The organism is Pinibacter aurantiacus (assembly GCF_019130065.1).
GTDB classification, from domain to species: domain Bacteria; phylum Bacteroidota; class Bacteroidia; order Chitinophagales; family Chitinophagaceae; genus Pinibacter; species Pinibacter aurantiacus.
Genome location: NZ_JAHSPG010000001.1, coordinates 403,699 through 461,369, shown reverse-complemented (window position 1 = coordinate 461,369; position 57,671 = coordinate 403,699). Strand labels below are relative to the sequence as shown.

Annotated in this window: 43 protein-coding genes, 1 tRNA gene and 1 pseudogene (2 of these 45 only partly in view); 17 read left to right on the top strand and 28 right to left on the bottom strand. The window is 42.0% G+C overall.

Annotated elements, in window-relative coordinates:
- The 5 genes in view from KTO63_RS01700 to KTO63_RS01680 are tightly spaced (at most 8 nt apart) and all read right to left on the bottom strand, a layout consistent with a single transcriptional unit that may run on beyond the window.
- Positions 1-1,588, bottom strand: partial view of a sensor histidine kinase gene (locus KTO63_RS01700; protein ID WP_217789390.1) — the 5' portion only. Its footprint begins 26 nt before the window's first position; only the first 1,588 of its 1,614 coding nucleotides appear in the window; its start codon is at positions 1,586-1,588; the stop codon falls past the left edge of the window.
- A complete protein-coding gene (locus tag KTO63_RS01695; protein ID WP_217789389.1) occupies positions 1,585-2,613 on the bottom strand; it encodes an ATP-binding SpoIIE family protein phosphatase in 1,029 nt (342 codons plus the stop codon). The genes KTO63_RS01700 and KTO63_RS01695 overlap by 4 nt, the downstream gene beginning before the upstream one ends.
- Positions 2,606-3,061: an anti-sigma regulatory factor gene (locus KTO63_RS01690; protein ID WP_232372983.1), complete on the bottom strand. Its 456-nt coding sequence runs from the start codon at positions 3,059-3,061 to the stop codon at positions 2,606-2,608. Before KTO63_RS01690 ends, KTO63_RS01695 begins: the two co-directional genes overlap by 8 nt.
- Positions 3,000-3,419, bottom strand: coding sequence for an STAS domain-containing protein (locus KTO63_RS01685; RefSeq protein WP_232372982.1), 420 nt, complete (start codon positions 3,417-3,419; stop codon positions 3,000-3,002). Before KTO63_RS01685 ends, KTO63_RS01690 begins: the two co-directional genes overlap by 62 nt.
- A gap of 8 nt (positions 3,420-3,427) precedes the next feature.
- Positions 3,428-4,303: an STAS domain-containing protein gene (locus KTO63_RS01680; RefSeq protein WP_217789388.1), complete on the bottom strand. Its 876-nt coding sequence runs from the start codon at positions 4,301-4,303 to the stop codon at positions 3,428-3,430.
- A gap of 406 nt (positions 4,304-4,709) precedes the next feature.
- Between KTO63_RS01680 and KTO63_RS01675 the strand changes: the two genes are divergently transcribed.
- Positions 4,710-5,912, top strand: a complete 1,203-nt coding sequence (locus tag KTO63_RS01675) for an NAD(P)/FAD-dependent oxidoreductase (protein ID WP_217789386.1) — start codon at positions 4,710-4,712, stop codon at positions 5,910-5,912.
- Positions 5,913-5,983: 71 nt separating this feature from the next.
- On the opposite strand, the pseudogene KTO63_RS26190 reads toward KTO63_RS01675, so the two are convergent.
- The 3 genes and pseudogenes from KTO63_RS26190 to KTO63_RS01665 form a co-directional block, all read right to left on the bottom strand.
- Positions 5,984-6,082 (bottom strand): annotated as a pseudogene (locus tag KTO63_RS26190) (DUF6496 domain-containing protein); the annotation flags it as partial.
- A gap of 268 nt (positions 6,083-6,350) precedes the next feature.
- The gene (locus KTO63_RS26495) at positions 6,351-6,545 is read right to left on the bottom strand and encodes a T9SS type A sorting domain-containing protein (protein ID WP_394371612.1); all 195 of its coding nucleotides are present in this window, start codon (positions 6,543-6,545) and stop codon (positions 6,351-6,353) included.
- Positions 6,488-10,723 carry an Ig-like domain-containing protein gene (locus tag KTO63_RS01665; protein ID WP_217789383.1) on the bottom strand — a complete coding sequence of 1,412 codons (4,236 nt, stop codon included), beginning with the start codon at positions 10,721-10,723 and terminating at the stop codon, positions 6,488-6,490. The genes KTO63_RS26495 and KTO63_RS01665 overlap by 58 nt, the downstream gene beginning before the upstream one ends.
- A 665-nt stretch (positions 10,724-11,388) precedes the next feature.
- On the opposite strand from KTO63_RS01665, the gene KTO63_RS01660 reads away from it, so the two are divergent.
- Positions 11,389-12,444: a hypothetical protein gene (locus KTO63_RS01660; RefSeq protein WP_217789382.1), complete on the top strand. Its 1,056-nt coding sequence runs from the start codon at positions 11,389-11,391 to the stop codon at positions 12,442-12,444.
- A gap of 965 nt (positions 12,445-13,409) precedes the next feature.
- Here KTO63_RS01660 and KTO63_RS01655 read toward each other — a convergent pair.
- The gene (locus KTO63_RS01655) at positions 13,410-13,844 is read right to left on the bottom strand and encodes a hypothetical protein (protein ID WP_217789380.1); all 435 of its coding nucleotides are present in this window, start codon (positions 13,842-13,844) and stop codon (positions 13,410-13,412) included.
- 621 nt (positions 13,845-14,465) lie between these two features.
- On the opposite strand from KTO63_RS01655, the gene KTO63_RS01650 reads away from it, so the two are divergent.
- Positions 14,466-15,938 carry a glycoside hydrolase family 130 protein gene (locus KTO63_RS01650; RefSeq protein WP_217789378.1) on the top strand — a complete coding sequence of 491 codons (1,473 nt, stop codon included), beginning with the start codon at positions 14,466-14,468 and terminating at the stop codon, positions 15,936-15,938.
- A 2-nt stretch (positions 15,939-15,940) separates the two neighbouring features.
- Here the strand turns inward: KTO63_RS01650 and KTO63_RS01645 are convergent, their stop codons facing one another.
- From KTO63_RS01645 to KTO63_RS01615, 7 genes are all read right to left on the bottom strand, one after another.
- Positions 15,941-16,951 (bottom strand): glycosyltransferase family 4 protein, encoded by a 1,011-nt coding sequence (locus tag KTO63_RS01645; RefSeq protein WP_217789377.1) that lies wholly within the window; start codon positions 16,949-16,951, stop codon positions 15,941-15,943.
- Positions 16,948-18,033: a glycosyltransferase gene (locus KTO63_RS01640; RefSeq protein ID WP_217789376.1), complete on the bottom strand. Its 1,086-nt coding sequence runs from the start codon at positions 18,031-18,033 to the stop codon at positions 16,948-16,950. Before KTO63_RS01640 ends, KTO63_RS01645 begins: the two co-directional genes overlap by 4 nt.
- A 20-nt stretch (positions 18,034-18,053) precedes the next feature.
- The gene (locus KTO63_RS01635) at positions 18,054-19,256 is read right to left on the bottom strand and encodes a glycosyltransferase (RefSeq protein WP_217789375.1); all 1,203 of its coding nucleotides are present in this window, start codon (positions 19,254-19,256) and stop codon (positions 18,054-18,056) included.
- 815 nt (positions 19,257-20,071) lie between these two features.
- A tRNA-Leu gene (locus KTO63_RS01630) sits at positions 20,072-20,155 on the bottom strand.
- Between the two features lie 332 nt (positions 20,156-20,487).
- Positions 20,488-20,835 carry a hypothetical protein gene (locus KTO63_RS01625; protein WP_217789374.1) on the bottom strand — a complete coding sequence of 116 codons (348 nt, stop codon included), beginning with the start codon at positions 20,833-20,835 and terminating at the stop codon, positions 20,488-20,490.
- A gap of 95 nt (positions 20,836-20,930) precedes the next feature.
- Entirely contained in the window at positions 20,931-21,275 is a 345-nt protein-coding gene (locus tag KTO63_RS01620; RefSeq protein WP_217789373.1) for a hypothetical protein, read from the bottom strand.
- A 250-nt stretch (positions 21,276-21,525) separates the two neighbouring features.
- A complete protein-coding gene (locus KTO63_RS01615; protein ID WP_217789372.1) occupies positions 21,526-22,020 on the bottom strand; it encodes a GNAT family N-acetyltransferase in 495 nt (164 codons plus the stop codon).
- A 183-nt stretch (positions 22,021-22,203) separates the two neighbouring features.
- On the opposite strand from KTO63_RS01615, the gene KTO63_RS01610 reads away from it, so the two are divergent.
- Positions 22,204-23,376, top strand: coding sequence for an acyltransferase family protein (locus KTO63_RS01610; RefSeq protein ID WP_217789371.1), 1,173 nt, complete (start codon positions 22,204-22,206; stop codon positions 23,374-23,376).
- A 158-nt stretch (positions 23,377-23,534) separates the two neighbouring features.
- Here KTO63_RS01610 and KTO63_RS01605 read toward each other — a convergent pair whose 3' ends face one another.
- The 4 genes from KTO63_RS01605 to KTO63_RS01590 all read right to left on the bottom strand — a co-directional run bounded on the left by KTO63_RS01605 (position 23,535) and on the right by KTO63_RS01590 (position 28,798).
- Positions 23,535-25,013: a DUF1254 domain-containing protein gene (locus tag KTO63_RS01605; RefSeq protein WP_217789370.1), complete on the bottom strand. Its 1,479-nt coding sequence runs from the start codon at positions 25,011-25,013 to the stop codon at positions 23,535-23,537.
- Between the two features lie 503 nt (positions 25,014-25,516).
- Entirely contained in the window at positions 25,517-26,236 is a 720-nt protein-coding gene (locus KTO63_RS01600) for a tRNA1(Val) (adenine(37)-N6)-methyltransferase (protein WP_217789369.1), read from the bottom strand.
- A 184-nt stretch (positions 26,237-26,420) separates the two neighbouring features.
- Complete coding sequence (tsaD, locus tag KTO63_RS01595; protein ID WP_217789368.1) at positions 26,421-27,425, bottom strand: tRNA (adenosine(37)-N6)-threonylcarbamoyltransferase complex transferase subunit TsaD; 1,005 nt, start codon at positions 27,423-27,425, stop codon at positions 26,421-26,423.
- A gap of 131 nt (positions 27,426-27,556) precedes the next feature.
- Positions 27,557-28,798, bottom strand: coding sequence for an ABC transporter permease (locus KTO63_RS01590; protein ID WP_217789366.1), 1,242 nt, complete (start codon positions 28,796-28,798; stop codon positions 27,557-27,559).
- Between the two features lie 279 nt (positions 28,799-29,077).
- On the opposite strand from KTO63_RS01590, the gene KTO63_RS01585 reads away from it, so the two are divergent.
- From KTO63_RS01585 to KTO63_RS01570, 4 genes are all read left to right on the top strand, one after another.
- The gene (locus KTO63_RS01585) at positions 29,078-29,461 is read left to right on the top strand and encodes a hypothetical protein (RefSeq protein ID WP_217789365.1); all 384 of its coding nucleotides are present in this window, start codon (positions 29,078-29,080) and stop codon (positions 29,459-29,461) included.
- A 215-nt stretch (positions 29,462-29,676) separates the two neighbouring features.
- On the top strand, positions 29,677-31,809 hold the full coding sequence (locus KTO63_RS01580; protein ID WP_217789364.1) for an elongation factor G: 2,133 nt from the start codon (positions 29,677-29,679) through the stop codon (positions 31,807-31,809).
- 367 nt (positions 31,810-32,176) lie between these two features.
- Positions 32,177-32,935 carry a class I SAM-dependent methyltransferase gene (locus KTO63_RS01575; protein WP_217789363.1) on the top strand — a complete coding sequence of 253 codons (759 nt, stop codon included), beginning with the start codon at positions 32,177-32,179 and terminating at the stop codon, positions 32,933-32,935.
- Between the two features lie 300 nt (positions 32,936-33,235).
- Positions 33,236-33,670, top strand: a complete 435-nt coding sequence (locus KTO63_RS01570) for a hypothetical protein (RefSeq protein WP_217789362.1) — start codon at positions 33,236-33,238, stop codon at positions 33,668-33,670.
- A gap of 337 nt (positions 33,671-34,007) precedes the next feature.
- Here KTO63_RS01570 and KTO63_RS01565 read toward each other — a convergent pair whose 3' ends face one another.
- The 4 genes from KTO63_RS01565 to KTO63_RS01550 form a co-directional block, all read right to left on the bottom strand.
- Entirely contained in the window at positions 34,008-34,241 is a 234-nt protein-coding gene (locus tag KTO63_RS01565; RefSeq protein WP_217789361.1) for a SymE family type I addiction module toxin, read from the bottom strand.
- A gap of 286 nt (positions 34,242-34,527) precedes the next feature.
- On the bottom strand, positions 34,528-34,701 hold the full coding sequence (locus tag KTO63_RS01560) for a hypothetical protein (RefSeq protein WP_217789360.1): 174 nt from the start codon (positions 34,699-34,701) through the stop codon (positions 34,528-34,530).
- A 67-nt stretch (positions 34,702-34,768) separates the two neighbouring features.
- Positions 34,769-37,675, bottom strand: a complete 2,907-nt coding sequence (gene gcvP, locus KTO63_RS01555) for an aminomethyl-transferring glycine dehydrogenase (RefSeq protein WP_217789359.1) — start codon at positions 37,673-37,675, stop codon at positions 34,769-34,771.
- 403 nt (positions 37,676-38,078) lie between these two features.
- Positions 38,079-38,918 (bottom strand): glutaminyl-peptide cyclotransferase, encoded by an 840-nt coding sequence (locus KTO63_RS01550; protein ID WP_217789358.1) that lies wholly within the window; start codon positions 38,916-38,918, stop codon positions 38,079-38,081.
- A gap of 759 nt (positions 38,919-39,677) precedes the next feature.
- Between KTO63_RS01550 and KTO63_RS01545 the strand changes: the two genes are divergently transcribed.
- From KTO63_RS01545 to KTO63_RS01530, 4 genes are all read left to right on the top strand, one after another.
- Positions 39,678-41,423 (top strand): alpha-L-arabinofuranosidase, encoded by a 1,746-nt coding sequence (locus KTO63_RS01545; protein WP_232372981.1) that lies wholly within the window; start codon positions 39,678-39,680, stop codon positions 41,421-41,423.
- Positions 41,424-41,579: 156 nt separating this feature from the next.
- A complete protein-coding gene (gene mgrA / locus KTO63_RS01540; RefSeq protein WP_217789357.1) occupies positions 41,580-42,572 on the top strand; it encodes an L-glyceraldehyde 3-phosphate reductase in 993 nt (330 codons plus the stop codon).
- A gap of 222 nt (positions 42,573-42,794) precedes the next feature.
- A complete protein-coding gene (locus KTO63_RS01535; protein WP_217789356.1) occupies positions 42,795-44,552 on the top strand; it encodes a glycoside hydrolase family 9 protein in 1,758 nt (585 codons plus the stop codon).
- A gap of 605 nt (positions 44,553-45,157) precedes the next feature.
- Entirely contained in the window at positions 45,158-47,335 is a 2,178-nt protein-coding gene (locus KTO63_RS01530) for a beta-glucosidase family protein (RefSeq protein WP_217789355.1), read from the top strand.
- Between the two features lie 315 nt (positions 47,336-47,650).
- Here the strand turns inward: KTO63_RS01530 and KTO63_RS01525 are convergent, their stop codons facing one another.
- The 3 genes from KTO63_RS01525 to KTO63_RS01515 form a co-directional block, all read right to left on the bottom strand.
- The gene (locus KTO63_RS01525) at positions 47,651-48,553 is read right to left on the bottom strand and encodes a helix-turn-helix domain-containing protein (RefSeq protein ID WP_217789354.1); all 903 of its coding nucleotides are present in this window, start codon (positions 48,551-48,553) and stop codon (positions 47,651-47,653) included.
- Positions 48,554-48,718: 165 nt separating this feature from the next.
- Positions 48,719-49,075, bottom strand: coding sequence for a hypothetical protein (locus KTO63_RS01520; RefSeq protein ID WP_217789353.1), 357 nt, complete (start codon positions 49,073-49,075; stop codon positions 48,719-48,721).
- Between the two features lie 181 nt (positions 49,076-49,256).
- Positions 49,257-49,688: an SRPBCC family protein gene (locus KTO63_RS01515; protein WP_217789352.1), complete on the bottom strand. Its 432-nt coding sequence runs from the start codon at positions 49,686-49,688 to the stop codon at positions 49,257-49,259.
- A 238-nt stretch (positions 49,689-49,926) separates the two neighbouring features.
- Between KTO63_RS01515 and KTO63_RS01510 the strand changes: the two genes are divergently transcribed.
- The 3 genes from KTO63_RS01510 (at position 49,927) to KTO63_RS01500 (ending at position 53,025) form a co-directional block, all read left to right on the top strand.
- Positions 49,927-50,853 (top strand): NmrA/HSCARG family protein, encoded by a 927-nt coding sequence (locus KTO63_RS01510; RefSeq protein ID WP_217789351.1) that lies wholly within the window; start codon positions 49,927-49,929, stop codon positions 50,851-50,853.
- Positions 50,854-51,071: 218 nt separating this feature from the next.
- Positions 51,072-52,106 (top strand): sensor histidine kinase, encoded by a 1,035-nt coding sequence (locus KTO63_RS01505; protein WP_217789350.1) that lies wholly within the window; start codon positions 51,072-51,074, stop codon positions 52,104-52,106.
- 139 nt (positions 52,107-52,245) lie between these two features.
- Entirely contained in the window at positions 52,246-53,025 is a 780-nt protein-coding gene (locus KTO63_RS01500) for a LytR/AlgR family response regulator transcription factor (RefSeq protein WP_217789349.1), read from the top strand.
- Between the two features lie 259 nt (positions 53,026-53,284).
- Here the strand turns inward: KTO63_RS01500 and KTO63_RS01495 are convergent, their stop codons facing one another.
- Positions 53,285-56,332: a sensor histidine kinase gene (locus KTO63_RS01495; RefSeq protein ID WP_217789348.1), complete on the bottom strand. Its 3,048-nt coding sequence runs from the start codon at positions 56,330-56,332 to the stop codon at positions 53,285-53,287.
- A gap of 209 nt (positions 56,333-56,541) precedes the next feature.
- On the opposite strand from KTO63_RS01495, the gene KTO63_RS01490 reads away from it, so the two are divergent.
- Together KTO63_RS01490 and KTO63_RS01485 are read left to right on the top strand one after the other, a co-directional pair.
- A complete protein-coding gene (locus KTO63_RS01490; protein WP_217789347.1) occupies positions 56,542-57,138 on the top strand; it encodes a diheme cytochrome c-553 in 597 nt (198 codons plus the stop codon).
- A gap of 133 nt (positions 57,139-57,271) precedes the next feature.
- Positions 57,272-57,671, top strand: the start of a protein-coding gene (locus tag KTO63_RS01485) for an LBF_2804 family protein (protein ID WP_217789346.1). The gene runs 728 nt beyond the window's last position; the window shows 400 of its 1,128 coding nt (coding positions 1-400); its start codon is at positions 57,272-57,274; its stop codon lies off the right edge, out of view.

Below are 57,671 nucleotides of genomic sequence, written 5' to 3'. Positions count from 1 at the left end.
TTTCAAAAACCGCGCCTTCACCGAGCTTTCCTTCAGCTTTGATAGATCCTTTATGCAGGTCGACTATCCTTTTGCAAAGCGCAAGGCCTATTCCTGTCCCTTTGTATCTTCCTTTTGGATGAAGTTGTTGAAACAGGTCGAACATTTTCTCCACATACACTTCTTCGAAACCAATACCGTTATCCAAAACGATAATCGTCGCAACGTCGGCAGTTACAACAGCATTGATAGTGACTATGGGTGATTGATCTGCCCTGGTGAATTTTAAGGCATTGGATAAAAGGTTTTCAAAAAGTTGTTTGATTTGCCTGCTATTACCCTGTATCACAGGTAATTCACTTATGGTGATCAACGCGTTTTTTTCCGTGATGGCGATTTCGAGGTCTTGGATAATTTCTGCAGCAATCACATTAAGATCTAAATCATCAAATTCATTTTTTTGCATCGTAGAGTAGGAGAGCACATCCTTTACGAGAAGGCGCATACGATCGGAAGCGCCGATCAGGTTTTCAAAAAACACGAGGGCTTCCGGCGGAATAGCATGTCGAAACTTGTGGCCAAGCAGATCACTATAAAAACTTATTTTACGTAAAGGCTCCTGCAGATCATGGGAAGTGATGTAGGCAAACTGTTCCAATTGCTTATTGCTCTGGTTGAGCAATGCAATATATTCTTCAAGCTCCGCCTTTGTTTGCTTTAGTTCTAAATTATCTTTTAAAGTTTGTTCAATGAGTTTCTGTGCATGTATGTCAACCAGAAAATTATTGCGTGACATGACCGAGCCATTTTCATTAACAATAGCTATCGACACTCCTGTGTGCCACCTGTATTCCCCGGTTCGAATATCTTTTACACGTTGTTCCGGAACTACAATGGCATCGGGGCTTTCAGCATTTGTTTTCCAATTTTCCCAGGTTTTTGCCAGGTCCTCCGGATGTAATATTGATTGCCATTGATTGTTGTTGATATTCTCAATGGTGGAACCGGTATAGCTTTCCACCCATTTATTGGCAAAGGTGAGCGCACCTTTTCGATTCAGGCTGAAGATCATAATAGGCAAAGAATCAGTGAGGCTCCTGTATTGCTCTTCGCTTTCGCGGAGCCTGTCGGCCAGTTCAATCAACTGGCGATTCTTTCGCTTGATTTCTTCGTAGGGAGATATGCCAGGATCATTGTTGAACTGGATGGTCCATTTTTCAATGATAAAATCATCTATCCTGATGTTTTGAGCGAGACGAAACTTTAATTCAATCCTGGTGCCGGCATCAGATGTAGACACACTGATGTTGGACACCAGCTTTTTGGCGTATTTGTAGCCTTCATCTTTGAGCTCAGAAAAATTTTGCCGGTCATCTTCTAAAACCGCGTAGATAAATTTAGGCTGTTCCTTTTTTCCCGACACATATAAGGTCAGCGTGGTAGTTATGTTGTTTCCAATGGAGCTCCTGCTTACTTCCGAAACCGCAGTAGCAAAAGTTGTTTGAGAGGCAAGAGACAAGCCGGTTAGTTCCGCCAGCCTCATGGATTGTTTGTGAGCAAGTATTAAATCCATTTCATTTTCCAGGATCACCTTAGTTAACTCAATCATATTTTGCCGTTTACTCGTCCCACAATTACAGACATGTCGTCTGTTTTTCTAGCGTGATCTTTGTAAATCACAGTGGCCAGTATTGAAAGATCACATTTCAATATGCCCGGATATTTTTGCAGGTCCCATCTCGTTTTAATGCCGTCCGAGCACATAATGATCGTTTGGGAATGTTCTGCATCAGTTACTTGCTCTTTTAGGGTATTGGGAATATTATGCCCGATTATTCCATTGTAGGAAAGATAGTTTTTGCTGGTAAAGCCATTTGTACTTTTTGTAGCGATGTTTCCAATGCCGCAAATGTTCCATGTTTTTTGTTTTATCGAGTAGATGGCGACTGTTCCTACCAATCCCCTTGTTCTTTTTGTTTCGGTATGGATCTGCCGCAACATTTCGGAAGGCGATAGTATGAATGGGGTTTTGGCAACGGTGTCAACGGCGTGCATTACTGCCTTGTATGCCTCAATGCCATGTCCCAGTCCATCACCAATAAATAGAGTGACATGTTCTTTTGTGACTTTATGAAAGGTTGCATCTCCACTCACTGTTTCGCCTGGCTTTGCTACGACAATGGACCGTATTTCAGTTTTACTTTTACTTTTACTTTGTGCCGTACTGCTTTTTTTAAACACTCTTGATAATAGCACTGTGCCCCAATCTTTCAGCGAAAAAATTTCAAAATTGTCTGACAAACGCTTTATGGCGCCGAGTCCGTGCCCTAACGTATTTGCAGTAGACATCCCATCATTGATCATTTTAAGTGGGTCCGTCATTCCTGGTCCATTATCAAGGCTGATAATTTCCAATCCTTCTTCGTCAGGCGCCGTTATTGCGTGAACGAGTATTTCGCCACCGCCAGCATGCTTCGCAAGATTGGATGTTATTTCTGCGACGATGATATCAATTTCTCCAATTTTTTTTTGCGAAAAATGAAGGCCAACAGCAATCTGATGAATTTCCTTTTTTAGTATCGAAAAATAACTGCGATCGGAGGCGTTAAAACTGATGTGTATTTCGTTAGCCATTCTTCCATTTAATAATTGTGACAACTGTACCTTTTCCTACAACGCTGTTGATCGTAAACTCGCTTGACAATCGTTTAGCTCCCGGCAAACCAAGCCCCAGGCTTTTACCAGTTGAGAACCCATCTTTCATCGCTGTTTCTACATTTTCAATGCCTGGTCCCTTATCGGTGAATGTAAGCCTGATGCCGTTTTCCCTTATCTTACTAACCACTTCTATCAATATTTCCCCGCCATTTGCATACCGTAACATATTTCTTACCAATTCACTTGCTGCGGTGATTAGTTTGGTCTGATTAACGAGCCCCATTCCTATTTTTACGGCGTGTTCTTTGACGCGATTGCGAAAAGGAACAACGTCCTGTTCCCTTTCAATCTTGAAATTGTCTCTATTGAGTACTGTCAAGATCGTCATACTGTTCGTCGTCGTCGTAATCCGGGACTTCTCCATTAACTAGTATTTTATTTTTTAACAGTTCCATTCCCTTCTCTACATTGAGTGCCGTGTGAACACCGGAAAGCGGCAATCCGAGTTCTATTAACGTGATGGCAACGGCCGGCTGCATGCCTACAACAACAGTAACTGCATCCATTATTTTGGACATGCTGGCTATGTTCCCTATGATACGACCCATGAAAGAGTCAACAATTGAAACGGCGGATATATCGATCAACACACCCCTCGCTTCCGTCGTGCTGACCATTTGCACAAGGTCCGATTCCAGGTTAAGGGCCAGGCGGTCATAAAGATCAACCTGAATAGTAACCAGCAGGAACTGGCCCATTTTTAAAATAGGTATTTTCTCCATCTGATGATCTACATGTTTTTAAGCGAATAATTCTCTTTTTGCTTTTTGCGAACTTCCAGCTGTAATACACTAAATGCGTGCTTCAATGCACTTGAAAGCGAACTTTTGGTAATTACATTGGAAAGATCAATGCCAAGATGAACAACGGTTTGTGCTATTTCAGGGCGTATACCACTGATGATGCATTCTGCACCCATCAAGCGTGTAGCACTAACTGTTTTAATTAAATGTTGTGCCACGAGAGAATCCACTGCCGGGACACCTGATATATCAAGAATCGCGATGCTGCTGCTGGTGTTCACAATCTCCTGTAACAGGCTTTCCATTACTACCTGTGTTCTTGCGCTATCCAGCGTGCCAATAATTGGTAAAGCGAGGATGCCATCCCAAACGCGAATAACGGGAGTTGAAATCTCAGTGATCTCATCGGTTTGTCTTAAAATAACTTCTTCTCTTCCTTTGATGAAAGTTTCAAAAGTCACAATGCCGAAACTATCAATGAGTTTATTGACTTTCATTGTCACATCGTACAAAGCAACCGGATCGCCCTTTAGTTCCTGTTGAAGCGTTTCAAATAAAGCCTCTTTCAAGCTAAATACGAATGTTCCTGTTTCACGAGGTGAAAAGCCTTGTCTTGCCCTGGTGATTGAAATGCCACTAAGGATTTCATATACATTTTCAAAATCAGCAGATTCAATATCTGCGAGGTTTTCGTCAGTTAGTTTTTTCAGCAGAGCATCTACCAATTCTTCTGATTGAACCCTTAGTTCATCATTACTCATGAGGTCCTCACGGAGATTTGCATCCTTTAACTGATTTTTCATCCAAAGGTCAAGAACCTGCTTTTTCTTTTTTTGTAGCATTTTTGAAATTTCAATTTTCATGAACAGGAATTTGTGCATGTTATATAATACAGTACCAATAAATTAAAAGGGATTTGAGGCCAATTCTACGGACGAAATATAGAAGATAGGATCTTGTCCTTAAATATAGCAATTAAAGTGATAAATAGCTGAATGGCAGTAAAATATTGACCCGACCACAAATAATGGTTGTATATCCGAACTAATTAGCGTGCACGGAGTTAATCGATGTTGTAATAAGGGCATGATATTATTAGTTTCCCAAAGAAGGCACCATATCGAACAAAATGGTTGTTCTCATGTTTTGATTTTTAAAAACCAATCTGCGTTACATAATTACAAAAGGATAGCAAAAGACTTTTTTTAAATGTAAATATGAAAAAACAAGTATTCAACTAACCTGGCATTTTCCTGGAAACTAACTAAGATGAACCTTCACACAAATTATCCCTATTGGTTATTAAACAGCGGCCTAATCAAAAGTTATCCTTCTCTTTCATCCAATACAAATGCGGAGGTAGTAGTCATTGGCGGAGGTATAAGCGGCGCTCTATCCGCATGGCATTTATGTAATGCCGGGTATAAGGTAGTTGTCGTTGAAAGAAGACATGCCGGAATGGGAAGCACGGCTGCTAGCACGGCATTGTTGCAATATGAAATTGATACGCCTTTGTATGAATTAATACCGAAGATTGGTCAAAAGAAAGCCATCGCCAGTTACCTGCTTTGTATAGACGCAATACATGAATTGAAGAAAATTTGCAGCGGATTAAAACAGGTAACAAGTTTTCAATATAAACCCAGCCTGCAATATGCTTCATACAAAAAAGATATTCAATCTCTTGAAACCGAATATAACCTTCGCAAACGGGCTGGAATAGATGTACGCCTGATTGGCGCGTCCGAAATAACGTCGAAGTTTGGATTTACAAAAGATGCAGGTTTGCTATCTGCAGTTGGTGCGGAAGTAGATGCCTATGAGCTAACGCACGCGCTGCTGAATAGCTGTATAAACAAAGGTGCGCAAGTGTATGATAATACAACCGTCGAAACAATTGATCATCAAAAACGAGGCGTATCATTAATCACCAGTGAAGGATATAAAATTACAGCACGTAAGCTTGTCATTGCCTGCGGCTACGAATCAGAAAAATATTTACCCTTTCAGATCCAGGATGTACATACTACTTATGCTATGATTAGTGAACCTTTGAATAGAAAAACTTTTTGGTATAAAAACGCCCTGATCTGGGAGACAGCGCGACCATATCTCTACCTGCGAACAACTAAGGATAATCGTATATTGATAGGGGGTAAGGATAGCAATTTTTCCGCCAGTACGAGGCGTGATGCAGTGCTGCCATCAAAAGCGAAAGCCCTGCAGAAAAGCTTTGGAGAGCTTTTTCCCGATATCCGGTTTAAACCAGACTTTGTGTGGGCCGGCTCCTTTGCTGGTACAAAAGATGGGCTCCCATACATCGGAAAAATTCCACAACGTCCTAATACCTATTTTGCTTTAGGCTTTGGCGGGAACGGGATTACATTTAGCTTGCTTGCTGCTCAATTTATTACAAATATGATTGCAGGAAAGTCAAATAAACACGACGATTTATTTTCATTTAACCGGTAAAAGCTTCATGGAAAGCTTTTCACTTTTTAGTTCTACAAACGTTTAAAAGTCTTGCGCAGGAGATGTTGATTTTACGCTTTTTTCTTTGAGGTAGTTTTCTTTACAGCCTTTTTCTTAGCTGGCACTTTGGCTCCTTTTTTCCTGGCTTCAGATAAACCAATCGCGATCGCCTGTGCTCATATAGATCATCCCACTGGCTGGCATAATACCTGTCTTTAATCGGTGGAATATAAATTACCAAGGCTCAGTACGTACGTCAACCCATGCCCAGGAATAGGGTGTTTCATTAAGTGTAAAATCCGTAGTGGCGGAATTTTCCAAAGCCCCCCGAGTAGGCGTCATTACAGGTCGGTGCTCATTTTGTTCAATGCGGTTTTTAATGACAGATATTAAAGTTGCGATTTTGATAATCTCACAAACTGATGTCAAATTTGTAACCTAGTTCTTTATCAATTTCTGAGTAATTATATTGCCATTGTCTGTCCAAATTTTAATAATGTAAATGCCGGCAGGGATGTCATCAAAACCATTCAACAGATAGATGCTAGTGCCTCGTTGTAATTGTATTGTGCGGGTTATGACTTGATGACGGTAATATTCAATAGTGACAGTTGCAGCTGTTGCTTTCTGCAACTATAGATTCGTATATTCAATTTATCTGCAAACGGAACGGGGCTAACTGTCAATGTTACGCAAGTCCCCTGAGAAGTCCCGTCGCTGACTTGTATTATCCAACTATACTTATAGCTGTTGTCGATGTCTACCATTTTAAGGCGATAGAATAGTATTCCAGTTACACCACTTTTAACAAATGAATACTGTTTCGGTGAATTATTACCAGTTGGCACAACTTCACCAGCCTTTGTAAAACTTAGCCCATCTGTACTGAACTCCACTTCAAAATGACTGAAATTGACTTCTTGTGTACTTGTCCAACTTAAATAATCATTGCCCGATTGTCGGTTGCCGCTAAAACTGATGAGAGTAAGTGGCAAAGGAGGCTGGATGACGGTGATTGGTTTTGTCGCGAGCGAGGTGCAGGTATCGGCGGTTAACGTATACACTATTTCTGTTTGCCCTAAAGAAATACCTGTAACCAAACCTGATTGATCAACCTTTGCGATACTGGTATCTTTGCTTGACCACACACCGCCCTGTGTTGTGGTTTGTAATGGTAAGCTCTTGTTTACTACTACTACATCGTTGCCAGCGATTGAATCCACCAGGGGCAGAGGAATTACAGTAAGCGTGTCAAACAGTTCACAATTAGAGGTGGTAATAAATTTTACATAGATGGGCGTGGCTGTATTTACCTGCACTGGCATTGCAAGGGAATCTGTAAACGCTTTGTTTTTGAAGTAAAAGGTGTCAATGATAAATTGGGAAGCTTTAATCAAGGTGTCGGCATTTACAAAGCTGTTGCCACAAATGGTGTCGTTTTGAATCGAATAGCTTGCCGGGTCATCTGGTGCCTGCAACTCATAAGCTCCGGCATCGGCGCGACAACCTGCAGGACGTGCGCTATCTCTTTGGTCAATACTAAACAATTCAATAGCGGACGACCATGCATTACTGGTATCCGATGGCACATAGTTATGTGCATAGCCATTTCTTTTTATAGCAATGGTTTGGGTAAGGTCGCCGTTATCGGAAAGCAGCGCTTTATCACCTGAAATAATATTTTCAAAAATACCGGCTGCGTTTCCGGGAGCAAGATTAAGATTGTTTACTCCGCCGGTTAAACCAGTATTACGTACAATATTGTAACTGGCGGCACGAAAAGCAGTTTGATTGATCTCTGTTCCGGTGTTTCCATTGCCATAAATAATATTTCCCCGAAGTTGTTTATTGGTTATAGCGGAGAAAAAGATAGCATTGCCGTTGCCATCACTCGCAGTATTGTCATTAAAAGTTGCAAAAGTGATTCTCGCAGGAATGGTTCCCGATTCATAAAGGGCGCCGCCGCTACCGTTGGTAGCGCTGTTTCCGCTGAAGGTACTGTTGAATATTTTACTTGAGTCGGTTGCGATGACTGGTTTTCTATACACTGCTCCACCATTTCCGGCATTATTGCGGAAAAACGTGCTGGCAGATATATTCATTTTTCCCGCAGCACTATAAACAGCACCACCGTTTGTTCCGGCACTGTTACTGTCCAATGTTACTTTCAGCATTTCAATTTGCCCTCCACTCCAAACGGCGCCACCCGCACTATCTGCATGGTTATTGCCAATGGTGATTTCACTCAGGCTTAAAAATTTGTTTGTGGAGTAAATTGCGCCGCCGTTGGCCGCCGCCCTGTTGTTATTAATTTCCAGGTTGATAGATGAGTTCAATATCAAACTATCGTCTATGTAAATAGCGCCTCCATTGCCTTTGCCACCGGGTCCTGCTTTTGTCTGGTTACCTCTTAACCTCAGTGCTGTTACATCTGCAATATTGAATCTGCCGCCGGCTATTTTGGCAATAGCGCCGCCATTGTTATTCGCCGAATTGCTGTCCATGACAATGGTCCCGCTCAATCGCAATTCCTTTGAAGCATAAACAGCGCCTCCATTGTATGCGCCGGAATCGATCTTCAAAAAAGGATCGTACCCCGCTCTGTTATGTGATATGGAGCAACTGTCTATGAAAACAGAACCATTAGGAGCATATAAAGCGCCTCCATGATATCGTGCCGTATTGCCGCTGATATTTGCTTTCTTTACCATTATGCCTTTATTTACACTGTACAAAGCGCCGCCATAGGTATAGGAAGTATTATCGATAATATTGATCAGATTTTCCGCTTCAAGAATGATGTCCAGGTTGGCGCATATGGCTCCGCCCTGACCTCTGAATAGGGGAATAAATACGCCGAACGCATCTGTCGCATATACTGTTGCACATTTGGCAATGGTTAAAGATTTCAAATTAGAAGAGGTGACATTACTGGCGGCCTGGTAGGCAACCAGGGCACCGCCCACATTGGCCGCGGTGTCCCGTTGAAACAAAAGATCTCCTGACAGAACAAGTCTCCCGGGGGTGCATGCGACGCCACCGGAACAATCTGCATAGTATCTTTTTGTAAAGGGATTGTAGCCCGCTTTGTTGTTGATCGCTACTATATTTTCCAATGTGATAATCGTATTGTTTCCATCTCCCCAAACCACACCACCACTGTCACCGGAAGAGTTTTGGAAGAAACTTGCTTTTTGAATAGTTGTAGATACAGCCGTAAATATGGCGCCGCCCTGGCAGGAATTCGGATCTCCATTTCTCGCCATTGCTTCCCCTGTCGTAACGCAGTAATTCATGACCAGTGTATCAAGAGAAACTGTTGCAAACAAGGTATCGGGCAAATCCGCCGGATCAGCAGGGAAGTTTGGATCTGCCGTCAGGGAACCAGCAGAACCTTTATAAATACCGCCTCCACAGACTACGGAGGTATCCCTTTCCATAAGGATTGAACCGGAAAGAGAAAGATTATGATTGGCAAAAATACCGCCGCCCGATCCAACCGCAGTTGTAGATTTGGGAATTCTGAAAGTATCGGCGACAGCATCATAACAAGCCTTATTGCCAGAAATGGTATCATTTGATAAAACAAGCGGCCCTGCGGCATAAACCCCACCGCCATTGTTCCATGCGCGGTTGCTGTTAACAACGGAATTGTTTATCGTTATAGTATTGGCTGAGAGACCATTAAAAACGCCTCCTCCGTTGGAGGATTTAGCTATATTGGAATCTATTCTCGTAGCAGTTGCAGTAAGTGCGGCTGTTGTATGAATGCCGCCTCCGGTACTTCCAGCGATATTATTTGTTACAGTAGCATTCATCAATGTTAATGAAGCGGTCGTATGAATGCCGCCGCCGGTAGTTTCTGAATTGTTGGCGCGCACAAATATATTCGTCAATGTTAATGAACCAGTATTGTAAATGCCTCCTCCGGCCTTGGCGGAATTATTGCTGATCTTCACATTGGTAAATGTTGTTGATGAAGAAATATTATATATTCCTCCACCCGAAGCATTGGCCCTGTTTTGATAAATATCAAATGAAATGAGTTGCGAAGAATTAATAGTGCCTGCGCCTTTGTAAATGCCTCCCCCAAAATTGGACGCTGTGTCATTTTGAATAGTAATACCTCCTTTTAAGATTAGCGCATCGTTCGCGTATACGCCACCACCATTGAAAGATCCCGTGTACGTTCCGGTTGCGATATTATACCCGGCCTTATTATTTGAAATTGTATCATTGAACATCGTGAAGGAGCCTAATGCATAAACGCCCCCACCATGATTCAAAGCTGAGTTTTGGTCTAACCTGGAACTGTTTATTTCAAGTGTATTATTCGCACTGGCTGTCACAATAGCGCCTCCAGAGCCATTTGCATTGCAGCCACCGATTTTACAATTGGAGACAATAAATGTGCTGGCTGCCGCCGCGACACTACAACCTCCGCCAATAAAGATTCCACCATTGGGAATAAAAATGCCTCCACTGTAGTCAGCATTGGGGCCTACCAGTACCAGGCCATTCATCGCCACCGACACTGCTCCGGATATGGTAAAATGTCGCTGTGTGCCCGACATTTTGATTACGACTTCACTACTTCCTCCAGGTAATCCAATGATTGTAACTGTCCGGTTTATGACAAATGCATTGGTAATAGTATATGCATCAGGAGTAATGTAAATGGTATCAACAGTGGTAGCTAATGCCGTTTGCAAGTCGATCATACTGCTAACTGTTATATTGGTCGCCTGCATTTGTTTCGGCAGCCATACTGAAAAAACAACTGATAGGATTATCCGCCATATTTTTTTCATAATCTATTGCACTTACTGATAAGAAAATCCTTGATGCCTCCCGAAAATGGAGGCATTCTTTTCGTATTCAATTGATACAGGAAATTTCGTTTTCACAGACTCAACGACAGAGAAGTCGTGGCCTTGCTAACCTGGCACCTTATGAAGAAGCTGCGTAAAATAACTTTACACCAGGCTATAAAAATGAACCTGTATTTATAGGGCCAAATGCTACTAATGGATGGGTTAACTCTGTTCGCAATCTTGTGTAACACATTGAAATTTTCTTTTGTTCGGATAATGACTGACTCTTAGCATCGGGAGGAACATTGAATATTGACCTGGTGTGATATCAATTATTATTTTGAAGTTGTAAGATCGGTGCTACAGAATTGTGCTTTGTGTTAATAAACTACAGAAACGGAAGATGTTAGAACTGTTTATTGATAAAAAAGGTAGATCAAATTGCTGTAGATGAGCAGATATAACAACCAGGTAACTTTATACAAATAATTGATAGGATATAATTCCCTAAACAAATCACAATACCCGTTGTTTGTTATAAAGAGTGCATGTGATTGTCTTTTAGATCGTACAGGTTGTATCTTCTAAAGTGCAATGTAATAGCCTGTTATAATGATCATGACAAGATTATATCGCTCTATTTTTGATTTTTTTTCTTAACTATGGAGCGCACTCACAATCGGGGTGCTTACCTGATCTCTTGGGGAAAGATTGAGTTACCTGCAGCACGTCCATGTTCAGGATGCATATCGCCCAGCTCAAGTTTTACAGTAAGCACGAACAATGATACAGTTTGTATTTCCACAACCGATAGTATTCCGACAATAACTTTGAATGGCAATGGCAACGTTGTTTTTATTTGCAATACCCTCAATCTTGGTTCAATCGATGGATTTGGAACCGATAACAAAATTGTCATCAATCCCGGAGGAAAACTTATTATCAATACTGATTTTTCGCCGTATCAAAATCTTAATATCATAGCTGACTACGGGCAATTGAATTTAGCTGCAGGTGCCAGTAATTTTTATGCGCCAATTGTAGTAAGCAATGGGTCAATTCCAAAAAAGTTGGCAGTGTGCAAAACACCTTCTGCATTTTACACCAACCCATTCAATACAAATTGGGGGCCTTTGGTAACAGTTACCGATAATTGTGTCAATTTGTGCACGTCTCAGCTGCCACTTGATCTGCTTTCATTTACTGTAAAGGAAAATAAAAACAGTGTGCAACTTCTTTGGGTAACCAGTAATGAAGTTCAAACGGATCGATTTAATATAGAAAGAAGTGGAAACGGTAGAGACTATATTACTGTAGGAACTTTAAAATCAAAAAATATACCCACTACGACCACTCACTATTCATTCGAAGACAACTTGCCATTGGAAGGAAATAATTATTATCGCCTGAAGTGCATTGATATCGATGCTAACTATAGCTTTTCAACTGTGCAAACAATTAATGTTAAGCAATCAAATAAAATGATCACAACAGTGAGTGACAGCCAGGTTAGGGTTCGGTTTTCCGGCTCGGTTTTGTCCGGCCAGTTACGTCTGGTTGATATGCAAGGGAGAATTCTTAAACAGGTTCCAATCCAAAAAGATCAATTGCAAGTGACATTTAATGGCAGTGGTCTATCACCGGGTCATTACGTAGTGCAGTTTATTAATGAGCATCAAGTTGCTTACTCAAGTCTTGTAACATTTACTCAATATTGATTTCTTTCGAAGTGCTACGCGTCATAAAGGACAATAGAATTATTCACCACAAAAAAAATCAGAGATTGAAACTAAGATCAAAAAAAGTTGAAGCAATCAGGAAGCGCGTGGAGAATGTCAAAGCCAAATTGGAGAAAGGAAGCTGTACTCAATTGAATCCAGTTCAAAGTAAAATAAGAAGGCAATAACGCGTTCAATTGCGTCCACAGTGTGGACGCAATTGAGAAATCATATTAGTTATAGCATTTCAACTGAAATGAGAATCATAGTCAATTAAATAATATAGCATATTTTTTACATTAAAGATGTGTCACCTGACATATTTTTGTTTTCGTATGATTTTTAATTTCGAGTTCGATGGTTTGGAATTTTAGTGTCAAGTTCTAAATAGTTTTAGCTGAACTGTTTCCTATCGATGTGATCAGAAATGTCTAATGATTGAGTACGATGATGAAGAGCACTTTTTTATATTTTCAAACATCTAAATTTCGGCTAATGATTGAAGTGAAAGAATGTGTCAGGCGTGCCAGCTAGATGTCCTTTAACTGATTGATAAGTGAATAACTGCAAAAACAAAAACGCTGACAATCTATTGATTGTCAGCGTTTTATAAAGTGCTCAGGACTTGCACAGAACCATGCTTGAATATCATTAAGTTGTAAAGATCGTGTGTCAAAAAAGCGTCGTACTCTAATCCACTATCACTACAAATGTAAAAATATTCATTTAAAAATACTACTCGTTTTTATAGTTTGACACACGGCGTGTGTCATTCATGTGATTAATGTTCGAATTCGAAAGAAAGCGAAACTAATTCGACAAGACAATATTTGAGTCTCCGTGTGTCATACCATCTTAGTAAGAACTTAACTGAAATACCTCTCGTTGTTCTTGGTTTTGCACCTTCCATTGGTAAATTTATGTAAGCTTTAATGGTGTTGGTGAGGATGCAATTATCGCAGTACTCATGGCTCAATTCGCACTTCCGGTTTCACATACTTATCTAATTTGACTTGATTAGCGGCAATCTTATTTTTTAGATCCTGGATGTCCACGTTTAGTTTATCCAATGAGCTTGATTCTTTTCTTGCGTTTTTTGAATCAGACTTGGCACTGCCTGCTTTGTTATCTGCTGATCGCGCCAACTTTTTATCTTCTGGATGATCGCTTAGTTTACCTGCTGCGGTGGAATTAGCATCGGCGGATTTTTGTGCTTGTTGTGAAGCATCTTGTTTGTTTTGTGTTTTCTGCTCAACCTGATTTTGAAGTTTACCCAATTTCAGTTGATCCTCGCTGATTTTAGAAACTAAGGAAAGCGAGTCTGTGTTTGCCTTTTGAGCAGATATAGATACACAGATAAATAATAAACCAATGAAGGTTAATAATAATTTTTTTGTCATAAAAGAAAATTGAAGGAATGCTGTTAAATAAATTAAAGTCGCGGTCTGTCCCTTAAGATTTCAATTTTGCCTGCAGGGCCTAAAGAATTGATTGCTTAAAATTTACGGAGAATAGAGAAAGAGACAGAGCTAATAACCCTGTTATTTGAATCTTAAATCATATCCTGTGGAAATCTAGAGTAAGGTACGCTATAAGTTCGACATAAGCAGGATTAACTTTAACCACACTGTTAGATCTAAAACTTATGTCTACACAGGACCTCTGCCATGCACTACTTTCAACAACATAGTTAAAATTTATCGCTCAAAGTATTATTGATTGTAACCAGTGCATTTTTTAATAATGCGGTTTGCGTTGCTCGCATGTCAAAGTGTAATGATCAACAAGTTTGCTTTTAAATTTACCGTCTTGCATGCAAAGAGTTGTGAAAAAAATATTACCTGCAATAGACTTAGTGATCGCTTTTGCAACTTGCAAAAAAAACGGGAATGCGTCGATGCCGCCTCCTATTGTTAACCATCTTAACTCAGCCTTATCCGCAAATACCAACAATAAAAGTTACATTGTTGAGGTATTCACATCTTAAGCCTGCAATTCTCTAGATAATTAACAAGATCCCTATGTCAGTCAACGTTATTCGTAAGAACATTTTATTTGAGCCGGATGCAAGCCGGGTCATTGCCCGTTTTTTATTTACTACCGAAGAGCGTAGCATGGAACTGATCACACGGGTGCTGGCACTGAGTGACAATGCGCAGCATGAAACGCTAACACATATCTTAAGAGATTTTTCTAAAAGACACCGAAGCATCTCAAGGATATTTGAAAAACATTTTCATCAGATACTTTATTTATTTTTAAAACTCGGCATTGATCTACATACGCTTACTACCCCACAAAAGGTATTGATAGGCGCTTATTTTACTATGGAGTATTCCAACGAAGCTGCCGCATTTTTTAATCCATCCATGATGGAAGATCCTGACCAGTCTGAGCTTGCAGCAGGTGAGAAAAGAGTGATCATTAGTTTTCGCGCAACCGGGGAGGGACACGTATCTTCCGTTGTTTTTCGCTCCGGTATTATTGATGCTAATAATGATATCGTGATTGATGTATCAGGTAAAATGCTGGAATCGCCCGAACATGTAAAGAACCATATTTATCACAAAGAATCATTCAGCCGCAAGATACAGGAGATGCAGGATTGCAACAGCGCCGCCTATTCGTTGATGATGGCGAAGCTTACGGATACATTTACTTACGAAGAATTGAAAAGATATGTACTTGAAACTACCTTGCAGGTACAGGATGATTCGCAAAGTCTTTTACTACTCAATGAAGTGATGTGGCTGGCATCTTCGCATTATGAAATAAATTTTTCTCTGGATACGGCTATATCTGAAAGAGTCATTTTTCCCATAGCAGATACAGAGAAGAAAGGAATTGAGGATGCACGCTTTGTGCGCTTTATTGATGATGATGGTGAAGTAACTTACTATGCCACTTATACTGCTTATGACGGCGTTACCATATTGCCGAAGTTATTACTCACCAAAGATTTTTACCAGTTCAGGGTATTGCCTATTCATGGTGAAGTGGCGCAGAACAAAGGCATGGCGTTGTTTCCAAGAAAAATCAATAATAAATTCGCAATGCTTTGCAGAGTCGATGGCGTGAACAATTATATAGCCTTCTCAGAAAACATCAATGTATGGAGAGAAGCAAAATTATTACAAACACCCAGGTTTTCATGGGAGTTTGTACAGATGGGCAACTGCGGTTCTCCTATTGAAACACCTGATGGCTGGCTGGTTATCACACATGGCGTAGGCGCGGTACGTGAGTATGTACTGGGCGTTTCCTTACTCGATCTGGAAAATCCTGCAAAAGAAATTGGCAGGCTATCTACACCATTGCTCATGCCTAATGAAAAAGAAAGGGAAGGTTATGTACCCAATGTATTGTATTCATGCGGCTCCATGATTCACAATGGCCAGCTGATCATTCCATATGCCATGTCGGATCATGCGTCTACTTATGCTACGGTTAATCTTGCAGATTTACTGGCTGAACTAAAAAACTCAAAAGTATAAGTTTAACGGTTCAGTATTTGATTGTACACTTTTATATAATCATCCGTCATTCTTTGCATTGAAAATTTATCGGCGACCCATTTTCTGCAATTGCTTCTATTGATAGATGGAAGACGGTCAACAGATTTTGCAGCTTCTTCGATAGTATCAACAAGAAAGCCGGTCTCTGCATGTAATATTAATTCAGGCATAGCGCCTCTGTTAAAAGCTATGACTGGCGTGCCGCAACACATTGCTTCCACTACACTCAGGCCAAATGGTTCATCGAAAGAGATGGGATGCAGCAATGCTTTGGCGTTTCCCAATAATTCATCTCTTTGTGCAGGTCCGCAGTTGCCTGCATAGACAATAGTATCATTATCAATCAATGGTTGTATGTAGGTGTTAAAATAATCTGCATCCTGAATAAGTCCTGCAATGATGATTTGATGGCCACTAAGCCTTGCTATTTCAATGGCTTCGCGTGTGCCCTTGTGCGGGTGTATGCGGCCGAAAAAAAGCAGGTAATCTTTTGGCCTTTCACAAAATGAAAATGCTTTTGTGTCTATGCCATTATACACAGTTGCCGTATAATGTAGCGAGGCATGTCTGTTGGCATTGCTTATGGAAACATAATGTCCATAAGCATTATACTTTTTATAAACAGGAATAATTAACGAAGATGAAAAACCATGAATGGTTGTGAGTATGGGTGTATTGATTAACCTGGAAAATGTAAGTGGTAAGAAATCATAATGATTATGAATGATATCAAACTCATCCGCTCTTTCAAAAAGATGACTGATATGCAGGCATTCATTCACCTTAACGTCTGCCGCATTATCTTCTGCATAAGGTTTATCAATGCACCATGCAAGCTTGCCTGCCGTTATAGAATCTCCGCTTGCAAAGAGCGTAACATCTTCTCCCTTTGCTATTAGTCCTTCCGCAATATTGGAGGCTACTTGTTCCCATGGACCATAATTTGTCGGAGGAGTGCGCCATGCTATAGGTGAGAGTATGGCTATCTTCATCTCGCCAGGGCTTCTGCCATTACAAGGTGTGAAATCCAGTACGACAAAGTGCTTTCAGCTCCCTGATTCAAACTGACACCTGTACTGTGCAGCCCATCAGCACAACCGCCTGTGGCAGGGTCGTACAAAGCAATCCCAAGGTCATTGGCGCCGCGGAACCATTGATAACTTTTGTACATTTTTATAAGGTATTCATCTTCACCTGTTAACCTTAATGCCTGCTGATAAAAAAGTACCATCGCCATCACATCAATACCCTGTTGGTCAAACTGTGCCTGTTTGCCATTTCTTTTCAGCCATCCATCATTTCCAATGGGCCTCAGCACTTCATTGTGAAATACTTTTGATTCAAGAAAATGCATGGCTTCAAATGCAACGTCAAAATATTTTTCATCCTGTGTTACTTCATAGGCATTCAGTAAAGCAAGTGGCAATAACGCATTGTCGTAGGTAAGCACAGGCTCGAACCAATGCCAATCACCTATTTTATTGGCTCTATAAGCCGCGGTCATTTTATCAGCCAATTCAATTACCATATCGCGTTTCACATCATCAGGGTAATTGTATTTTATAAACTGGCAAACGCCTACAATAGAGTTGGCAATACCACGTATGGAAATGAGTTTACGTACATTAGGAAACGCTTTTGCAAATATTTGATGGCCCGTCATAGCAAGTAAGTTGGTAGGCGCTTGGTGAACGAGAAAACCAAGTGCCATTATGGTTCTTCCAAAAGAGTCCTCTGAGCCATACTCCTCAAAACTTTCCTTATTATAACTCATGAAATTTTTGAAATGTCCCTTATCCGTTTGCATGTAGTGGATAAAACTGAGGTATACAGGAATCAACCTCGGCGACAGATCGTTCTTTTTATTTTTGCTTGCAAATACAGCCAACATCAATGCACGTGAATTGTCATCAATGCAATAGCCTTCTTTTCTGTTGGGCAAGTTATACATTGCATGTTGTATCATACCGGTATCATCAGTCAGGCTATCGATATGGTTAAAATTAAAGGCCGGTAATTTTACATCTTTAAAAATTACAGGCGACAACGAAATAGAATGATCTTCTGTGTGCATAATAGCAATGTTAAATTAAATTAAGTAGAGAACTGAGCGGACATAGTAGTAGAAAGAATAGGCACTTCAAGCACTTCGGCAAATAATGCTTTGTGCCTGGCCGCTACTTTTTCCCAGGTTGTTTCTCTTGTTCTCATAAAAGCGTTCTGGCCCATTTGTATTCGGATCTTATCACTGTGTAAAAGATTGATCACGTTTTCAGACAATTCATGTGGGTCATTTGTTTGCAGAATAATGCCCGTTTCGTCATCCAGCATTTCTTTTGCCAAAACAAATGAGTTGGAAATGATAGGACAACCTGCGCTCATAGCATACAGGAAAGTGCCGCTCATGGCCTGATCCGGGTCTTTGGAAGTAAAAAGATAAATATCTGTCAATGCCAAATACTCCATCAGCTTTTGTGTAGGCACATATTCATTGATCAGCATTACATTTTGCCGTAAGTGATTGTCATCAATTAATTGTTTTAGAAAATTACGGTATTTCTCTCCTTCCTGTTCAAGCAGGTTAGGATGCGTTTGTCCTAATACCACATATACTGCTTCCGGAAAACGCACACTGATTTCTTTCATAGCCAGTATACCTTTCTCAATACCTTTATTCGGGCTCAATAATCCGAAAGTGGTAAGCACCATTTTATCGGCAAGGTTATAATGGATCTTCAAATTTTGGGAAGTGATGACGCTATTGGTGTGTGTGCCATGCGGTATGATGGCTATTTTTGCAGCTTCTATTCCGTAATATTCTTTCAATATCCAGGCGGAATGATTGGTCATTACCATCACTCTATCTGTCAGCAACGCAATGGATTGTACAATCTTTAACCGCTTTGCATCAGGCGATGGCAATACTGTATGAAACCTAATGATAAATGGCTTTTCAAGTAAGGCGATGAAGCCAAGTAAGAATTCACCCATTTCGCCGCCATATAAGCCAAACTCATGTTCAATGCATACAAGTGCAATACTTGTATCGTTGTTAATAATGCCAGCCGTTTCAACAACAGAACTTAATATATGACCATCCATTATCATGGTAACCGGCGCGCTGTATAGTCCTTTTGCATTCTTCTTATCCAATGCGCAAATATTAATGATATAATCACCATCAATTTCTTTTTGCACAGCATTGGTAAGATCCTGAGTAAAGCTTGCTATACCACACTTTGCAGGCGGATAAGTGCTCAGGAATAGTATTTTTTGCTTATGATTTATTTTTGTCATACTAGTTTTTTAATAAAAATGGCAGGGCACAACAATACCAATTGCTCATATTGCTACATATGCCGATTCAAGTAAAGAGATATAAATTGTAAAAACTATTTTATTAGACAGTTAAATACAACAAAGCAATCAGATGTTGCTTATAAAACGAATTAATTACACGGAAGAGAAATAAAGAAGATCTTCTATAAAGTCCTCCCAAGGTAGTTGATTTAATTGACGCTGCCCATTATATTATGCATTGTGCTGGAGCTGAGCGTTTTTAGTCTAAAGTATTTGGCCTTTAAAACACCTTTACGATGAAGCCATCATGATAATAAAATGAAACATTGAACAGCAAAAAAATGCCAGCTCACTTTAAATCATCTTAAAAAAGTCAGGCCATATTTACTGGAAAAGCCAGCGATTTCGAGGCCATGCTACCAAATAGTTTGCCTCAACGCCAATTGTTTGTCAAAACCGGATGTAGGTCAAATAAAAAGGGTGATATGAGTCTAAAAGGCCTGGATTTTCCAGCAGGAGAGGGGCGTCGATGGCCGGGTGTAGGTAAAGATGCCGGAGGCTTTTCGCTGTCCTGGTTTTTTTCCCCACTCAAAAGTATAATAGACCTTTCGGTCATTGCGCATACGCCTTGGTGTTATAATGATGTTCACTTAGATAAAACCACCAAGAACATGCCTATTTTTTTCTTTTTTTTGACGTGTGTGCCGTTTGTGTGCCGCCTTTTAGAGGTACTATGGAATTGAATATGAAACCATTGTAAAAGCAAAAGAAAAAAGGCTTTCAGAATCGTTTGATTTTGAAAGCCTTTTAAGTGCCCAGGACTGGAATCGAACCAGCACATCCTTGCGAATGGCAGATTTTGAGTCTGCTGCGTCTACCAATTCCGCCACCTGGGCATTTCCTGTAAGAACTATTCCGTTGGGGGTGCAATATTACGTTGCGAATTGATTCCAACCAAAATCTTTTCAAATATTTTTTAAAAAACCTGAAAAAATTATTTGCAACAGCTTTTCTTAGGCACCAGCACGCTTTTTATTATGTTCCAGATCTTCTTCCACATTGCTGTATGATTGAGAATGTAAGGTAGCTAGAAACTAGGAATTAGGAATTAGAAATTAGAAATTAGGAATTAGGAATTGATGGCATAGCAACCTTTATGTTCAAGAAACCTTTGGGGGTGACACCTTAATTCCTAGTTCCTAATTCCTAATTCCTAATTGAGTTGAATCTAATGAATCGCATATTCCTGTGTGGCGTATTCTGCATTGGCAATTACTGTTGCAGCGCCTAATTTTCTATGATTGTCTCCAATTGAATAATAGCCTTTCGTGGCCGGAGAAGCCGTGCCAATGGTGATAACCGGCGTTTTGCTCGTTCGTGCTTTTTCATTTATTGAATAGTAACCTTTGCCGACATTGTGGTTGCCTGAAGTTACAACAGGCTGAGGTTTTTCCAGCTTTTGCGCGTTGTTGCCAATGCTATAATAACCTTTTTGTGCAGCCGGTGTTTTTTGCTGCGCAAATGAATAGCTATAACCAAATACAATACAAGCTAATGCTATGATGAACTTTTTCATAAATAATATTTTGTAGAAGGCAATAAGATGCCTCCAGTTAAAAATTAGAGTTAACGTTTCATGTTTGAGTAAGAAAGATCGCTACGGGGAATCCATTATAGGAGATAGGAACAATGTAAAACATAGAGCCTTTGGGCAGGCTGCACATTTTGGTAACTGATGAAAGTTGTTTCGTTCGTTGTTGTATTGATGAAAGACGAAATTGAAAAATTCTCTTTTGAGAAACCACCCAAAGAAGATTTGGAAACTTTGGTTTTTCCAACTGGTTGTTGATGGGCGTTTGTATTTGTATGTGCAAAAACTTTGTGAGCAATGTTTTTGCACACAGTATTTTTTGCAATTATTGTATCGCACCTAAGTGTCGTGGCTGCTTCGCAGTTTGTTGAAGCAACAACAACTACAAGCGAAAGAGACAATATGAATGCAAAAATCTGTTTCATTTACAGGTGCAAATTTACAACACTATATCTGTGAGGCGTACTTATAATTTGTTAAAAGCAATGTATCAATCACTTGCGGTTAATGTATTGCAGAAATGATCTTTTGTAAACACAAAAAAGTAGCTTTCGGTTTCGCCATTTACTTTGGTAGATTGGTTTATCAGTATTTAGTCAGCTAGACAGTAGTAAGGACTTTTTACTTTTTACTTGTTAGTGTATGCGTATAGATCAGGGGGAAGGGAAAAGAAAGTTAAAGTGTAAGCAGATAGACCCAGTAACGTTTTCCCAATCTTGGTTCAATCTCTTTCAAAATTTGAAAGCCCAGGCTTTCATAAATATGCCTGGCTGCATGCATTATTTCGGAGGTATGCAGTGCAATAGTTTTCTCTCCGTTAAGTCTGGCGGCGTCAATGCATTTTTGCGTTAACGTTTTACCAATTCCCATTCCCGTGTAATCAGGGTCAACGGTCACAAACCTGATGGAACACCAGCTTTCGTCGAATAGTTCAGTTGCTTCTCCGCTAGGTACAAGAAAACTCATGCCTACAATGTTATCATCATTATTTAGACAAACGAAGCCGGGGCCTTTCGCCAAAAGATCTTCGTAAGTTTTAATGTTTTGCAAATTCCCTTTTAACCGTGCCCAGTTTTCGGGACTTAGTTCGTTTTCAAACCCTGACCAGGCTTTTAGTGCGAGCGTTTTTAATGCTTCTCCATCGGCTTTGTTTGCCATTCTGTATTGCATGGTGTCGATTTTTACAAAGAAACTGTTATTTTAGTTGATAGTTAATGGTTGTTAGTTGTTAGCCTTTATTTTCGATTAGCGTCCACGAAGTCTTAAACTGCTATAACCTGATCGTTTAGTGGTCAGGAAGTCGCACATGAAGTCCAACAACGAACAACTATCAACGAACAACTCAACTAACACATGAAGAATCGATTCTATTCGCTCGACGTCTTTCGGGGCGCAACCGTTGCCTTTATGATACTGGTAAATAATCCCGGCACATGGTCTGCCATTTTTCCTCCGCTCGATCACGCGCCGTGGCACGGATGTACGCCAACGGACCTTGTATTTCCCTTCTTTCTTTTTGCCGTGGGAAACGCTATGGCTTTTGTAATGCCACGACTACATGAAGCAGGGGATAAGGCATTCTGGAAAAAAGTAACGGTTCGAACCTTGTTGATCCTTGCGATCGGCATATTCCTTAACTGGTCACCGTTTGTGCGATGGGAAAATGATGTCCTCGTATTCAAGCATTGGGTCAATCCGGACAATCGGTTAAACGGCATTCGGATCACTGGGGTTTTGCAACGCATAGCACTATGCTATTTTTTCGCGTCCGTCATTATCTATTACACTAAACCAAAAGTCGCTGCCATCATCGGAGCTGTTCTTCTGTTAGTCTATTGGGTGCTCGCTTACACGCTTGGTGATGCTGCTGATCCCTATAGCATGGCCGGTTACTTTGGCAATACCATTGACCAGGCTGTGCTTGGTGTACCTCATCTTTATAAAGGTGAAAAAATATTGTTTGATCCCGAAGGCCTGGCAGGGGTGCTTTCTGCAACGGTAGAGGTGATCGTTGGATATCTGGCAGGAAAATTCATTATACAGCGCGGCAAAACATTCGAAATGGTCACAACGCTGTTGCTTGCGGGCTGCGTTTTAGTATTTACCGGTTATTGTTGGGACATGGTCTTTCCCATCAATAAAAAAATATGGACGAGCTCTTACACGTTATATACAAGCGGCCTTGCAATTATTACCATTTGCTTTCTCTTGTATTGGATAGAACTGAAAGGTAAGCCTGCAAAAGGTTTGAAGTTTTTTGAAGTGTTTGGGAAAAATCCATTGTTCATCTTTGTGCTAAGTGGTTTTTTGCCAAGAGTGCTCGGCCTCCTCAGGTGGCCATCAGGAACAGGCAGCGATGGCAAACAGCTTTACACCAGCGCGTTCCCCTGGTTTTACGAACATATCTGCAAACCGCTTTCTTCCAATTTAAAAATCGGTTCATTGATCTATGCGATCATTACGGTATTATTTTACTGGATGCTGGCCTACTGGCTGGACAGGAGGAAGATTTACATAAAGGTGTAGGATGGGGGATGAATTGAAAATTGAAAGTTGAAAATTGAAAATGAAGGGAACGCAGAGTCTTATGATTTTAATGGTTAGTGAAGATTTTTCTTCTAATCATGGTAAATCATGACAATCTGCTTTCTTTCTCCTTTCAATTTTCAACTTTCAATTTTCAATTAGTAAACCCTCGTCTTCGTCACCTGCGGCATGTTGTATTGCAGAGCCAGCACTTCATCTTTGGGCTCGTACAAACGGAAGACAAGATAAAACTGTCCCTCTGGTGCAGGTAACCAGTTGCTGATCTCATTCGGTTTGGCATGCTGAATAAGAATATCAAACGAACCGTCGGAATTTGATTTCAACCCTGCTGTTTCACTGCTGATCTTGTAACGTTTCAGTTCGTTGCCGTAGAGCTGGCTCGAACCGGAAATGTACAACGTGAGCGACCAGAAGCCGTCAACAGGCGGCGGTCCGTCAAAATGAATTTTATAGTTATTATAACCGGAAAAAACGCTTTTTTCATCGTCGGTGTTGCGGGCAGTAGACAATGCTTCCTTGTCGGGCAGGCTCTCCATATATTGACCTGTTATAAAGGAGCGATATGAATAATTGTAGCCAAAGTTTTCAGGCTTGATCACCCACGACCATCCATTTACCTGCCGTGCAAATTTTGCCTGCGAAGCAATGATGGCCAGGGGAGCTTCCATCGCCGCATCTTTAAGGCCACGCAATTGTGATGTTGTTAATGTCGAAGGATTGAAACTTCCATCGCGTATGCCAATGTTCTCGAGTTGAGCAGCCACAAGTTTATTTTCATCTGTTGCAGGGTTTGACTGAACAGCCAATGCAAGTTGTTTGTAGAAGCGGAAAGAATCAGCAGGAGAATAAATCGGCAGATCGGGCAATGCCGCCACCGAACCGGGATTCACCCGGCCCTCGAAATTGCTCAGCGATTTTAGAACAAACTGATCCTGCAGGTCATGCACTCCCATTGTGTTTTCTCCCTCCAGAACTCTTAGTTTTCCGTACAGCCAAACTTTTGAAGTTTTAGATACAATGGTCTTTTTGACACCTCCCGGAAGGCTGCCATTATATCCCTCGCGGACAATGGCAAATGTGCCGCCCTCTGTACCTGTAGTTCTTTTGCCAATGCAATCAAGATAGTTGTGGTACATGTCCATAATGTTGATCACGTAATAACGGCCCGCAGTACTCGGAACCTGTAAAATATAAGGCTCATCAAGATTAATGACGGCGCTTAAGTGGAAAGCATCACAATCCGGAGCAACGCCCTTGTCCGCAGGTGTTGGCAATTGTCGCGACCAGCCCAAAGCGTTTAACGGAGCGCGGTTGTTTGTTTCAAAATTGGATCGCTGTGCGCCGATATTTTCCCTTATTGTCTGTTCCATTTTTACCATCGCATAGCCCCACTCGTAAGCAAGGACGCCCAATGCCCTTGCGCCCGCGTAATTGCCCATGTTGATGGGTTGTGCAGTGGACGCAAGGCCGGCAACAGGATCTTTCAACCTGCGAACGCGAGCCATGATGCTATCAGGACTCTCGTCGTTAGCCATAATAGTTTGTTCGGTTGTTGCACCGTGATTACAGGAAATAAACAGGAGAAGAGCGATTGCGTAAATGCCCGGGATTTTCATAAAATTTGTTTATGAGTTAAGCATGATCTCCGTTTCAGGGATGGTAGGGAGTCGGCCGGGCTTGTGGGTAACACACACAGAACTACACAACAAAAATGACGCCGTTTAGTTTAAATCCTACTGATTTTTTTCATGAGATAAACTGACGGTGTTGCAAAACTTGGGTTTAAACATTACATTTAAGTACTGCCATCTAAGAACATTGTGTGCCGCTAATGGCTGTTTTCAATGTCCGCCCCAAACTTATTAACCTAAACTTTTCCATGTGCGATCTTTGGTGGTTTTGCTTTAGCATCATGCATTTCCTTTGCTGCCCTCCGCGGCGACATTCAGAAAGGAGAAGTAGTCGTTAAACATTTGCTGCCTTTTTTGAATTATACCTGAAGTTTGAGTGAGAACGCCGGCCTGAATGACTTTAGTCGGGCAGGCAGGTCATCAGGATTTTCATGATTGTCATGATTTGAAATATAAAAGAATCAAATCATTAGGCAGGGGGGCTTGCTTTACAAATACAAATAGTAATCTTTCAACAATTCCACAAATTCGTTCGTATACTGTTGCGATACATCTTTAATCGTGATGTCTTCTACGATGCATATTGCAGGTTGCCTTCGCAAAACAGCACCGAGGCGGAAATAGTCATGTGTGGTGGTTTGTTTCATTCGTAACAAATGGGCAAAATGCAATCCATTGGCCTGAGCCTCTTTCTCTAAATCTGCAAGGCGATGAAAAGGGAGAAGTAAAACAACGCTGCCTTCGTCGGCGAGCAAGGCATTACAAGTTTGTAAAAGCGTTGACAAGGTTAACGAACTGTCATGTCGTGCAAGATTGATCTTGTGTTTATCGCTCTTCAGATCCTTCTCATAAAAAGGAGGATTGGAAACGATCAAATCAAATTTTTGTGAAGTAGAAAATTGCGTGATGTCATTATGATGGATCGAAATGCGATCTTTCCAATCGCTCTCTGCAAAGTTTTGCGAAGCTTGTTCAAAGGCATGGTCATCTATCTCCACCGAATTAAAAGAAGCATTGACCTTTTGCGCCAGCATCAAGGTAAGCAAACCCGTTCCTGTTCCAATGTCCAGCACATTCAGCTTCTCCTGGCCATCTTTCCATTCCTTTGCCACCCACGCCCCAAACACACATGCATCCGTGCAAACTTTCATGGCGCACCTGTCCTGGTGAATGAGGAATTGTTTGAAGCGGAAGAAAGTATTTGCCATGTGGCGAATTAATAATTAATAATTAGTAATTAATAGTGTGGCGCTGAAAGGTTATTGGAACCGTTTAAAAGTGTCGGGGCAATTGACATCATAAAGAATAAAACAATGTCTGCATTACTAAAAGAATGATTGCATTTTCGGATGATCAGTATTAATTATTCTTTATTAATTATTAATTACCTCACTACCACTCTGCTCTTGCACTCGGCACCACTCCCAAATCCGCAAAGTCTTTATTCAGGAATTTATAATAAGCCGTAATGGCGATCATGCCGGCGTTATCGGTGCAGTATTGAAACGGAGGAATGAATGTGTTCCAATGTTTTCTTTTGCCTAATTCAACAAGACCGTTGCGGAGGCCGCTGTTGGCAGAAACGCCGCCCGCAATACAAATGTTTTTGATACCGGTTTCGTCGGACGCTCGTTTAAGTTTATTGAGCAAAATGGTAACGATGCGATGTTGAACAGAAGCGCATATATCAGCCATGTTTTCCTGCACAAAGTTGGGATTCTTTGCTGTTTCATTTTGCAGGAAATACAAGATCGCCGTCTTCAATCCGCTGAAGCTAAAATTCAGTCCGGGAATTTGTGGTTCAGGAAAAGCAAAGCGTTTAGGATTGCCGTCCTTTGCATATTTGTCGATCAACGGGCCGCCGGGATATGGAAGACCCAGCAACTTTGCAGATTTATCAAAAGCTTCACCCGCAGCATCATCCATCGTTTCACCAATCACGCGCATTTTGTCGGGAGATTCGCACAATACAATTTGTGTGTGGCCCCCGCTCACGGTAAGGCAAAGAAAAGGAAACTCAGGGCGCGGTTCTTCGATCAAATTTGCCAGTACATGCGCCTGCATGTGATGCACTGCAATTAATGGCTTGTTTAGCGCCAGCGACAATGACTTGGCAAATTGAGTGCCTACAAGTAAAGAGCCGATCAAACCGGGCGCCTGCGTAAAAGCAATAGCGTCTATTTCTGCCAGTGTGCAATTGGCGTTCTTCAGGGCTGTATCTATCACCGGCACAATGTTTTGCATATGTGCCCGCGAAGCCAGTTCAGGCACCACGCCACCATACTGCGCATGTACTTTTTGGCCTGCAATAAGATTGGACAACATCACACCATCTCTGCAAACCGCAGCGGAAGTATCATCACATGAAGATTCTATTGCCAGAATTGTAACGCTCAATGTCAGAAAATTTAAGGTGCGAAGGTAGGAAAAAGAGCGCAGGTAGCCAGTAGCCGGACGCCGGTTGCCAGTGAATACTGTTTGCATGAACACTATGCTCATCCCGGCTACTGGAAACTAGCTACTGGCTACTATTTGCTTCTGATCGCCACCACCGGATTCATCCTTGCTGCGATGGTCGCAGGAATAATGCCCGCCAGCACCCCAACAAATATGCAAATGCCAATAGCAAGTGACAATATACTAAGGGAAATATAGATGGGGAAACCCAGTGTTGCAGAAAATACTTTTGTCAAAAGGAAAACCAATGCCAGGCCGATCAGCCCGCCCAGAATACAAAGGAAGGCAGATTCCATTAAAAACTCCATTAGAATAACACCGCGCTTGGCACCAATGGCTTTTTTAAGGCCTATTTGACTGGTACGCTCCCTTACTGTTACAAACATAATATTGGCCACGCCAAACATGCCCACAACCAGGGAAAGTGCTGCAATGGCCCAGCCGCCCTGGTTAATACCTGAGAAAATGCCGGAAGCGAAGTTGCTGAAGGAGTCAATATCGTTTAAAGTGAAGTTGTTGTTTTCGGTGGGTTTCAGTCTTCTGATGGAACGCATCGCACCGGTCAGTTCTTCGCGCATTTCAGTTACGGGGATTTTTTCCTGTCCCTGAACAATGATGGTCGTTTCTACAGATTTTTCATTCATCAAACCACGTAAAAATTGATAAGGCATAATAATCGAATTATCAAAATCCCAGCCACCGATCATGCTCTTGCCCTGCTTCTTGATGAGGCCCACCACAAATCCTTTTTTGCCTTTTAAATCAATTTCTTTTCCAACGGCCCTTTCAGCAGAGCCGAAGATTTGCTCTGCTACATCGTTGCCCATCACAATTGAACTGGCGCCACGGTCGAAGTCAGATTGCTGAAGATATCTGCCGGATACAATTTCTATGTTTTGAATGTCGCTGAACTCTTCCGTAATACCATAAAAGTTGACGCCGCTCAGCGTTTCACTTTCATAGTCGATCTTATCATTGGAGTTAAGCAGGAATGTAATATTCTTTATAGTGGGCACTTTGTGCTTCAGTTGCCCCATTTCAGCGTAAGTAACATTGGGGTAGCCCATAGTTTTCCACCAGGGGTTTTGCTGCGAAAAATCAGTTTTCTGCACATAAATGGAATTACTCCCAAGCGCCTTGATATCCGTCTGCACGTTGCGTTCCAGGCTGTTTACAGTTGCCAGTACACCGATAATGCAAAAGATACCAATGGTGATGCCAAAAAGAGAAAGAAAGGTCCTTAATTTATTGGCCCTGAATTCGTCGATGGCCATTTTAAAACTACTGCCTATGATTTCGAAGATTCTTCGCATGAGTCAAACGTAGTAAAAAAAGTTGAGAGTTGAGAGTTGAGAATGGAGAGTGGTGACAGTATCACTTAATCATCACATTCAGTCTTGCAGATAACTCTCAACTCTCCACTCTCAATTCTCAACTCCCTGCTAATTTCCTGATTCATAATACCTTCAAAAAATGCCTCACTTTTTAACACCAAAGTCATGGCTTTTTCAAATAAACTATATTAATTTAGGAATAGTAAACGCCCCCTGGGAAGGAGGTTTTCATTTCTTCACTTTTATAAATTTATTCCCATGGTTACTACAGACACAACACAGTTCTCTACGGAGTGTACAACTTGGAAAAATACACTTCGTTCCAACCGCGAAAGGCTAACTCAACTCGAAAGATCACTACTACAGATGGCTCCACATCTAACGGACCGAGAGTCGCAACACGACATCGAACATTTCCAAAATCAATTTCGCATCCAGCTTTTAAACGTGCATGATCTTAAACATGATATTAAGAATCATGAAAAATTTGCTGAGTGGGAAATGAACAGAAGTGACGGACATTTCAGCGAAGCAACCTACGTCGAGCATGAAGATCTTAACGATCGCTACAATTATTTAGAAAGTGTGCTTGATAATTTGCAGGAAGATTTTAAAAAGTTCTCTCATCATTACACGGCATAATACTACGTGAATATTCTATCTCCGTACTCCATAGGTTCCAGTTTTAAGGCTAATTAATAATTAATAATTAATAATTAAAAGGGTTATATCGTTTGCCAAATGCTGCCACTCAAATTTTTAAACAAATTTGAAAACATCGTTTTTGCAAGCCTGTTACCCTATTAATTGTTCTTTATTAATTATTAATTATTAATTCACAATTAAAAACGTTTGCCATGGCAGAATACGATACTTTACACGTCAAAAACATTGTCTTGCTGGGGCACGCCGGCGCCGGTAAGACGACATTAGCGGAATGCATGCTCTATGAAGCAGGTCTTACCACGCGCCGCGGAACAATTGCAGAAAAAAATACAGTAAGTGACTACCACGAACTTGAACAACAACGCAGCAATTCCATCTTCTCCACTTTACTTCACACCAAATGGCGCGGCTACAAAATAAACATTATAGACACTCCGGGTTATGATGATTTTGTTGGCGAAGTGATCGCTTCGCTTCGTGTAGCCGATACCGGTGTAATGTTGCTGAATGCTGACATGGGTGTGGAAGTGGGTACCGACATCATTTGGGAATACACGGAGCAATTTAAAACCCCCATGATATTTTGTGTGACAAAACTTGATAGCGACGAAGCGGATTTTGACAGAACCGTTCGCGAAGCGAGAGCGCACTTTGGCAACAAGATAGCCATGATACAATATCCAATGCAGCAGGGCGCTGGCTTTCATGCCATCATTGATGTATTGAATATGGTGATGTATAAATTTAAAGATGCGGGAGGAAAGCCTGAGAAGTTGCCAATTCCCGATGAAGAAAAAGAAAAGGCAGATCAGCTGCATAAAGATCTCGTAGAACTTGTTGCTGGCAATGATGAAACATTGATGGAAAAATATTTTGACAAGGGAACATTGGAAGAAGATGAAATGAGAGACGGCCTCAAAAAGTCAATGATCAACCACGATCTATTTCCGTTGTTCTGTGTTTCTGCAGAGCGAAATATGGGAAGTGGAAGGCTGATGGGCTTTATAGACAATGTTTGCCCATCCGCCAATGAAATGCCACCCCAAACCATGAAGAACGGAGGCAAACTTCAATGCGATGCAAAAGGTCCTGCCTGTATCTTCATGTTTAAAACCATTACAGAGCCACATGTGGGTGAAATGTCTTTGTTTAAAGTATACTCCGGCACTATAAGAACAGGCATGGAGCTTTCCAATGAAACAACGGGTGTGGTTGAAAAGGTAAACCAGTTGTTTGTAGTCGAGGGACATGACCGGGTGTCCGTGCAAGAGCTTGTAGCCGGCGACATTGGTGCCATGATAAAATTGAAAAACACCCACGTAAACAATACGCTTCACGAAAAAGGCAGGAACTACGAATTGATGCCGATAGAGTTTCCCAAGCCTAACCTCAGCATGGCGATCAGCACAAATAAAGGCGAGGAAGAGAAAATGTCGCAGGCCCTGCATCAGCTGCAGGAAGAAGACCCTACCATTATTCTGGAAGTCTCTCAGGAGCTAAAGCAAATCATTTTGCATTGCCAGGGAGAATTGCATTTGCAGGTAATCAAATGGAAGCTCGAACATTTATACAACCTCGATGTACATTTTGAAAAGCCTCGCATTCCTTACAGGGAAACGATTCGCAAAATGGCCGAAAGTAGTTATCGCCATAAAAAACAAAGTGGTGGTGCGGGACAGTTTGCAGAAGTCTATATGCGCATAGAACCATGGACAGAAAACATGCCTGATCCGAAGGGCCTGAACGTTCGTGGTAAAGAAGAAATTCCGCTTGACTGGGGCGGCAAACTTGTGTATTACAATTGCATCGTCGGCGGCGCAATTGATACAAGATTTATTCCTTCTATCTTGAAAGGTGTAATGGAAAAAATGCAGGATGGTCCGCTTACAGGTTCATATGTGCGTGATGTGCGTGTGAGTGTGTATGATGGGAAAATGCACCCGGTAGACAGTAATGATATTTCCTTTAAAATAGCAGGTTTGCAGGCATTTCGCCAGGCATTTCAAATGGCCGACCCGCAACTGCTGGAACCGGTTTATAATGTTGAGATATTGTGCACCGATGAACAAACCGGTAACGTAATTGGCGACTTGCAAACAAGACGTGCGATGGTGGAGGGCATTGATGCCGCAGGACATTTCCAAAAGATATCCGCGAAAGTGCCATTGGCAGAAATGGATGGTTATTCATCGGCATTGCGCTCGCTTACGCAAGGCCGTGCGAAATTCTCCATGACGTTTCACGATTATGTTCCTGTGCCGTTTGAAGTGCAGCGTGCATTGGCAGATGCGTATAACAAGCAGGAAAGGGCAGCAGTGTCGTGAGGGAATTAATACGAACTTCAAAAGGCTTTGGCAGATGCGAACTGTTGAAGCCTTTTTTATTTACCACTTGGGGAAGAACTGTTTAACCGCAAAGGGCTCAAAGGTTGCGCAAAGAAAACGAAGGAAAAAGTTTGCATTTTACCACTAAGACCCGTCCGACTGGAGTCATCCGGGCGGGCACTAAAGACACTTAGCTGCACTAAGGTTTTCCTCAGTTGTAAGATCTTTGCTTCCTTTGCGCAACCTTTGAGCCCTTTGCGGTTAATCACTTCTTAGTGAATCTTAGTGTGCCCTTTGTGCCTTAGTGGTGAAGATTCTGGTCTTTCACTATCTTTACTGACAACACTCAACGAACAACTTCAACGCCATGTCCAAAAGCACGGAAAGATTCAGCAACAGGGTAGAAGACTACGTACGCTACCGGCCACATTATCCGGAGCAGGTAATAGAATTTCTTGAAGAAGAATATGGCTTGACAACCGACAAGAAAATCGCTGACATTGGCGCGGGCACAGGCATTTCAAGCGAGTTGTTTTTGAAGTCCGGTTACCATGTAACCGCCGTTGAACCGAACAGAGAAATGCGTGAAAAAGCAGTGGAACTGTTACAACCATTCAAGAATTTTACTGCAATAAACGGGACTGCCGAAGATACCACTCTTAAGGATAGAAGCATCGATGTAATTATTGCCGGGCAAGCGTTCCATTGGTTTGATGTGTCAAAAACAAAAAAGGAATTTCAGCGCATATTAAAACCCAAAGGAATCGTTGGATTGATATGGAATGAACGGTTGACGCTTTCACCATTTGAAAAAGAATATGATGAGCTCATCGTTAAACATGCCCGCGATTATGTGAAAGTGGACCATCGCAACATTACCAAACCGGACATTGACAAGTTTTTTGCACCCGCAACTTGTGAGCTGAAAGTTTTTTACAACTTCCAGATATTTGATTTTGAAGGATTAAAGGGCCGATTGCTTTCTTCCTCCTACATGCCTTCTGTAAACGATGATGGTTACACGGAAATGATCAACGACCTGAAAGTGCTGTTTGACCATTACAAAGAAAATAACCTGATCAAAATCGACTACGATACCAAATTATTTGTTGGCCTTTTTAGATAAAACTTCGACTACATGTAGAGGTTGGTTTACTGTTTTATCAAATAGTGAAATGGCCGGCTATTGTACTTGCGCGGCCGTTTCTTTTTTTTGAAAAAAAATTCGCAACTGCTTTGAATCGGTAAAATCTATATCTACTTTTACTTTACCTCTTTTAAATATTTCGCTTGCTTTATCCTATCTGTGCGGCGACCTGTATTTCTTCATCTGAGTAATTCCACAAAAGCGTTATGGGACAAGACTTCCAATAATCCTTACGTATTCTGTAAAGACTGTCATTATCTAATCTAAAAAAAGTAAAAAATGAAACTCCTTTTTGCTATGGCAATGCTATGCTCATTGCTAACCACTAAACTATCTGCACAAACGACTCCTGAAAAGGAACCCAACCCTGTGATCGTTACAAGATTTCAGATTAGCCTTCCTGATGATGCACGCCGGTCCGAGTTTGATTCGCTCATGAATATGTATGTGGAAAAAGGCATCAGACCAAATGCAATGATCAAGAACTACCGCTTGTTGCGCCATTGGTGGGGAAGCAACAATATGGAAGTGGTGATGATTTACGAAGTAGACGGCTGGAACAACGTTAACAAAGCAATGGAAGAAGCTGACAAGCTAATCGACGCATCCATTACCGACAAAGCAGCAAGAGATAAATACTGGACCCGTTTTGGTAAGTACCTGAATAAACACAGTGACGAGATAATGGCGGATATCGGAAAGCCGAAAATGTAGTGGAGAGTGGAGAGTGGAGAATTGAGAGTGGAGAATTGAGAGTTGAAAATTTTTGGTTTTGAGTTTTCACTAATGAGGTGCGGTGTACGAAATGATTTGCGGTTGTGCAAATAAGTTTCGGCATCGCATTTTATTATTTAGTCCTCTTGTGACTTTTAAATTCTGCAGCTCAAAGTGTCCGCATTAATGCTTAAAGACTGCTTGTCATCCCGAGGAACGAGGGATCTGGGTGGTTCTTCAACAGCCTGTTTGCACAAGACCCAGATCCCTCGTTCCTCGGAATGACAAGTGGCAGCCTATTGGTTCTTCAAACATTTTGTTCGTTCAGCTTGCCGGTTTAATTGTCATTCACAGGCTGCATTGTAAGCTTACCTTTTTCTATGGTTATGCTTATCCGTTTTTCAGGTGGAAACCCTGCGTGCTCTAGCCATTTGCCCATTAAACGAAGCATTGGAACCTCCGTATATCTGCGATACGAAGAAGGTTGGAGATAACTTGTTAGTGTGAAATAGCGAACTGGTTTGTCGATTGCTTTGGGCTTTGGAGATTTTTTCTTTGCGGCGTTAGTCAATGTAGAATGAAGTTTAATCGGCCAAAATTAAATACGGTTTCAGCCTTTCCCGTTGACTAACACTTTTGACAGCTGTGGGCGCATTAACGCTCCACACGGGGGTACTGAAACCGCGTATTGTTTTGTAAGAGCTTACAAAGGTCTTACAATTATAGTTTCAATTACCACTGTCAATTATGTTAGTCGCGGCGAAAGTAAAAAGAGATGCTAAAGTAGTGTTGTCAAAAGAGTCAAAAATGTTTGCGAAGGAAATAGTTTCTAAATACGTCTTGCATAGTTTAACATGTCACACCCAATCGTTGGCGCGGATATGCAGCATGGCTTGTGCGAGTGCGTATCCGTGCCAACGATTTCGTGTGCGTGCAGTAGCCGTTACAGCGTGAATGCCCGGCACAGACACGCCCTGCTGCGACGGCGGCGCTGCATGTCTGCGCCAACAGCGTGAGGGTGTAGCAGACATTAAATCACTACAAAAAAAATGGCAGCCTTTTCAAGCTGCCACTCTATAGTCGAAAGTTAATAAGCGATTATACTTGCTCTTCCATGTAGCTTTCAATTGGCTCGCAGGTACAGATCAGGTTTCTGTCGCCGAACGTGTTGTTTACGCGGGCTACAGAAGGCCAGAATTTGTTCTCCTTCACGTAAGGAAGAGGGAACGCTGCGGCTTCGCGGCTGTATGGTTTTGACCACTCAGAACTGATCACTGCAAATTGTGTATGTGGTGCATTTTTCAACGCATTTTCTTTTTTGTCTGCAGTACCTTCTTCGATTGCTTTGATCTCTTCGCGGATGGCGATAAGTGCATCGCAGAAGCGGTCAAGCTCAGCTTTGTCTTCGCTTTCTGTTGGCTCGATCATGATCGTGCCCGGAACAGGGAAGCTCATGGTAGGAGCGTGGAAACCAAAGTCGATAAGGCGTTTCGCGATATCTTCAGCTTCGATCTCAGCAGATTTTTTGAATGGACGAAGATCTACGATGAACTCGTGGGCACACTGACCGTTGTGGTTTGTATAAAGAATGTCGTAGTGTTTTTCCAATCTTGCACGCATATAGTTTGCGTTCAGGATAGCATATTCCGTAGCTGCTTTCAGTCCGTTTGCGCCCAGCATGCGGATGTATGCATAGCTGATCAACAGGATAGAAGCAGAACCAAATGGTGCCGCAGAAACAGCATGTTTTTCGGTGCCGTTCCATTCGCCCACTGTGTTCTGTGTATCTTCAACGTGACCTGGCAGGAATTTAGCAAGGTGTTTTTTCACGCAGATAGGTCCCATTCCAGGGCCGCCACCACCGTGAGGAATCGCAAATGTTTTGTGCAGGTTCAGGTGGCAAACGTCAGCGCCGATAAGACCTGGAGCCGTTAAACCAACCTGCGCATTCATGTTTGCACCATCCATGTAAACCTGTCCACCGTGTTGGTGAACGATATCAGTAATTTCTTTTACAGTTTCTTCGTATACACCGTAAGTGCTTGGGTAAGTGATCATGATGCCGGAAAGGTTAGCCGCGTGTTGTTCCGCCTTTGCTTTCAAATCCGCAACATCAATATATCCGTTTTCCAAAGCTTTTACTACCACCACTTTCATGCCTGCCATTACTGCACTAGCCGGGTTTGTACCGTGTGCAGAAATAGGGATCAGCATTACATCGCGGTGTCCTTCGCCGCGGCTTTCGTGGTATTCGCGAATGGTTAACAAACCAGCGTATTCACCTTGCGCACCACTGTTTGGCTGCAGGCTGCACGCGTCGAATGCTGTGATTTCGCACAAATAAGCAGAAAGCTCATCTACGATTTGTTGGTAACCTTTTGTTTGATCTGCCGGTGCAAACGGGTGCATTTTAGCCCAATGGCTCCAGCTTAAGGGAATCATTTCGCTGGCAGCGTTCAATTTCATTGTACAGCTACCAAGGCTGATCATGCTGGTGTTCAAAGAAAGATCTTTGTTTTCCAGCATTTTTATATAACGCATCATTTGTGTTTCGCTGTGGTGAGCGTTGAACACTGGATGTGTAAGAAAATCTGATGTTCTTGTAAGGGCACTTGGAATAGCGCTCAATACATCTTCGTGATTGATGCTGAAAGCTGCTACGTCATTCTCGTTTTCTTTGTCTAACACTAATAAGATGTCGAGCAAATCATTTGGTGTAGTAGTTTCATCCAAAGAAATACCGATGTGGTTATTATCGATGAAACGGAAGTTGATTTGTCTTTCTGCTGCTTTAGCGATCAGGCTTTTTGCATCAGAAGTTCTTATTGTAATGGTATCGAAGAAATATTCGCTTACCAGCTCGTAACCTTCTTCCTGCAGTTCGTTTGCCAGTGTTTGAGTCAGCAAGGCAACACGTTGTGCAATATTTTTCAAGCCGTCCGGCCCATGATAAACCGCGTACATAGCCGCCATGTTTGCCAACAACGCTTGTGCGGTACAAATGTTAGAAGTTGCTTTTTCACGTTTGATGTGCTGCTCACGTGTTTGCAACGCCATACGCAAAGCCCTGTTGCCTTGTGCATCGATACTTACACCGATGATACGGCCCGGGATACTGCGTTTGAACTCGTCTTTTACTGCAAAGAATGCAGCGTGAGGACCACCAAAGCCAAGAGGAACACCAAAGCGTTGCGCCACACCGCAAGCCGCATCGGCACCCAACTCACCCGGAGGCGTTAATAATGTAAGCGCCAAAAGATCGGTAGTCATTACCACATATGCGCCCACTTTGTGTGCATTGTCGATAAATGAACGGTAATCTTCTACAGAACCTTTGTCATTTGGATATTGAACAAGGGCTCCGAAATATGTTTCGTCAAACTGTGCTTGTTTGTAATCGCCAAAAACCACTTCAATGCCAACAGGAACGGCTCTTGTAATGATAACATCCTTTGTTTGCGGGAAAGTATCGTTGTCCACGAAAAACTTAGGACGGGAAATGTGATCGTGGTCTTTATTCAGTGCGTTAAAAAACATGGTCATTGCTTCCGCAGCTGCCGTGGCTTCATCCAGCAAAGAGGCGTTGGCAATTGGAAGAGCAGTCAGGTCACTCACCATTGTCTGGAAGTTCAACAGACTTTCCAAACGGCCCTGTGCGATTTCTGCCTGGTATGGAGTGTACTGTGTATACCAACCTGGGTTTTCGAAGATATTTCTCAAAATAACCGAAGGGGTAATGTTGTCATAGTAACCCTGACCTATATAATTTTTGAAAGTTTTGTTTTTAAGGGAAACCTCCTTAATGTGCTGCAAATACTCGTATTCACTCATCGCGTTAGGAAGGTTCAGTTCATGCTGCATGCGTATAGCTGCGGGAACAGTTTTTCCTACCAGGTCTTCAAGACTATTTTCGCCGATCGTACGTAGCATGTGAGTAGAATCTGCTTCAGTTGGCCCAATGTGCCTGCCTTTAAATTCACCGGATTGCGCTTCAAATAAATTCATAAATATTAGTGTGGTTGTACTATTTGAAAAGATGCGCAAAGTTAGTACGAAACCAATATAATTCAACGGGTTCTTGACAAACTAGCGAGAACTGTGGATAAGCCCGGGGACGTTGTAAAAAGTTCAATAAAACATTGAAAATATTGGAAAAAGTCTGAAGGGGAAAGGGTGTTTTTAGATGCCGTTTAAGGCAAGAATTAGGAGTTGGGAATTACAAATCAGGAATTAACGGTGCAGCAGGTTGATCGGCGGTCCCGTAGAGACGCATTGAATGCGTCTCTTGACCGAATATTTTGCTGGCAAAAAAATACGGACCAGGAAGTTTGCCTCCCGATCCGTATCTTCTATTTATTTTCAACAAAATCAGTGAAAATCTGTCAAATCAGCGTTATCAGCGTGCTCACTACTCAAATTTCACCTCAAACAGCTTTGGCCACAATTTTCCGGTGATATATGTTTTTTTGCTTACGGAGTCATACGCTATACCATTCAACACCGCATCTCCTTTGGTTTCAGCATCAAACCCCTTTGCATATTTCTCAATAACGCCTGTAAAATCGGCTTTGGCTGCAACCTGCCCGTTAGAAGGGTCGATCTTATAGATGTAATTGGTTTCCCATTTATTGGCAAAAATGAAACCATTGATATATTCCAGTTCGTTGATGTCGGAAACGCCACCGTTATTATCCGTTACGCTCACAATTTTTGCTGTGTTGAAAGTATTTGGGTCAAGAAAGTACAGGTTGCTGGAACCATCGGAAACGATCAGATTGGTGCCGTCGTTTGTAATGCCCCAACCTTCTGTTTTTAACGGGAATTCCCCCAGTTTTTTCAACGATTTTGCGTCGTAAATGAAGCCTTTGTGGCCCTTCCACGTAAGTTGATAAATTTTATCTTTCAAAATAGTAATGCCTTCACCAAAGTAGATCGTGTCCAACGGAACCTTTTGAATGTTTTTACCGGTTTCTATATCTACAGTTCCTACCCATGATTTGTAAGTAGAATATTCAGGTGAGCCACCGGTGCCTTCGTACATTTTACCATCATACATTACCAGTCCCTGTGTAAAAGAAAGTGTGTCGTGCGGGTAGTCTTTAACGATAGTATATTTCAAGGCCGGAGGTTCGGCAATGTTTGGTGTGTTGCCGGCGTTGTCATTTGCCGGAGTATCGGAAGAACCGCCGTTACAGGCCGTTAGAGATACAGCCACCAGTGCGGTTAAAGGCAAAAAAAATCTTTTCATGGTTGTATAAGTTCGGGGCAAACGTAAGGGAAAATTGCGAAAAGTCGACGTTAAAAATGGAGGGGCGAAGGGTTCGTTTTGCTAATAACTGAGTAACTGAGTAACTGAATAACTGAAGTTGAACGACGACTTGCATCTGTGAACTCAGTTATTCAATAATTCAATGATTCAACCCTTCAGTTATTCAGTTACTCGGTTATTCAGTTATTCAGTCCATTCAGTTATTGGTTTAAAACCAACGTATAAATGTCAAAAAAGTATTATTCTCCAGTGTATTAAGTAGTTACTTTTGAAATAGCCTTATTACTAAGATGATTGCTTTGCTAATTGCCGGATATTGCTTCAATACCGCTTCGGTGAAATGTACCTCGCGTCAAACGTTTTTCTTTTGTACATAACAATTAAGGCAGTTTCAAAACAAACATCTGATAATAGAGTATCAATTTTTTTAAACCAAAACGCTGTTTGGTGGAGCACGCTTCATTGATTTTGGAATCCTTTTTTTTCAATAATCATAGTATTCTCAAACAAATAGTAATAATTTAAACTCGGTTTTATAAGTAGTAATTAAAAATGAGACGCCTGCGGACCGCTGTATTTCCATGCAGCGGTGTCAGCAGGCCTTTTTTGTTGCCACTGAAGCACAGAAGAACAGAGAATCATTTTCGTTTTTGATAAAACATGATGCCTTTTATTTCTGCGTTTCTCTGTGTCTCTGTGGCTATACACTCATTTTTTTAAAAATAAAGTAAGCAACTCATGACCAAAACGTTTTCGGCAAAACTCGCAATGTGCGCGGCGATTTTATTCCTATCCTGTAAAAAAGATAGTAGCGGCGGTGGTGGAAATCCGCCCCCAACGCCCCCTACGGACACTGTTGTTACAGAGGTGATCAATCCTCAGGTAGACCCTGCTTTGGCCTCAACAATTGGCATTTTTATGAATGACTGGAAAGCGAAAACTTTTACCACGCCAACGTATAAAGACACCACTATTATTACATCGAATCCATCTACGGTTACTGTTGATTTTGCAAATGTGATTTCGAAAATTTCACCGTCCATTTTTGGTAACAATGCCAATAGCTGGATGACAGGTATTGTGTCGCAACCGGCTTTAATGACGCATCTTTCTAACTTAAAAACAAACATTGTGCGTTTTCCAGGGGGAAGCATTAGTGATATTTATTTCTGGAATGCGCCAGTAAATAAGTTTCCGGCAGATGCGCCCGCCACACTTGTAGATGCAAGCGGCAAGAGTGCCGCATCGGGCTACTGGACGGGGCAAAACCAGGATGACTGGACAATAAGCGTTGACAAATATTACCAGCTTTTACAGCAAACGGGCAGCCAGGGGATCATTACGGTGAACTATGGTTATGCACGTTATGGAACAAGCAACAATCCTGTTGCAGCGGCTGCTCACATGGCCGCGGACTGGGTTCGCTACGATAATGGCCGCACAAAGTATTGGGAAGTTGGTAACGAATGCTACGGCGATTGGGAAGCCGGTTATCGCATTGACCAGAGCACCAATAAAGACGCACAACCTTTGCTGAATACGGGCTTTTTGTATGGCCAGCATTTTAAAGTGTTTGCAGATTCTATGCGCAAAGCGGCGCAGGAAATAGGCAAGACGATTTACATTGGTGCGGTTGTGATGGAGGCTGCGCCTGCATCGTATATGGGTGATACGCAGAAGAATTGGAACAGCGGTGTGTTTGGCAACACGGGAACTGTTGCGGATTATTACATTGTGCACAATTACTTTACGCCTTACAACACAAACTCTACAGCTAAAGCGATCATGGATAGCGCGTCTTCGGTGACAAGTAACATGATGAATTATATTACCTCTAACATGACGTCAAACGGTGTGGCGACGAAGCCGGTAGCTTTGACGGAGTGGAATATTTTTTCACAAGGTTCGCAACAAGCGGTATCAAATATTAACGGTCTTCATGCTTTGATTTTGCTAAACGAAGCGATCAAAAATAAATATGCAATGACCAGTCGCTGGGACCTTGCCAATGGGTGGAGCAATGGTGATGATCATGGCTTGTTTAACATAGGCGATGAACCGGGCGCTGCAAAATGGGATCCGCGTCCGTCGTTTTACTACATGTACTACTTCCAGAAATTCCTGGGCGACCGCATGATCAGCGCTGGAAATTCAAATAGCAACATCGTGACGTATGCAACTTCGTTTACCTCGGGACAAATGAGCGTGACAATAGTCAACAAGTCAACCAGTGCGCAGGAAATACAGATTACAACAAAGAACTTTAAAAAAGGCGATCGCTACTATTGGTACACCCTTGAAGGTGGCTCGGATAACGGTGAGTTTTCAAGAAAAGTGTATGTGAATGGCAACGGCTCTTCGGGCGTTTCTGGCGGTCCTGCCAATTACAATACTTTACAACCATACTCGTCTGCAACAGCCGGCGGCATTAAAGTGAAGGTGCCGGCGAGGGGAGCGGTGGTGATGGTGGTGGAGAGCAAATAGGAATCAGGAATTAGGAGTTATGAATTAGAATGCTTTGTGCGAAGTACGATATACACTATGCGAAAGCCTTTAGAGTGTTACGTCACAGCGAATTTCATATATCGTACATCGTACTTCGTACACAAATTCCTATCTTCCGTTCTCAAAAAAACACCAATGAGCTACGTTCCATCAGCATCGAGATATGATTCAATGAAGTATAACCGCTGTGGCAATAGCGGATTGTTATTACCGGCTATTTCACTGGGCCTGTGGCACAATTTCGGAAGTGTGGATGTGTTTGATAATGGCAGAAATATTGTGCGCCGTGCATTTGACAGAGGTATCACGCATTTTGACCTCGCAAATAACTACGGTCCTGAGCCGGGTTCTGCGGAAGAGAATTTCGGCCAGATACTTAAGAAAGATTTTCCCGGTTATCTGCGCGATGAGTTGATCATTTCCTCCAAAGCGGGTTACCTCATGTGGCCCGGCCCTTATGGCAACTGGGGTTCAAGAAAATATTTGATATCAAGTCTTGATCAAAGTTTGCAACGAATGGGGCTTGAATATGTTGATATATTTTATTCTCACCGTCCAGATCCTGAAACGCCTATTGAGGAGACAATGATGGCGCTGGATTCCGTAGTAAGACAAGGAAAAGCATTGTATGTTGGTTTATCAAATTACACTGCAGAGCAGGCTGACAAAGCTATCCAGGTTTTGAAGAGTTTGGGAACGCCGTGCCTGATACACCAACCGAAATATTCGATGTTTGAAAGATGGGTAGAAGGCGGTTTGCTTGATGTGCTGGAAAAGCATGGAGTGGGTTGTATTCCTTTTTCACCGCTTGCTCAAGGTATGCTCACGGACAAATACCTGAAAGGCATTCCTGAAGGATCACGTGCGGCAAAGGAGCATGGCTTCTTAAAGGAGAAGGATATTACACCGGAGCGCCTGCAGAAAATACAAAAGCTGAATGAACTTGCTAAAACAAGAAACCAGTCACTCGCGCAAACGGCACTTTCGTGGTTGCTAAAAGATAAACGTATTACAACAGTGTTGATCGGTGCGAGTTCCGTGGCGCAGTTGGATAACAATATTGATGCACTGAATAATATCGACTATAGCGAAAGTGAGTTGAAAGCGATAGAAGATATTTTGAAGTAGCCGCAAATATTTAACCGCTAAGCGCACAAGGTGGGCGTAAAGGAAACAAAGGCGGTTACTAAAATGTTTACCACTAAGGACACTAAGTTTCACTAAGAAAGCTCTAAGTGTGGCTAAGTGTCCTTAGTGTCCGCCCGGATGACTCCAGTCGGACGGGTCTTAGTGGTAAGTCTTCGGGACCTTGCGGTTAAAAAAATGGAGCACCTATAAAAGTATCACCAAATGAAGCTGTTGTTAATTTTCATTTTAACCATTAGTGCTTTTGCCACAAACGCTCAAAAGCCCGGTGAGCAAAGTATTCGGATGAATCAGTTAGGGTTCTATCCCAATGCACCTAAGATGGCCATTGTTGTAACGAAAGATTCTGCAGACGCAGGTTTTACTATTGTTTCCGCAAACAACAACAAAGTAGTGTATAGCGGTAAATTGTCCGCTTTAGAGCATTCTTCTAACTCGTCTTTGCAAACGCGTAGTGCAGACTTCAGCAAATTTAAAACACCAGGAAAATATTTTGTCGCGGTAAAAGGCGTAGCAAATTCATATCCGTTTACGATTTCGAAAAATGTGAATTATGTCGCGGCGGTTGCATCATTAAAAGGCTATTATTATCAGCGAGTTTCCATGCCGCTTTATGAAAAGTATGCAGGTAAATGGGCGCGACCTGCTGGACATCCTGACACTTCAGTTTTGGTACATGCTTCGGCGGCGACAACAGAGCGACCAGAAGGAACGGTGATTTCTTGTCCCGGTGGCTGGTATGATGCGGGAGATTACAACAAATACGTTGTAAACTCAGGCATCACAATGGGGACGCTGCTTTCAGCCTATGAGGATTTTTCAGGTTACTTTGATACTTTGAAGACAAACATTCCCGAAGAAGGCAATGGTGTTCCTGATATTTTAAACGAAGTTATTTACAACCTGCGCTGGATGCTTACCATGCAAGACCCCAACGATGGCGGTGTTTATAATAAATGTACCAACGCGGCTTTTGATGGAATGGTAATGCCGGGTGTTACGAAGCTGCCGAGATACGTTGTGCAGAAAGGAACGGGGGCCACGCTGGATTTTGCAGCGGTTACCGCACAGGCGGCCAGAATACTAAAAAAGTTTTCAGCGCAGTTGCCTGGCCTTGCAGATAGTTGCGAGAAAGCCGCGCTTGCTGCTTGGCAATGGGCGTTAAAGAATCCGAATGTTCGCTACGATCAAAATGCCATCAATAAACAATTTTCTCCCAAAATAACAACTGGTGGCTACGGTGATTTCAGATTTGTTGATGAAGGCTGCTGGGCCGCGGCCGAGTTGTTTGCCACCACAAAAGATGGCCAATACCTTTATGAGTTGAGAAAATATATTAATGATCCGATGACGTTGCCCAATTGGGGAAATGTTTACGGTCTTGGTATTTATACATTGTTGCGAAATAGTAAGACGTTGGACCTTAGTTCCCCGGAAACTGAAATGCTGAAGAAAAAAGTATTGAGTTTCGCAAGTGCATATGTAGAAGCTATTCCGTCAAATGCTTTTAAAACTGTGATGGGAAAAAGCAAAGCTGATTTCAACTGGGGAAGCAATTCAAATGCGGCCAACCAGGGCATAGCTCTGATCAATGCATATTTAATAAGTAAGGATAAGAAGTATTTAGATGCGGCACTGACTAATCTTGATTATATACTCGGTAGAAATGCGACTGGTTTTTGTTTCCTGACGGGCGTTGGAACGAAGTCGACAATGAATCCGCATCATCGCCAGTCGGTGGCGGATGGGATAGTGGAACCTGTGCCGGGTTTGCTGGCCGGTGGTCCCAATCCGGGACGACAGGATGGCTGCAAGTATGAATTCCTGGAACCAGAAACCTGCTACCTGGATGAAAGTTGCTCATACGCCAGCAACGAGATCGCGATCAACTGGAATGCTCCGATGGTGTATCTCGCTAATGCGATAGAGGCGCTGCAGGGAAATTTCACGCAAAGGCGCTAAGTTTAGATCAAAGGCGCAAAGTTTCACGCGGCGGACGCAACGGAGCAGCGACGCGGAAGTTGTTGTGTTTTAATATAGATGTTCTTGTGCGATTTTTTCAATAACAAAAGTTCGAAATTACTTCGGGTGTTCGAGACGTTTTAATTGTCCATATTTATTCTTCCGCTGAAGTGTGCGACGCAACGATGCCGGCCAAAGAACATGTGCTCACCCCAAAAACATTCCAGCCATTACCCCAAGACGCTTTTCACAAGCGTGCTGCTCCTATTAATTCTTAATTGTTAATTATTAATTCGCGTTTCGGCGTATTAATGTAGTAGGCTAAAATATCTTCTCAATCTCTCAAATCCTGTTCTTTGCAGGCGAAATACAGGCTGCTACTGCGTGGAGTTAACAAATAGTCACCTAACGATTAACAAGTGGCTACCATTTTCTTGCGGTTGAGAGAGTAGATTGCGGCCAATAATTGCTCTATTATAATTGATTGCCGATATGAAAAATACACGAGCTAAAATAATATTTACCCGATAACGAATCTTCCCGCGTATGACGCAGGAAGATTTTTTTATGGATAACCCTGATCAGCAAATATGAAATATCTCAATATGACAAAGAGAAGAATTACAATGGCGGTGCTTTCGGTTTTGGCAATGAGCACAGCTGCGGTTGCACAAACGTCGGCACCGGTGGCTACGGTTGCTCAAAACGATGAAGCGAAAATCGAAGCCCTCATCAAACAGATGACGCTGGAAGAAAAAGTGACCATGATCCATGCGAGTTCCTCATTTACATCTGGCGGTGTAAAGCGCCTGGGCATTCCGGAACTTATGACCTCTGATGGTCCGCATGGCGTGCGTCCTGAGCATGGCCGTGACTGGACGCTTGACAAAGACGTAAATGATTCCGGCACTTATTTGCCGACAGGCGTAGCGCTTGCTTCAACATGGAATCCGAAGTTGGGTTATGCTTTCGGTAGCGTATTGGGTAGTGAAGCGAACGCAAGGGGCAAAGATGTAATTCTCGGCCCTGGTATTAATATTATGAGAACGCCGCTGAACGGACGCAATTTCGAATATCAAAGTGAAGATCCGTACCTGATTTCGCAAATGGTGGTGGGTTATATCAAAGGTGTGCAGGACCAGGGCGTTTCGGCTTGCGTGAAACACTTTATTGCGAACAACCAGGAAACAAACCGCAATACTGTTGACATTAACATGAGCGAAAGAGCGTTGCGTGAAATTTATCTACCGGGCTTTAAAGCGGCGGTAACAGTTGGTAAAGTGAATACACTAATGGGCTCATACAATCTTTTCCGCGGCCAATATTGCACGGAAAACGATTACCTCATCAATAAAATATTGAAAGGCGAGTGGAAATTTGACGGGCTTGTAATGAGCGATTGGGGTGCGGTGCATGTTGCTACAGAAGCATTGCTGAACGGTTGTGACCTTGAAATGGGAACTGATTTGAAAATGTTGCCAAACCCTGACTATAACAAATTCTACATGGCCGACTCTGCACTGCTACTCGTAAAAAGCGGTAAAGTTCCTGAGTCGGTGATCGATGAAAAAGTGCGTCGTATCCTGCGTATCATGTATCGCACGCACATGTTTGATAAACGTCAGCCAGGTGCATATGCAACAAAAGAACACGCTGCAACTGCATTGAAAATTGCAGAAGAAAGTATCGTGTTGTTGAAAAACGAAAAGAGCTTGTTGCCGCTCTCTGCTGCTGTAAAAAATGTTGCAGTGATTGGTATGAATGCAGATCGCAAAAATTCAATGGGCGGCGGTAGCTCGCAAGTGAAAGCGCTGTACGAAATCACTCCGCTGGCAGGTTTGAAAACATTGATGGGCGACAAAGTGAATTTCACTTATAGCCAGGGTTATAAAATTGAAAGAAAAGCAGATGCTGATGATCAGCTGATTGCAGAAGCCGTTGCTGCTGCGAAGAAAAGCGATGTAGCGATTGTGTTTGGTGGATGGACGCATGGGTACAGCGACTACTCAAAATGGAGTGACAATGCTTTTGACGCGGAAGGTTTTGATAAGAAAGACATGAAAATGCCTTTCGGTCAGGACAAGCTGATACAGGAAGTTTTGAAAGCAAATCCAAATACGATCGTGGTGTTGATTGGCGGTGGTCCGATCGACATGACAAAATGGATCGGTCAAACGAAAGCCGTTGTGCAAGCATGGTACGGTGGCATGGAAGGCGGTACAGCTATTGCAGAAATGTTGTACGGAAAAATCAATCCTTCAGGAAAACTGCCTGTTACTTTTCCGAAAGTGCTGGAAGATGTGCCTGCACACAAATTGGGCGATTATGGCAACAATCTTCATGAAGAATACAAAGACGGTATTTATGTAGGTTACCGCTATTATGATACATACAAAGTGCAGCCACAATTTGCATTTGGCCATGGTTTATCGTACACAACTTTTAGCTACAGTAATTTGACTGTGACAAAAAACAGCGACAACACTGTGTCTGTAAATGTAACGGTGAAAAACACCGGAAGCAAAGAGGGTGGAGATGTTGCGCAGGTGTATGTTCACCAGGACAAATGTTCAGTTGACAGACCGGAAAAAGAGTTGAAGGGTTTTGAAAAAGTTTTCCTGAAAGCAGGAGAATCAAAAGTGGTGAAACTGACATTGAACAAAGACGCTTTCCAATACTTCGATGAAAAGAAAAACGACTGGACATTGGAACCGGGCAAGTTTACCATTTTAGTAGGAAATGCTTCTGATGATATTAAAGTGAATGGATCTGTGGTGTTGTAGTTAAAAATTGAAAATTGAGAGTTGAGAGTTGGTAATCTCGGGGCATTAATAAGGGATGAAGCCTAACAACTAACAACTGTAACGCATTAAACTTGGTGAGTTGACCAATCGTTTAAGTTAGCTGCCGGCGAATTAATTTTTGTCGGCAGTTTTTTTTAACGCAATACATTTCATTGCTAAGACTCTAATTTTTACCACTAAGGCACTAAGAACACAAGTTTCACTAAGGAGTTTTCTTAGTGCGACTTAGTGTCCTTAGAGCCTTAGTGGTGAATTTTTAGACTAGCTCCTCATTTGCAAAATTCAAACATTTTATTACGCCCTGAAATTTACCGGCGATAGTGTTGTTTGCTTGCGGAAGAAATTAGAAAAATGCGCCACTTCCTCAAAGCCAAGGCTGTAGGCTATTTCAGAGATGTTCCAATCCGTTTGTTTCAAAAGGATCTTTGCTTCCTGCACCAATCTGCCGCTGATGATATCGGTTGTTGTTTTGCCAATATTTTCTTTCAATACTTTATTCAAATGGTTCACGTGCACACCCAGGCGGTCCGCATAATCTTTCGCGGTACGCAGTGCCAGTTTCTGTTGTGGCGATTCTATTGGAAATTGTCTCTCCAATAGTTCGATGAACAATGATGAAACGCGTTCTGATGCTGTATGCGTAGGATATAATGCTGTAGCGGGTTGCAGCTTTTGCCCGTAATGAATCAATTCCAGCACATAGTTTCGCAGCAGATCATACTTGTAAGCATAATCCGACGATAACTCTTTGTACATCTTTTTAAAAATGGCTGTAATTTCTTCTGCTTCATCGTCTGAAACTTCGAAAACGGGATAGCCTCCCGGTTGAAAAATGGGCAAGCTGTCGAGCACAACGCCGCTTTTGTTTTTGATCAAAAAATCAGGAGTGAAGATGCAGAAATAGCCATCCTGATTTTCATCTAAAGGGACATAATGATAGGGTATTCTTGGCGTGGCAAAAAGCAGTGCATTCCTTTCAATCTCTATAACCTTGTCTGCATATTCCGCTTTGTTGCGACCACGTATCATGCTGATTTTATAGTAAGCACGACGGTTATAAGGCATTGTTTGCGGCTTCTTTTTGAGCCTCGCATTTAACTCGTCTATTTTGAAGACATTGAAATGACCTATTTCTTTATTGATGTCTTCGGGAATAAGCGACTTGGTGTCTTTGTAAAACTCTTCGAGGGAAATCATGTGCGGAAGGTTTTGTTGCAAAAATCAAAGGTAGGCAGGAAATTAGGAATTAGGAATTAGGAATGCTTTTAGGTCAGACACCCTGCATCTAATGTTTACTTGTCAAATGTTCAGCAGATTAGGAGGTTGGGAATTTTGCCAAGGGCAATTTTTTCTTGCTGGACCTTACCACCGACGAGTAAATACCATATATGTTTTGGGATTCTCGGGGATAGCGACCCTTATATTTTCTATTTTGAAGCTGCTAGTGTCGGTCATCGAAAATTCGAGTTTGCGGCTAGTGTTTTTTTTCGTTAGAGTAATATAGCCGTCGCTGACAACGTAGCGAAAAGTATCAGGATTAGCCCAAACGCCATTCTCAGTTTTAAACAGTGTATCGCCGACAAAATTAAATACCGTAAACTTATCATTGGGGAGGCTTTCCAGGTAAAATCCGGAAAGTGTTGTAGATCCTGTATGTTCTTTTTTGCAGGAAAGGCAAACAATAAGTAATAGGGTTCCAGCAGTTATTAAATGTTTCATACCAGGGTTTTTGAGGTTGACAGGAAGAAAAGGAAAAACGTTGCAGAGAACGTGACTGGGTCAGAGAGACAGCATTGAACATTTAATCGTCTGAATTATCTTGACACAACTTAATCGAGGCAAAGATCAGGCATGAAATATCTTTCTTTAAAGCCCAATATTTGGGTAAAATTCAAATGCCTTAGTTGCTTTCAAGATATTTCGGCAGTGCTTCGCTGGTAAAATAAGTCCAACCTCCCATAAAGCTTTCTCTTGTAAAGTCTTTAAGATTAGAGGGAAATGTTTCCAGGCCCGCGTGTGTAAGTTTTAATCTTGTTTTGTCGCCTTCGTCAAATAATTCAAAACTGAGTAAGGAATTACCTTCCTGATCCCTGTAGGTCCATGAATAAGCAATTTTCTTGTTGGGGATCGCTTCTGTTACTTTGCACAAGTGCACATATTCTGTACCATCGCTGCCTTTCCCGGAAAATTGAAATTCAAAGCCAACTTCGGGTTTAAAATCCGACACATCAAAATACCATTTTCGCATTTCATTTTTGTCAGTCAATGCTTTCCAGACCTTTTCAACATTGGCATTGTAAATCTTTTCAATAACAATTGGCGAAGGTTGCATTGTTTACTATTTAAGAACCTAAGGTAATTAATAATTAATAATTAAGAATTAATAGGTGTTCCAACTGAACTTTTTAAAACAGGCATTATGTTCAAAAAAACTAGTGAATGATGCGCTATTAATTGTTAATTATTAATTATTAATTTCAGCCCATCCACTCCTTTATACAATTCATACACTCTCCAATTTTCAACCGCCCCTTCTCACTCTACATTTGCTTTCTCAAACAACAACACGTATGAATCAGAAAAAAATAATTTTGGTGACGGGCGCTACCGGTGCGCAGGGCAATGGTGTAGCAAGTGCATTGTTACGCGATGGAAAATTTCATGTAAGATGTCTTACAAGAAATGTGAATTCGCCAAAGGCCAGGGAACTTGCAGCAATGGGAGCGGAAGTAGTAGAAGGTAACCTTGATGATATCAACAGCCTGAGAGCAGCGGTTGACGGATGTTACGGCGTTTTCGGCGTAACCAATTTCTGGGAGCATTTTGAAAAAGAATATCAGCAGGGTAAAAACCTTATCAATGTGGTAAGGGAGAAAGTGGTGCAACATTTTGTGTTCAGTAGCTTGCCTGATTATAAAGCTTTGAGCAACGGCAAATTTGCTGTGCCACACTGCGACATGAAAGCTGAGTTGGAACGTTATGCAAAATATCTTCAGATCCCTACAACCTTCATCCACATTGCCTTTTATTATGAAAACTTCCTTACATTTTTTCCTCCGCAGGCAGCCGAAGACGGTAACTATTATTTTGGTTTTCCGCAGGGTGAAACTAAGCTGGCCATGGTTTCCGCTGAAGACATGGGGCCAATTGTAAAAGTAGTTTTCGATAATCCACAGTTGTATAAAAGTCGCACGGTTGGAGTAGTGGGCGAGGACAGCGCTTGTGATGAATATGCCGCAACGATGTCGAAAGTGTTTGGGAAAAATGTGCGTTACAATTACATAGAGCGTGATGCTTATGCTTCTTTCGGTTTTCCGGGAGCAGAAGAATTGGCCAATATGTTTGAAGTTCAGCGTTTGCATATTCCAAGCCGTCAGCATCATTTGGATGAGTGTTTGGTAATGCATCCGGCAATGCAGTCATTTGAAAGCTGGCTTGAAAAAAATAAGCATCTCTTTTTTGTGCAGCAGAAAGAACCAGAATATTCAATCTATTAGAACAGGCAATCAATATAGCAAATGGCTGTCCATTAACTTGGATGGCCATTTTGTTTTGAAGCATTATTGTAAAAAGCTTGCAAACCAGTCATTTCATAATTATTTTCAACCTTTAGTTTTTACGATTCATTAAAAGTAAAACCCAGTCTATTCGGTTCCTTATGCGAGACCAAGAGTAATTGAGTAATTTGTATAGGACCGTAACGAAAACCCACAAAATGAAATTCCTGGCGTATTCCAAGAAAGAATGGCTGATCATGTTTATCATAATGCCGCCGATTGCAATTGTAATCAATTACTTTTTGTTTGGCAGCAGGTATTTTACAGATCCGAAGATGTTTCTATTGGGCTCTTTTCCTACGCTTGCTGTTCTTATGCTGGTGTACATATTATGTGGAATGATTGCCGGTTTAATGCTGAACAGGTTTCCTCTGTACAGCCAAACGTTTAAACGCATAGGACTTAGTTTGATCTGCTACATTTTGGTAATGATTGCGGCAATGACCATCATTTTCTGGGGATACGATTATGTTCATTTCTTAGACTATCAATTAGATATCAAAAAGTACGTGTGGGCGGTGATATTTGGTATCGCATCAAACTTGCTGGCGACAAGTTTTAATGAAGGTGCTGCTTTTTATGAGCGTTGGCGGGCAATGGTAGATGAGGCGGAGAATTTAAAGAAAGAGAATTTGCAGAGCCAGTTAGAGGGATTGAAAGAACAGGTGAACCCGCATTTTTTGTTCAACAGTTTAAATTCTCTTTCGTCGCTGATTGCCGATGAGCCTGAGCAAGCTGAAAAGTTTCTTGATGAAATGAGTAAAGTGTATCGTTATATGCTCCGCAATAATGAAGACGGGCTTACCTCACTGGAAGCAGAAATGGAGTTTATACGCTCTTACTTCCACATGCTGAAAACGCGGTATGGTGATGCCCTGGAAATGGAGACGGTAATTGAACCAAGATTCATGCATTATCAATTGCCTCCGCTTACATTACAAATGCTTATCGAGAATGCGGTGAAGCACAATATGATTCTGAAAGACAGTCCTTTGCGTATTCTGATCATGACCTCGAACAGTGGCAAGCTGGTGGTGAGCAATAATTTGCAACGCAAAACAAGGAACGTGATGTCGAACAAAGTGGGCCTTGGAAACATTGCAAAGAAGTACCAGCTAATGAAAAAAGAAGAAGTGGCCGTGCATGATGACGGGAAAGAGTTCGCAGTAACGGTGCCTTTGATTCATCCATAAGGGTAACACAATTCATACAGCAAAAACAACAATTCATACATCTGGATCAACAAATGACGACCTGTCGTTGTTACAACAGCTTTAATCATAGTAACTTAGATAAGGTTGTTTTGATTGCAGCCAATTTAAACCTGATAACATGAAAGTGCTAATTATAGAAGACGAGGACCTTGCAGTAAAAAAACTCCAGAAAACCCTGGCAAGTGTAGATGATTCTGCAGAAGTAGTGGGTGTTACAGACAGCATCAACGCGTCAGTAAAGTGGCTGCAAAGCAATCCTACACCTGATTTGATCCTGATGGACATTGAGCTCGCTGACGGACAGAGTTTCGAAATTTTCGAAAGAACAGAAGTTAAAAGCACTGTTATCTTCACTACTTCGTATGATGAATTTGCACTCAAGGCGTTTAAAGTAAACAGCGTTGATTATTTATTGAAGCCCATCCAAAAAGAAGACCTGCAATCCGCACTGGACAAGTTTAGCAAAATGAAGGCCATGTATAACAATGCAGGCAGCATGACGGTATTGAATGTAGAAAACCTTGTGAAGGAACTCCAGCAGAAATTACAACCAAAGGAATATCGCAAACGTTTCCTGGTAAAGCTTGGTCAGAAATTGATAAGTATTGAAACTGACGATATTGCGTACTTCTACAGCGATGGCAGATTGAACTTCTTTAAAACAAAAGACAATAAAAGATTTGTGGTCGACTATACCATGGATGAACTGGAAGAAATGCTCGACCCCGAAAAATATTTTCGCATCAGCCGATCCTTCTTTGTGTCCATTGAAAGCATTGAAAAGATAGATGATTATTTTGGCAACCGCCTCATACTGCAACTTACTCCGGTAGTAGATAAAGAAAGCTTAGTAAGCAGAGAAAAAGTAACAGAGTTTAAAAAGTGGATGGGGAAGTGATGGCCCAAATTTTACGACTAAGGAACTAAGGACACTGAGCCTCACTAAGAGGTGACTCATTTTAACCTCAAAGGGCACATAGAAAGTACATTCTACGCAATAGCAAATTCGAGACGCGTAAAGGAAACGAAGTGGGTGTCGACAATCATATCTTTGTTTCCTTTGCGCATAACTTTGAGCCCTTTGCGGTTAAAAAACTTAGTGGGGCTCAGTGTCCTTAGTGCCTTAGTGGTGAAAAACAAGCGCCGCAGGCGCTCCCTTAAAACCTTTTTTGCACCTTGATAACCGTCCCCGTATTAATCTCTGACTGCATAGTGAACGAAGCGTCGATGGTGTTGGAGCGGCGGCGCATTTCATTGATGCCCCTGCCGAGTTTGACGGCTTCCGTCTCAAAGCCAATACCGTCGTCCTGCACAGTAATTACCAGCACTTGTTTTTTGTAAGAAATATTTACGAAGATGTGTTTTGCCCGGGAATGTTTGCAGGCGTTCCAGACAGCCTCCTTAAAAATAGAAAGCAGTTCGTAACGGTTCTCCATGTCCGGCTGCAATTTGTAGATCGCTTTATCAATTTCGAAAACAATATCAACAGGATACAAGGACTCCATCTCCGCAGTGAAATTTTTCATGCGATTGATTGTTTGTTCCATTGAATCGTTGTTTGGATCAACGCTCCACACCACATCGTACATGGAGTCGATCATGCGATTGCTCGTGTCACTTATTTGCGCAATGTATTCTTTTGTGCGGTCAATGTCCGTGGAGACTTTATTCTTCGCCAGTTCACTAATGATATTGATGCTGCTTAAAGAACTGCTCAGATCATCTGTGAGACTTGTTGCAATTCGCGAACGGATGCTTTCTGTGGCACGTAGTTTTTGCATGCGCAACTTATCCAGCCAATACAAAATAGTTACTATCACAAAAGCCATGAAGCTCAGGAACCACCAGGTTTTCCAGAAAGGCGCCTTTATTTTTATGCTTAGTTCTGTCGTATGTTTAGAAGGGATGCCATCACCATTTACACAGTAAGCTTTGAAAGTATAATTTCCCGGAGGCAAATAACTGTACACTGCCTGGTGCGTTCTTCCTGTAAGTTGCCAGTTTTTATCAAGCCCTTCCAGCTTATAAAAGACGCCGTAAATATTGAGGTAAGTAAGTGTTGAAAATTCAATCGTAACAGAGTTTTCATCGCTGTTCAATTCAATAACCGGACGTTTGAAAAGTGAATCAAGATCCATTGGTTTGTTCATTACAGAAAAGCCTGTGATGGAGATGTCAGGCGCCGCTGCATAACCGTTTTTCGCAATAGCGCCGGGGTCAAACACCATCATGTCGTGTGCAGTGCCAATCGCAATGCGTCCATCTCTCAACAGGCAGGCGGAGCCCATGTTGAAGGCACTCGTATAAACGCCATCAGACGGGGAATAGGTTGTAACCACTTGCTTTTGAAAGTTGATGCTACACAACATGCTTTGTGTGGTAAGCCACAGATAACCCGCCTTGTCTTTTACAATATTGATAATGGATTTGCTGGGAAGATCGTTTTCAATATTGTAATGTTGAACACTGTTTGCTTTGATGTTGAAAATATTCAGACCGTCGCCTGCGAAAATATACAGGCTGTCATTGTATTGCAGAATGTCTGTAATGTTAGATGAAGTCAGCGTTTTATTCACCTGGCCGGACGAGGTATAGTTGTCCTCAATATCACCGGCACTGTTGATTTTGTAAACACCACTGGTAGCGGTTCCTGCCCAAACTGTTCCTGTACTGTCTGCAAACAATCGCTGGATCATACTGTTGAGCCTGTGCTTCAAAATAAATTTTTTGGAAGATTTGTTCCATTGCACAAGCGCTCCGTTTTGTGTGCCCAGCCAAACGTTCCCATTTTTATCTTCCACCATTTGCCGCACGGCACTTCCATCAAAAGTAGAAGCAGGAACCATTTCTTCTTTGCCGTTCACTGCGTGGCGAATAAGCAACGATCCGTCATGATTGCTTTCCCATACATCTCCACCGCTTTGCTGAAATATGCACCATGCCTGCGACACGCGGGGCGAGGGAAGCAGGGATGAATGTTTTGGCTTGAAATTGCTGTCGTAAGAAAAAGCACCGTCGCCGAAAGTAGCAGCTACAATGGACCCATCTCTTAATTGTGTGATGGAAGAAACACCGGCTGTGTATTTTTTACCGTTGCCGGGCTTGCGATTGCTTATTGCGTGAAACAATTGCGCCATCGTGTTGAACCGGTACAATCCTTTGTTGGTGCAGGTCCAGACATTGTTTTCTTTGTCCTCGGAAATATTTCTTACGACGTCGTATCGTATGCTGTATTCACCCGGCAGGTCGCTGGGAATGTTTTCAAATTTTTTGGTTGCAGTGTCGAATTTTGCGAAAACATTTGCACCACCTATCCATATCGAACCATCACTCAACTCATTTAACGTTTGAATTTCATACACCACATTGTTTACAATGTCAGCAATAGATTTATTCCATGAACGAACAGCGTGCGAAGTGCCATCAAAACTAAAAAGCTGCTTCTTTTCGGCAAGGAGCCAGCATCTTTGTTTTTTGTCAATAAGAATGCGGGTAATGTTATTGAGGTCTTTCAAACCATTGATGACAGCATCTTTGTCAGGATTGTTTAATTCGTAAGACAATGCATGTTTTTCACTACTGTACTTTGCCAATCCCGAGTCGCAGCCAATCCAATAATTATTGCTGATCTTATCCTGCGTAATGCACAGCGGTTTCCAGCGCGGTGGCAGTTGAACCAAATTACTTTGCTCCGAAAATTCATTCTTGCGTTCGCTGTAAGTAAATAAACCATTGCCCGTTAAGATGAATAAAACATTTCCCTGTTTATCAATGAAAAGGCTGCCGGGCGTTTTCTTCACCACAAAGTCAGGAAGACGAATGGCCGCTTCGTGAAATTTAAGATCCGTCACGTTGATATAGCCAATCTTATTCTCAGCACACAATACCCACAACCTGTTTTTGTTGTCGAGTTGCATCCCCAGAATCTTATCATTCGGAAGAGAAAAAGGATTGTTGTCTGTATGCCTGAAATACACGAAACGCTTGCCATCATATCGTTGTATGCCATTGAGTGTGCCGATCCAGACAAATCCAAGAGGGTCTTGCTGCACATGTGTCACCTCGTCGGAGATGAGTCCATTCATAATGCCGATATGTGAAAATATATATTGCTCAGGCTCCTGGGCAAAGGCAATCGTTCGTAAGCCGGTAAATAGAAGTAATAGTAAAATGCGCACGTTTGGGTAATGGGTTGCTTTACTCAAATATAATACGCAACCGTTGAAAATGCTAGTGCTCCGGTGGATGTATTGTGGTTTTCCGGGGATGAATTGAGAATGTTTTTCCTGCAGACAATTCAGGCATTAAAAAACACAGTTGATGTCTTTGCAGCTTCAGGGGCGAAGGAATGTGTTGTTTTTTTGTAAAAGATTTAAACAACAATATACCCCCAAAGGGACAACCAAGATTTACCATGAAAAAAATTACATTGGCAATCATCTTTATTGCCGTAGCGATGGCAGGAGCAATAGTAGCTTGTAACAGTAGCTCAGCAAAGACTGTAAGTGACGACAACGGCCCCGCTTTTCATTACACCAGGGAACAGGCGGAGCACGGAAAATATCTTGTAACGGCAATGGGTTGCAGCGATTGCCACACACCGTTAAAAATGGGACCGATGGGGCCCGAGCCAGATACCTCAAGGTTTTTAAGCGGTCACCCAATGCAGGTTCCGGTTCCTCATGTAGATACAAGTGCGTTGAAAGACTGGGTGTTGTTTAACCATACAAACACTGCAATCGCAGGGCCATGGGGCGTTTCATTCACGGGCAATCTTACTTCTGATCCAACAGGTATTGGCTACTGGAGCTTTAATCAATTCAAAACAGCTTTAACTAAAGGCAAGTTTAAAGGGCTGGATAGCAATCGTTCTATTTTGCCGCCAATGCCATGGCAAAATTATGTGCATCTCAAAGACGAGGACCTGAGAGATATTTTCGCTTTTCTTAAATCTACCAAACCAGTGCACAACGTAGTGCCATCACATATTCCACCAACTAATTTTCAATAGACGCTGAACGCTGAATGCTCAACGCTTAACGCTTAACGCAGAACGCAGAACGCAGAACGCTGCATCCTGCGTTAGGCGTTAGGCATTAAGCGTTCAGCATTAAGTACTATTTTTGTCGCAACAATTTCCTTGCATGCGGAAAGTATACGGTTTGTTTTACAATATCCTGCCCATAAAAAAAGTGCAGACAGATGATGAACTTTATCTGTTAAACGACGCTGAAGTAGCGGCGATCAAGAAGCGTGAGCGAATTGCGATTGTTTCGGCTGCCTTTTTTGGCGCGATGGGAGTGGTGCTGCTCGTCATTCCACCACATTTATTTCCTCAATTTTTTCCGGTTACAAATATTACAGTGCTCGGCAAAGCATTTGCACTGCCGCTCATTTTGTGGATGTACAGCATTGTACTTGTGTATATTGAATTGCTGCTGCTCACACTTCTCAATATTTGGGTGGCACATGAAATGGCCGTTGCTACTGGCTTTTTGAACTATTCCAATAAAGGAGCTGAGCACAAACGCAACCTTATGCTTG

Coding starts and splice junctions, on each gene's coding strand:
- KTO63_RS01695 (WP_217789389.1), bottom strand. CDS start 2,613: ATGGCTAACGAAATACACATCAGTTTTAACGCCTCCGATCGCAGTTAT.
- KTO63_RS01690 (WP_232372983.1), bottom strand. CDS start 3,061: ATGGAGAAGTCCCGGATTACGACGACGACGAACAGTATGACGATCTTG.
- KTO63_RS01685 (WP_232372982.1), bottom strand. CDS start 3,419: ATGGAGAAAATACCTATTTTAAAAATGGGCCAGTTCCTGCTGGTTACT.
- KTO63_RS01680 (WP_217789388.1), bottom strand. CDS start 4,303: ATGAAAATTGAAATTTCAAAAATGCTACAAAAAAAGAAAAAGCAGGTT.
- KTO63_RS01675 (WP_217789386.1), top strand. CDS start 4,710: ATGAACCTTCACACAAATTATCCCTATTGGTTATTAAACAGCGGCCTA.
- KTO63_RS01665 (WP_217789383.1), bottom strand. CDS start 10,723: ATGAAAAAAATATGGCGGATAATCCTATCAGTTGTTTTTTCAGTATGG.
- KTO63_RS01660 (WP_217789382.1), top strand. CDS start 11,389: ATGGAGCGCACTCACAATCGGGGTGCTTACCTGATCTCTTGGGGAAAG.
- KTO63_RS01655 (WP_217789380.1), bottom strand. CDS start 13,844: ATGACAAAAAAATTATTATTAACCTTCATTGGTTTATTATTTATCTGT.
- KTO63_RS01650 (WP_217789378.1), top strand. CDS start 14,466: ATGTCAGTCAACGTTATTCGTAAGAACATTTTATTTGAGCCGGATGCA.
- KTO63_RS01645 (WP_217789377.1), bottom strand. CDS start 16,951: ATGAAGATAGCCATACTCTCACCTATAGCATGGCGCACTCCTCCGACA.
- KTO63_RS01640 (WP_217789376.1), bottom strand. CDS start 18,033: ATGCACACAGAAGATCATTCTATTTCGTTGTCGCCTGTAATTTTTAAA.
- KTO63_RS01635 (WP_217789375.1), bottom strand. CDS start 19,256: ATGACAAAAATAAATCATAAGCAAAAAATACTATTCCTGAGCACTTAT.
- KTO63_RS01625 (WP_217789374.1), bottom strand. CDS start 20,835: ATGAAAAAGTTCATCATAGCATTAGCTTGTATTGTATTTGGTTATAGC.
- KTO63_RS01620 (WP_217789373.1), bottom strand. CDS start 21,275: ATGAAACAGATTTTTGCATTCATATTGTCTCTTTCGCTTGTAGTTGTT.
- KTO63_RS01615 (WP_217789372.1), bottom strand. CDS start 22,020: ATGCAATACAGAATGGCAAACAAAGCCGATGGAGAAGCATTAAAAACG.
- KTO63_RS01610 (WP_217789371.1), top strand. CDS start 22,204: ATGAAGAATCGATTCTATTCGCTCGACGTCTTTCGGGGCGCAACCGTT.
- KTO63_RS01605 (WP_217789370.1), bottom strand. CDS start 25,013: ATGAAAATCCCGGGCATTTACGCAATCGCTCTTCTCCTGTTTATTTCC.
- KTO63_RS01600 (WP_217789369.1), bottom strand. CDS start 26,236: ATGGCAAATACTTTCTTCCGCTTCAAACAATTCCTCATTCACCAGGAC.
- KTO63_RS01590 (WP_217789366.1), bottom strand. CDS start 28,798: ATGCGAAGAATCTTCGAAATCATAGGCAGTAGTTTTAAAATGGCCATC.
- KTO63_RS01585 (WP_217789365.1), top strand. CDS start 29,078: ATGGTTACTACAGACACAACACAGTTCTCTACGGAGTGTACAACTTGG.
- KTO63_RS01580 (WP_217789364.1), top strand. CDS start 29,677: ATGGCAGAATACGATACTTTACACGTCAAAAACATTGTCTTGCTGGGG.
- KTO63_RS01575 (WP_217789363.1), top strand. CDS start 32,177: ATGTCCAAAAGCACGGAAAGATTCAGCAACAGGGTAGAAGACTACGTA.
- KTO63_RS01570 (WP_217789362.1), top strand. CDS start 33,236: ATGAAACTCCTTTTTGCTATGGCAATGCTATGCTCATTGCTAACCACT.
- KTO63_RS01560 (WP_217789360.1), bottom strand. CDS start 34,701: ATGTCTGCTACACCCTCACGCTGTTGGCGCAGACATGCAGCGCCGCCG.
- gcvP (WP_217789359.1), bottom strand. CDS start 37,675: ATGAATTTATTTGAAGCGCAATCCGGTGAATTTAAAGGCAGGCACATT.
- KTO63_RS01550 (WP_217789358.1), bottom strand. CDS start 38,918: ATGAAAAGATTTTTTTTGCCTTTAACCGCACTGGTGGCTGTATCTCTA.
- KTO63_RS01545 (WP_232372981.1), top strand. CDS start 39,678: ATGACCAAAACGTTTTCGGCAAAACTCGCAATGTGCGCGGCGATTTTA.
- mgrA (WP_217789357.1), top strand. CDS start 41,580: ATGAGCTACGTTCCATCAGCATCGAGATATGATTCAATGAAGTATAAC.
- KTO63_RS01535 (WP_217789356.1), top strand. CDS start 42,795: ATGAAGCTGTTGTTAATTTTCATTTTAACCATTAGTGCTTTTGCCACA.
- KTO63_RS01530 (WP_217789355.1), top strand. CDS start 45,158: ATGACAAAGAGAAGAATTACAATGGCGGTGCTTTCGGTTTTGGCAATG.
- KTO63_RS01525 (WP_217789354.1), bottom strand. CDS start 48,553: ATGATTTCCCTCGAAGAGTTTTACAAAGACACCAAGTCGCTTATTCCC.
- KTO63_RS01520 (WP_217789353.1), bottom strand. CDS start 49,075: ATGAAACATTTAATAACTGCTGGAACCCTATTACTTATTGTTTGCCTT.
- KTO63_RS01515 (WP_217789352.1), bottom strand. CDS start 49,688: ATGCAACCTTCGCCAATTGTTATTGAAAAGATTTACAATGCCAATGTT.
- KTO63_RS01510 (WP_217789351.1), top strand. CDS start 49,927: ATGAATCAGAAAAAAATAATTTTGGTGACGGGCGCTACCGGTGCGCAG.
- KTO63_RS01505 (WP_217789350.1), top strand. CDS start 51,072: ATGAAATTCCTGGCGTATTCCAAGAAAGAATGGCTGATCATGTTTATC.
- KTO63_RS01500 (WP_217789349.1), top strand. CDS start 52,246: ATGAAAGTGCTAATTATAGAAGACGAGGACCTTGCAGTAAAAAAACTC.
- KTO63_RS01490 (WP_217789347.1), top strand. CDS start 56,542: ATGAAAAAAATTACATTGGCAATCATCTTTATTGCCGTAGCGATGGCA.